The sequence below is a fragment of the Spirillospora sp. NPDC000708 genome, from assembly GCF_040299565.1.
In the GTDB taxonomy this organism is placed as follows: domain Bacteria; phylum Actinomycetota; class Actinomycetes; order Streptosporangiales; family Streptosporangiaceae; genus Spirillospora.
Genome location: NZ_JBEPCJ010000021.1, coordinates 1 through 55,254 on the forward strand (window position 1 = coordinate 1; position 55,254 = coordinate 55,254).

At 70.8% G+C, this 55,254-nt stretch carries 56 protein-coding genes (1 of these 56 only partly in view); 24 read left to right on the top strand and 32 right to left on the bottom strand.

The window, feature by feature from the left end; all coding sequences use genetic code 11:
* Positions 1-385: 385 nt before the first annotated feature.
* Entirely contained in the window at positions 386-997 is a 612-nt protein-coding gene (locus ABT299_RS17175) for an RBBP9/YdeN family alpha/beta hydrolase (protein WP_500251358.1), read from the bottom strand.
* A gap of 110 nt (positions 998-1,107) precedes the next feature.
* Between ABT299_RS17175 and ABT299_RS17180 the strand changes: the two genes are divergently transcribed.
* From ABT299_RS17180 to ABT299_RS17190, 3 genes are read left to right on the top strand one after another with little or no spacing between them, the layout of a single operon-like run.
* Complete coding sequence (locus ABT299_RS17180) at positions 1,108-1,944, top strand: patatin-like phospholipase family protein (protein ID WP_500251359.1); 837 nt, start codon at positions 1,108-1,110, stop codon at positions 1,942-1,944.
* Between the two features lies 1 nt (position 1,945).
* Complete coding sequence (locus tag ABT299_RS17185; protein ID WP_500251360.1) at positions 1,946-2,896, top strand: 1-acyl-sn-glycerol-3-phosphate acyltransferase; 951 nt, start codon at positions 1,946-1,948, stop codon at positions 2,894-2,896.
* Positions 2,897-2,935: 39 nt separating this feature from the next.
* Positions 2,936-3,337 (top strand): RNA-binding S4 domain-containing protein, encoded by a 402-nt coding sequence (locus ABT299_RS17190; protein WP_190865006.1) that lies wholly within the window; start codon positions 2,936-2,938, stop codon positions 3,335-3,337.
* Positions 3,338-3,370: 33 nt separating this feature from the next.
* On the opposite strand, the gene ABT299_RS17195 is transcribed toward ABT299_RS17190, so the two are convergent.
* The gene (locus tag ABT299_RS17195; protein WP_500251361.1) at positions 3,371-4,843 is read right to left on the bottom strand and encodes an arylsulfotransferase family protein; all 1,473 of its coding nucleotides are present in this window, start codon (positions 4,841-4,843) and stop codon (positions 3,371-3,373) included.
* 216 nt (positions 4,844-5,059) lie between these two features.
* Between ABT299_RS17195 and ABT299_RS17200 the strand changes: the two genes are divergently transcribed.
* Both ABT299_RS17200 and ABT299_RS17205 read left to right on the top strand, forming a co-directional pair.
* Positions 5,060-6,121: a DUF6745 domain-containing protein gene (locus ABT299_RS17200; RefSeq protein ID WP_206700251.1), complete on the top strand. Its 1,062-nt coding sequence runs from the start codon at positions 5,060-5,062 to the stop codon at positions 6,119-6,121.
* A gap of 11 nt (positions 6,122-6,132) precedes the next feature.
* Positions 6,133-6,600, top strand: coding sequence for a DUF8820 family protein (locus ABT299_RS17205; protein WP_500251362.1), 468 nt, complete (start codon positions 6,133-6,135; stop codon positions 6,598-6,600).
* A gap of 69 nt (positions 6,601-6,669) precedes the next feature.
* On the opposite strand, the gene ABT299_RS17210 is transcribed toward ABT299_RS17205, so the two are convergent.
* The gene (locus ABT299_RS17210) at positions 6,670-8,451 is read right to left on the bottom strand and encodes a flavin-containing monooxygenase (RefSeq protein WP_500251363.1); all 1,782 of its coding nucleotides are present in this window, start codon (positions 8,449-8,451) and stop codon (positions 6,670-6,672) included.
* A 197-nt stretch (positions 8,452-8,648) separates the two neighbouring features.
* Between ABT299_RS17210 and ABT299_RS17215 the strand changes: the two genes are divergently transcribed.
* Positions 8,649-9,845, top strand: a complete 1,197-nt coding sequence (locus tag ABT299_RS17215; protein ID WP_387032856.1) for a phosphorylase family protein — start codon at positions 8,649-8,651, stop codon at positions 9,843-9,845.
* 22 nt (positions 9,846-9,867) lie between these two features.
* Here ABT299_RS17215 and ABT299_RS17220 read toward each other — a convergent pair whose 3' ends face one another.
* The gene (locus ABT299_RS17220; RefSeq protein WP_500251364.1) at positions 9,868-10,917 is read right to left on the bottom strand and encodes a glucose 1-dehydrogenase; all 1,050 of its coding nucleotides are present in this window, start codon (positions 10,915-10,917) and stop codon (positions 9,868-9,870) included.
* A gap of 250 nt (positions 10,918-11,167) precedes the next feature.
* Between ABT299_RS17220 and ABT299_RS17225 the strand changes: the two genes are divergently transcribed.
* A complete protein-coding gene (locus tag ABT299_RS17225) occupies positions 11,168-11,560 on the top strand; it encodes a DUF2267 domain-containing protein (protein ID WP_387032860.1) in 393 nt (130 codons plus the stop codon).
* A gap of 27 nt (positions 11,561-11,587) precedes the next feature.
* Here ABT299_RS17225 and ABT299_RS17230 read toward each other — a convergent pair whose 3' ends face one another.
* The gene (locus ABT299_RS17230) at positions 11,588-12,397 is read right to left on the bottom strand and encodes a class I SAM-dependent methyltransferase (RefSeq protein WP_347257006.1); all 810 of its coding nucleotides are present in this window, start codon (positions 12,395-12,397) and stop codon (positions 11,588-11,590) included.
* Between the two features lie 149 nt (positions 12,398-12,546).
* Between ABT299_RS17230 and ABT299_RS17235 the strand changes: the two genes are divergently transcribed.
* Positions 12,547-13,608, top strand: coding sequence for a S1C family serine protease (locus ABT299_RS17235; RefSeq protein WP_387032863.1), 1,062 nt, complete (start codon positions 12,547-12,549; stop codon positions 13,606-13,608).
* Between the two features lie 14 nt (positions 13,609-13,622).
* On the opposite strand, the gene ABT299_RS17240 is transcribed toward ABT299_RS17235, so the two are convergent.
* On the bottom strand, positions 13,623-14,156 hold the full coding sequence (locus ABT299_RS17240; protein ID WP_387032865.1) for a potassium channel family protein: 534 nt from the start codon (positions 14,154-14,156) through the stop codon (positions 13,623-13,625).
* Positions 14,157-14,228: 72 nt separating this feature from the next.
* On the opposite strand from ABT299_RS17240, the gene ABT299_RS17245 reads away from it, so the two are divergent.
* Complete coding sequence (locus ABT299_RS17245) at positions 14,229-15,353, top strand: glycosyltransferase (protein WP_347257005.1); 1,125 nt, start codon at positions 14,229-14,231, stop codon at positions 15,351-15,353.
* On the opposite strand, the gene ABT299_RS17250 is transcribed toward ABT299_RS17245, so the two are convergent.
* The 4 genes from ABT299_RS17250 to ABT299_RS17265 form a co-directional block, all read right to left on the bottom strand.
* Positions 15,346-16,149, bottom strand: coding sequence for an SAM-dependent methyltransferase (locus ABT299_RS17250; protein WP_190864982.1), 804 nt, complete (start codon positions 16,147-16,149; stop codon positions 15,346-15,348). The genes ABT299_RS17245 and ABT299_RS17250 overlap by 8 nt on opposite strands.
* 159 nt (positions 16,150-16,308) lie before the next feature.
* On the bottom strand, positions 16,309-16,719 hold the full coding sequence (locus ABT299_RS17255) for a VOC family protein (protein WP_190864980.1): 411 nt from the start codon (positions 16,717-16,719) through the stop codon (positions 16,309-16,311).
* 9 nt (positions 16,720-16,728) lie between these two features.
* Positions 16,729-17,175, bottom strand: coding sequence for a helix-turn-helix transcriptional regulator (locus tag ABT299_RS17260; RefSeq protein WP_347257004.1), 447 nt, complete (start codon positions 17,173-17,175; stop codon positions 16,729-16,731).
* A 108-nt stretch (positions 17,176-17,283) separates the two neighbouring features.
* A complete protein-coding gene (locus ABT299_RS17265; RefSeq protein WP_500251365.1) occupies positions 17,284-19,686 on the bottom strand; it encodes an ATP-binding cassette domain-containing protein in 2,403 nt (800 codons plus the stop codon).
* Positions 19,687-19,872: 186 nt separating this feature from the next.
* Here ABT299_RS17265 and ABT299_RS17270 point away from each other — a divergent pair, with 186 nt between their 5' ends.
* Positions 19,873-21,075, top strand: coding sequence for an RNA-guided endonuclease InsQ/TnpB family protein (locus ABT299_RS17270; protein WP_190864974.1), 1,203 nt, complete (start codon positions 19,873-19,875; stop codon positions 21,073-21,075).
* Positions 21,076-21,118: 43 nt separating this feature from the next.
* Here ABT299_RS17270 and ABT299_RS17275 read toward each other — a convergent pair whose 3' ends face one another.
* Positions 21,119-21,478, bottom strand: coding sequence for a VOC family protein (locus ABT299_RS17275; RefSeq protein ID WP_190864972.1), 360 nt, complete (start codon positions 21,476-21,478; stop codon positions 21,119-21,121).
* Between the two features lie 194 nt (positions 21,479-21,672).
* Positions 21,673-22,128, bottom strand: coding sequence for a carboxymuconolactone decarboxylase family protein (locus tag ABT299_RS17280; RefSeq protein ID WP_190864970.1), 456 nt, complete (start codon positions 22,126-22,128; stop codon positions 21,673-21,675).
* Positions 22,129-22,285: 157 nt separating this feature from the next.
* On the opposite strand from ABT299_RS17280, the gene ABT299_RS17285 reads away from it, so the two are divergent.
* Positions 22,286-24,817: a tetratricopeptide repeat protein gene (locus ABT299_RS17285; protein WP_500251366.1), complete on the top strand. Its 2,532-nt coding sequence runs from the start codon at positions 22,286-22,288 to the stop codon at positions 24,815-24,817.
* Here ABT299_RS17285 and ABT299_RS17290 read toward each other — a convergent pair.
* Entirely contained in the window at positions 24,786-25,196 is a 411-nt protein-coding gene (locus ABT299_RS17290; protein ID WP_387032878.1) for a DUF7144 family membrane protein, read from the bottom strand. The genes ABT299_RS17285 and ABT299_RS17290 overlap by 32 nt on opposite strands.
* 190 nt (positions 25,197-25,386) lie before the next feature.
* On the opposite strand from ABT299_RS17290, the gene ABT299_RS17295 reads away from it, so the two are divergent.
* On the top strand, positions 25,387-27,198 hold the full coding sequence (locus tag ABT299_RS17295) for an alkyl/aryl-sulfatase (RefSeq protein WP_500251367.1): 1,812 nt from the start codon (positions 25,387-25,389) through the stop codon (positions 27,196-27,198).
* A 27-nt stretch (positions 27,199-27,225) separates the two neighbouring features.
* On the opposite strand, the gene ABT299_RS17300 is transcribed toward ABT299_RS17295, so the two are convergent.
* On the bottom strand, positions 27,226-27,969 hold the full coding sequence (locus ABT299_RS17300) for a class I SAM-dependent DNA methyltransferase (protein ID WP_500251368.1): 744 nt from the start codon (positions 27,967-27,969) through the stop codon (positions 27,226-27,228).
* Positions 27,970-27,978: 9 nt separating this feature from the next.
* Positions 27,979-28,398 (bottom strand): LbetaH domain-containing protein, encoded by a 420-nt coding sequence (locus ABT299_RS17305; protein ID WP_500251369.1) that lies wholly within the window; start codon positions 28,396-28,398, stop codon positions 27,979-27,981.
* 120 nt (positions 28,399-28,518) lie between these two features.
* Between ABT299_RS17305 and ABT299_RS17310 the strand changes: the two genes are divergently transcribed.
* On the top strand, positions 28,519-29,142 hold the full coding sequence (locus tag ABT299_RS17310; RefSeq protein ID WP_500251370.1) for a TetR/AcrR family transcriptional regulator: 624 nt from the start codon (positions 28,519-28,521) through the stop codon (positions 29,140-29,142).
* Positions 29,143-29,169: 27 nt separating this feature from the next.
* Here ABT299_RS17310 and ABT299_RS17315 read toward each other — a convergent pair whose 3' ends face one another.
* A complete protein-coding gene (locus tag ABT299_RS17315) occupies positions 29,170-30,012 on the bottom strand; it encodes an SDR family oxidoreductase (protein ID WP_500251371.1) in 843 nt (280 codons plus the stop codon).
* A gap of 77 nt (positions 30,013-30,089) precedes the next feature.
* On the opposite strand from ABT299_RS17315, the gene ABT299_RS17320 reads away from it, so the two are divergent.
* The 4 genes from ABT299_RS17320 to ABT299_RS17335 all read left to right on the top strand — a co-directional run bounded on the left by ABT299_RS17320 (position 30,090) and on the right by ABT299_RS17335 (position 33,646).
* On the top strand, positions 30,090-30,830 hold the full coding sequence (locus tag ABT299_RS17320) for a helix-turn-helix domain-containing protein (protein WP_500251433.1): 741 nt from the start codon (positions 30,090-30,092) through the stop codon (positions 30,828-30,830).
* A gap of 116 nt (positions 30,831-30,946) precedes the next feature.
* Complete coding sequence (locus ABT299_RS17325) at positions 30,947-32,356, top strand: glycoside hydrolase (protein WP_500251372.1); 1,410 nt, start codon at positions 30,947-30,949, stop codon at positions 32,354-32,356.
* Between the two features lie 191 nt (positions 32,357-32,547).
* Positions 32,548-33,192 (top strand): hypothetical protein, encoded by a 645-nt coding sequence (locus ABT299_RS17330; RefSeq protein ID WP_500251373.1) that lies wholly within the window; start codon positions 32,548-32,550, stop codon positions 33,190-33,192.
* Positions 33,193-33,247: 55 nt separating this feature from the next.
* Complete coding sequence (locus tag ABT299_RS17335) at positions 33,248-33,646, top strand: VOC family protein (protein WP_190864951.1); 399 nt, start codon at positions 33,248-33,250, stop codon at positions 33,644-33,646.
* 13 nt (positions 33,647-33,659) lie between these two features.
* On the opposite strand, the gene ABT299_RS17340 is transcribed toward ABT299_RS17335, so the two are convergent.
* Positions 33,660-34,400 (bottom strand): SDR family oxidoreductase, encoded by a 741-nt coding sequence (locus ABT299_RS17340; protein ID WP_500251374.1) that lies wholly within the window; start codon positions 34,398-34,400, stop codon positions 33,660-33,662.
* Between the two features lie 27 nt (positions 34,401-34,427).
* On the opposite strand from ABT299_RS17340, the gene ABT299_RS17345 reads away from it, so the two are divergent.
* On the top strand, positions 34,428-35,027 hold the full coding sequence (locus ABT299_RS17345; RefSeq protein WP_500251375.1) for a TetR/AcrR family transcriptional regulator: 600 nt from the start codon (positions 34,428-34,430) through the stop codon (positions 35,025-35,027).
* Positions 35,028-35,053: 26 nt separating this feature from the next.
* On the opposite strand, the gene ABT299_RS17350 is transcribed toward ABT299_RS17345, so the two are convergent.
* The 3 genes from ABT299_RS17350 to ABT299_RS17360 all read right to left on the bottom strand — a co-directional run bounded on the left by ABT299_RS17350 (position 35,054) and on the right by ABT299_RS17360 (position 37,406).
* A complete protein-coding gene (locus tag ABT299_RS17350) occupies positions 35,054-35,980 on the bottom strand; it encodes an NADP-dependent oxidoreductase (RefSeq protein ID WP_500251376.1) in 927 nt (308 codons plus the stop codon).
* A gap of 109 nt (positions 35,981-36,089) precedes the next feature.
* Positions 36,090-36,728: an HD domain-containing protein gene (locus tag ABT299_RS17355; protein ID WP_500251377.1), complete on the bottom strand. Its 639-nt coding sequence runs from the start codon at positions 36,726-36,728 to the stop codon at positions 36,090-36,092.
* Positions 36,729-36,824: 96 nt separating this feature from the next.
* Positions 36,825-37,406, bottom strand: a complete 582-nt coding sequence (locus ABT299_RS17360) for a TetR/AcrR family transcriptional regulator (RefSeq protein ID WP_500251378.1) — start codon at positions 37,404-37,406, stop codon at positions 36,825-36,827.
* Positions 37,407-37,481: 75 nt separating this feature from the next.
* On the opposite strand from ABT299_RS17360, the gene ABT299_RS17365 reads away from it, so the two are divergent.
* On the top strand, positions 37,482-38,438 hold the full coding sequence (locus tag ABT299_RS17365; RefSeq protein WP_500251379.1) for an NADP-dependent oxidoreductase: 957 nt from the start codon (positions 37,482-37,484) through the stop codon (positions 38,436-38,438).
* Here ABT299_RS17365 and ABT299_RS17370 read toward each other — a convergent pair.
* From ABT299_RS17370 to ABT299_RS17405, 8 genes are all read right to left on the bottom strand, one after another.
* Positions 38,425-38,628, bottom strand: a complete 204-nt coding sequence (locus tag ABT299_RS17370; protein ID WP_500251380.1) for a response regulator transcription factor — start codon at positions 38,626-38,628, stop codon at positions 38,425-38,427. The two genes, ABT299_RS17365 and ABT299_RS17370, sit on opposite strands and share 14 nt — an antisense overlap.
* 276 nt (positions 38,629-38,904) lie before the next feature.
* Positions 38,905-39,207 (bottom strand): hypothetical protein, encoded by a 303-nt coding sequence (locus ABT299_RS17375; protein ID WP_500251381.1) that lies wholly within the window; start codon positions 39,205-39,207, stop codon positions 38,905-38,907.
* Positions 39,208-39,296: 89 nt separating this feature from the next.
* The gene (locus ABT299_RS17380) at positions 39,297-39,632 is read right to left on the bottom strand and encodes a hypothetical protein (protein ID WP_500251382.1); all 336 of its coding nucleotides are present in this window, start codon (positions 39,630-39,632) and stop codon (positions 39,297-39,299) included.
* 421 nt (positions 39,633-40,053) lie between these two features.
* Positions 40,054-42,078: a hypothetical protein gene (locus tag ABT299_RS17385; protein ID WP_500251383.1), complete on the bottom strand. Its 2,025-nt coding sequence runs from the start codon at positions 42,076-42,078 to the stop codon at positions 40,054-40,056.
* Positions 42,075-43,232 (bottom strand): 5'-methylthioadenosine/S-adenosylhomocysteine nucleosidase, encoded by a 1,158-nt coding sequence (locus ABT299_RS17390; protein ID WP_500251384.1) that lies wholly within the window; start codon positions 43,230-43,232, stop codon positions 42,075-42,077. Before ABT299_RS17390 ends, ABT299_RS17385 begins: the two co-directional genes overlap by 4 nt.
* Positions 43,229-43,963, bottom strand: a complete 735-nt coding sequence (locus ABT299_RS17395) for an NUDIX hydrolase (RefSeq protein ID WP_500251385.1) — start codon at positions 43,961-43,963, stop codon at positions 43,229-43,231. The genes ABT299_RS17390 and ABT299_RS17395 overlap by 4 nt, the downstream gene beginning before the upstream one ends.
* Positions 43,964-44,073: 110 nt before the next feature.
* On the bottom strand, positions 44,074-47,088 hold the full coding sequence (locus tag ABT299_RS17400; protein ID WP_500251434.1) for an AAA domain-containing protein: 3,015 nt from the start codon (positions 47,086-47,088) through the stop codon (positions 44,074-44,076).
* Positions 47,089-47,702: 614 nt separating this feature from the next.
* A complete protein-coding gene (locus ABT299_RS17405; protein ID WP_500251386.1) occupies positions 47,703-48,200 on the bottom strand; it encodes an HIT family protein in 498 nt (165 codons plus the stop codon).
* A gap of 827 nt (positions 48,201-49,027) precedes the next feature.
* Here ABT299_RS17405 and ABT299_RS17410 point away from each other — a divergent pair.
* A complete protein-coding gene (locus ABT299_RS17410; RefSeq protein ID WP_500251387.1) occupies positions 49,028-49,633 on the top strand; it encodes a hypothetical protein in 606 nt (201 codons plus the stop codon).
* 75 nt (positions 49,634-49,708) lie between these two features.
* Positions 49,709-50,146 (top strand): hypothetical protein, encoded by a 438-nt coding sequence (locus tag ABT299_RS17415; RefSeq protein WP_500251388.1) that lies wholly within the window; start codon positions 49,709-49,711, stop codon positions 50,144-50,146.
* Between the two features lie 28 nt (positions 50,147-50,174).
* Here ABT299_RS17415 and ABT299_RS17420 read toward each other — a convergent pair whose 3' ends face one another.
* Positions 50,175-50,714: a hypothetical protein gene (locus ABT299_RS17420; protein WP_500251389.1), complete on the bottom strand. Its 540-nt coding sequence runs from the start codon at positions 50,712-50,714 to the stop codon at positions 50,175-50,177.
* A gap of 738 nt (positions 50,715-51,452) precedes the next feature.
* Between ABT299_RS17420 and ABT299_RS17425 the strand changes: the two genes are divergently transcribed.
* On the top strand, positions 51,453-51,764 hold the full coding sequence (locus tag ABT299_RS17425; protein WP_500251435.1) for a hypothetical protein: 312 nt from the start codon (positions 51,453-51,455) through the stop codon (positions 51,762-51,764).
* Positions 51,707-52,120 (top strand): hypothetical protein, encoded by a 414-nt coding sequence (locus ABT299_RS17430; protein ID WP_500251390.1) that lies wholly within the window; start codon positions 51,707-51,709, stop codon positions 52,118-52,120. Before ABT299_RS17425 ends, ABT299_RS17430 begins: the two co-directional genes overlap by 58 nt.
* A gap of 512 nt (positions 52,121-52,632) precedes the next feature.
* On the opposite strand, the gene ABT299_RS17435 is transcribed toward ABT299_RS17430, so the two are convergent.
* Entirely contained in the window at positions 52,633-53,538 is a 906-nt protein-coding gene (locus ABT299_RS17435) for a hypothetical protein (RefSeq protein WP_500251391.1), read from the bottom strand.
* Positions 53,539-53,698: 160 nt separating this feature from the next.
* The gene (locus ABT299_RS17440; RefSeq protein ID WP_500251392.1) at positions 53,699-53,980 is read right to left on the bottom strand and encodes a hypothetical protein; all 282 of its coding nucleotides are present in this window, start codon (positions 53,978-53,980) and stop codon (positions 53,699-53,701) included.
* Between the two features lie 803 nt (positions 53,981-54,783).
* On the opposite strand from ABT299_RS17440, the gene ABT299_RS17445 reads away from it, so the two are divergent.
* Positions 54,784-54,951 (top strand): hypothetical protein, encoded by a 168-nt coding sequence (locus ABT299_RS17445; protein WP_500251393.1) that lies wholly within the window; start codon positions 54,784-54,786, stop codon positions 54,949-54,951.
* 291 nt (positions 54,952-55,242) lie between these two features.
* Here ABT299_RS17445 and ABT299_RS17450 read toward each other — a convergent pair whose 3' ends face one another.
* Positions 55,243-55,254, bottom strand: the end of a protein-coding gene (locus ABT299_RS17450; protein WP_500251394.1) for an ATP-dependent nuclease. It continues 1,776 nt past the right edge of the window; only the last 12 of its 1,788 coding nucleotides appear in the window; its start codon lies off the right edge, out of view — the gene reads right to left on this strand; it ends in the stop codon at positions 55,243-55,245.

The following is a 55,254-nucleotide window of genomic DNA, read 5'->3' on the forward strand; positions in this document are numbered from 1 at the left end:
GGACGAAGTCCATCGCGAAGCGACGCCGAAGGCGCCCTTGACTTTGGAGGGGCGGCCCCGTACGCAAGCGCCACCCCACCACCCGAACACCCTTTTCGTCGTTTATTGCGAGACCCTCACATGGCCCGTCCGATATCCGAGCAAGGTCAATGCGATGGTCTAGCGCAGGGCCGCCGCTAACGCTTTCACGTCCATCACTCGAACGAGAAAGATGATGATTATCTAACGCACCTTGTGCTGCTTCAGCCTTAGGAGCGTTCGATGCCCGGCGCCCTAAGGAAGTCCTCGGCCGCTATCCACAGCCTGTGGATTCGACTCATTGGGCGGGCGCACCAGGAGCGGAGTCGCTGCGCCAGCGCATAGACGACCTCCCGCTCTGATCATTTCAGGCCGTGGCAGCCGCCCCACTCGTGGTGCCCCCGCTGGCCCCTATCCCCGGCAGGGCCTGCAGGGCCTGGGGTAGGTCGGTGATGCCGTCGGAGGCCAGGAAGTGGCCGGCGCCGGGGACGATCTCGGCGGTCGTTCCGAGCAGGCGTGCCAGGCGGTCGGTGTGGCCGGTCGGGACGTACGGGTCCGCGTCGGAGCGGAGGATCGTGAGCCGGTCGACGTGGGCGGCGAGGCCCTCGACGTCGCAGCCGTCCGCGATGTAGGCGTCCAGTTCGGGGAGTGCGGGCAGCGGGTCGACGAAACCGGCGACGAGCACGAGGGCGCCGAGGCGCCAGGGGGACGGGAGCGAGCGCAGGTAGCGCAGGACGGTGAGGCAGCCGAGGCTGTGCGCGACGATGACCGTGCCCTCGTCGGGGGTGCCGACGTCGGCGCGGACGGCGGCCGTCCACTCGGCGGGGTCGGGGGTCTCGGGGGTCGGGAGGGCCGGGATCGTGGTGGGGACGCCGGTCTGCCGGAGCCGCTCGGCGAGCCGGCCGAACCAGTGGTCCGCGGGGGTGGCGCCGTAACCGTGGATGATCGACGCGCGCCGCCCGGATGTCGGGGTCGTCATGCCACGGGACGGTAGAGCCTCACATCGGTGTGAGGGTCAAGCCGGTGGCAAGGCGGGCCTGATTTGGGTTGGTTTCTTCGGGGATGAACGGGGGCGGCTAAGGAGGGACGGTGGCGGAGACGGGCGGGACGGCGTTCGTGCTGGGCGGCGGGGGCGTGCTCGGCGCGCACGAGGTGGGGATGCTGCGGGCGCTGGAGGAGGCCGGGGTGCGGCCCGACCTGGTGGTGGGGACGTCGATCGGGGCGCTGAACGGGGCGTTCGTCGCGGCGGACCCGGAGACGGCGGTGGGGCGGCTGACCGGGGTGTGGTCGGACGACGCGGCGCGGGAGGTGTTCGGGGCGCGGGTGTGGGAGCGGTTGTGGACGCTGGCGCGGTCGGGGACGCATCTGCATTCGGCGGAGCCGCTGCGGCGGATGCTGGACGGGCTGCTGCCGGTGCGGGAGTTCGAGGAGATGGCGGTCCCGTTCCAGTGCGTCGCGGCGGGGATCGAGACGGCGATGGGGCACTGGTTCTCGCAGGGGCCGGTGATCCCGGCGGTGCTGGCGTCATGCGCGGCGCCGGGGCTGCTGCCGCCGGTCGAGGTGGACGGGCGGCATTACTTCGACGGCGGGCTGGTGCACAGCATCCCGGTGGGGCGGGCGGTGTCGCTGGGCGCGACGAGGATCTACGTGCTGCAGGTGGGACGGGTCGAGCGGGCGCTGGTCCCGCCGAGGAGGCCGTGGGAGGTCGGGATGGTGGCGTTCGAGATCGCGCGGCGGCACCGGTTCTTCGAGGAGATGGCGGCGCTGCCGGACGGGCTGGAGGTGCACGTCCTGCCGGCGGGCGGGAAGCGGCAGAAGGCGGGCGTCGACTATTCGCAGATGCGGTACCGGGACGCCTCAGGGATCGCGGGGCATATAGAGCGGGCCTACGCGGCGTCGATGAGGTATCTCGAAGAGCAGGTGTGAGATGGTGCCTCCCCCTGTTGTCCGGCGTCTGGTCTGCACGCCGGTGCTGTTCCTGCTGACCTTGCTGGTGGTGGTCGCTTTCCCCGTCGTGTGGTTCTTCGGGGTGCTGTTCGGGCGGAGGCGCAGGCGGGTCGTCCGGTTCCTGTGGTTCGCGCTGGCGTGGGGGACGCGGGAGTCGGCGGCGGTGCTGGAGTGCGCGTGGCTGTGGTGCACGGGGCGCGGGCGCGACGAGCGGCATTACGACGTGATCCGCCGTTACGTGGCGGGCCTGTACGCGGTGGCGGGGCGGCGGCTCGGCCTGCGGGTCGAGGACGAGGGGAGCGGGGACGGGTCGAACGCGGACCGGCCCGTGATCGTCCTCAGCCGGCACGCGGGGCCGGGCGACGCGCTGATCCTCGTCCATCACCTGCTGACCGGGTACCGGCGGCGGCCGCGGGTGGTGATGAAGGGGGAGCTGCAGCTGGATCCGTGCATCGACATCGCGGCGAACCGGTTGCCGAACGTGTTCGTGGGGCGCGGCGGCGCGACGGAGCGGATCGGGCGGCTGGCGGAGGGCCTCGGGCCGCGGGACGCGCTGCTGATCTTCCCGGAGGGCGGGAACTTCTCGCCGGAGCGGCGGCGCCGGGCGATCCGCCGGCTGGCGCGCCGGCACCGGCGGCGCGACGCGGTGCGGGCGGCGCGGTTGCGGAACCTGATGCCGCCGCGTCCCGGCGGCGTCCTCGCGGCGATCGACGCGGCGCCCGGCGCGGACGTGGTGTTCGTCGCGCACGTGGGTCTCGACCGGATGGCCTCGGTCCGGGACATCTGGCGGCGGGTGCCGCTGACGGAGCCGGTCCGCGCGCGGTGGTGGCGGATCGCCGCCGAGGACGTCCCGGAGGGGCGGGAGGCGCGGATCAACTGGCTGTACGCGCAGTGGGAGCGCGCGGACGCGTGGATCACGGCGAACCGGTGATCCCGATAAGCCGTTGACGCGGTCAATAGACTTCAGGGCATGGCGGACGAGGGGACGGTGCGGGTCGATCTGTGGATCTGGTCCGTCCGGCTGCTGAAGACGCGGTCGATGGCGACGACGGCCTGCCGCGCGGGGCACGTGCGGGTGAACGACGAGCGGGCGAAGCCGGCGACCGCGGTGAAGATCGGCGACGAGGTGCGGCTGCGGCACGACGGCCGGGAGCGGATCGTGGTCGTGCAGAAGATCGTCCGCAAGCGGGTGGGGGCGCCGGCGGCGGCCGAGTGCCTGATCGACAAGAGCCCGCCCCCGCCGCCGCGCGAGGCGCTGGTGCCGATCGGGCGCCGTGACCGGGGCGCGGGGCGCCCGACCAAGCGGGACCGCCGCGAGCTGGACCGGCTGCGGGCGCTGAACTCGACGCTGAGCCGGCCCCCGGCGGACTGACCCGGCCGCGCGGCGGCCGGTCCCCGGTGCGGCTCAGACGCTGACGGCCTGGACGGCGGACCGGCCGATGACGCCGCCGTTCGCGGCGAGGGCCTCGGCGACGACGCGCGGCGCGACCGGTATCGTGGCGGCCGTCTCGAATCCGGTGCGCCGGACCGTCGCGGCGGCCGTGAGGCGGGCCGCGTCCGCGTCGGTGAGGAACCGCCAGGCCGCGACGTCGGTGGCGCCGTTCCAGCTGGCGTGCACCCGCATCCGGCCACCGGACACCGACGCGACGGCGACGGCCGGTGCCGCCGCGGGCCGCGCGGACCAGGGCGAGCGGTACGCGCGGTAGGAGCCGGCCCCGGTCATCTCCATGACCGGGCTCCCGCCCGGCCCGAACTCGATCACGGTGGCCGTCGAGCCGTAGCCGACGAGCGCGTTGCCGCCCGGCAGCATCTGCACGTTGCCCATGTACTGCCCGTAGGTCGTGCCGTCGGTGTACTCCCGCAGCAGCGTCGCCTTCCGGGCCCGCTCGTCGATCTTCAGGACGAGCCCGCGGGACGCGCCGTCGCCGACGTTCGTGATGTGGTTGTCGAAGAGCGAGATCGTGGTGGCGTCGAGGCGGCGGGCGTCGTGCTGCCAGGCGAACGCGGCGCGGGGGCCGAGCGCGAAGTCGCTGCGCGCGCCGCCGAGCCGCCACCGCACCGCGCCGGTCCGCCGGTCGACCGAGTACAGCGCGCAGGTGTCGCGCGCGGAGATCAGCAGGGTGTCGCCGCGGGCCTGCACCGAGTTGACGTGGATCGGGTCGAACGTCCTGCCCGTCGTCCCGTCGGTGTCCTTGGTCATCGGCATCTTCGTCTCGGCGATCGCGATGTGGTCGAGCGCCTTCCAGTCGAGCAGCACCTTCCCGGTCGCGATGTCGACCTCCTGGACGCGGCAGCCGTACACGTGCCCGTCGCGGGGGCCGCCGATCGGCCGCAGGTCCGCGGTGACCTCGGGGTAGGCGGTGAGCAGCGCGGTGCCGCGGTCGGTGAGCTGGAACTCGTGCAGGTCGCCGTCCATGCCGTCCCCGGCCCGGACCTCGGCGATCTTGCTGTAGCTCCGGTCGAGGACGATCCCGTTGCCGGCGCCGTGCCCTCCGGTGAGCCGCGCGCCCTCCCAGTAGGTCAGCACCGGGTCGCCCTTGTAGGTCTGTACGCGCAGGTCCGTGACGAGGTCGTTCGAGCCGCGGAACCATACCGGTTCGCCGTCGTCGTCGACGATGAGGGCGTCGGCCTGGTCGGTGCCGCGGAACGGCGCGACGAACAGCAGCCCCGAGGCGACGGCTCCGGTGCGGCGCACGGTGACCTTCGGCGGCTGCGCTCCCGGCAGCGTGAGGTAGCCGGCCGGCGCCGTCCCCGCGTTCGTGCCGGCGGCGGAGGCGGAACCGGTGGCGGTGCGGTCGAGCGTGCCGGCGGCGCCGGCCAGCGCCGCACCGCCGGCCAGCACCGTCCCCACCAGGAAACCGCGACGTGTCAGACCCATGACGGACGGTCTACGTCCCCCGGTTCAGAGTCCGGTGAAAGAACCCTGAGAGGTTCCTGGCGGCCCGCAGCCCGCCCGGGTACGAGGTGTCGGGCGCTTGGGCGCCTTGATGTGGAACGGGGCTGGAAGCCTGTGGACAGGGTGGGCGGGGGTCTGTCACCATGCGGGCATGATCGATGAAAGGGGCGTCGCCGCCCGCATCCGATGAGCGGAGCCGTGCAGCGGGACGCTGCCGCCATCCGCGATGAATGGCTGGGCCGGGCGCTGCCCGCGCGGCCCGCCGACCGTCCGGCCGCCGAAGCGGCCATCTCCGGCCTCTACCGCCTGGCCGGACTCGATCCGCCCCGTTTCCACTGGGTTCCCTCGCCGCTCGCGGCCTTCGAGACCGTCCCGCCCGGCATGCGCCCGCGCCCGGACGGGCCGCACGTCTTCGACGGGCCCGCCGCGCGCGCACTCGCCGCCTCAGCGCTCGGGCTGCGCCTCGACCTCGATGAGGTGATCAGGGGGCATAGTTCCGGCCTGGCCGGACTGTTCCGGCAGCAGGTGCAGGTTTCGCTGGCCCGCTCGGTGCGGGACACGCTGGGGATGGCCGCGCGTGCGGCGCACGACCCGAAGCGCGCGGCGGCCACCTGGTACGACAGGCTGTGCGTCTCCTGGTTCGCCTACTACGACGTCATGCGCCGGGTCGCGGGCGTTCCGTTCACGTCCGAGCAGGTCAGAGCCCTCGATCTGTGGGGGGCCGCGCTGACGTCGGCCGGCTGGTGGTGGCCGTACGAGGACGTGTGCGCGGTGTCCGAGCGGCCCGTCGCCGTCCGCACCGAGCCGTGCGGGGACGACGGCGAGGTGCGCCTGCACGCCCCGGACGGCCCGGCGATCCGCTACGCCGACGGCTGGGACGTGCACGTCTGGCACGGCACCCCGGTGCCGTCCTGGGTGGTCGGCGACCCGTCGCCGGAGCGCATCGACCGGGAGGCGAACGTCGAGGTCCGGCGGTGCGCGATCGAGCATCTCGGGTGGCCCGCCTACATCGAGGGCGCCGGCCTGCGGCTCGTCGGCGCCGCGCCCGACCCCGGCAACCCGGGCTCCGAGCTGCGGCTCTACGACATGCGGCCGGACACCCGCGTGCTGCTGGCCGTCAACGGGTCGGTCGAGCGCGACGGGCGGCGCCGCCGGTACGGGCTGACCGTGCCGGGCGCGATCGCCGACCCGGTGGCCGCGGCGGCCTGGACGTACGGGCTGTCCGCCGAGCAGTACTCCCTTCTCGCCCGCCGAACCTGAAGGTGATGACCATGGAACAGACCCTCGCGTCCCTTTCCCGGCAGACCGGTGTCACCGTGCTCGACCATCTCGAGCGGTCGATGCGCATCCCCGTCGTCGACGGCCTCCAGGCCCAGGGCGACCTGATCGTGATCCCGCTGGACGCCGTCGCGCCGGCGGTGCGGCCCGCGCCCGAAGAGCCGGCGGGGTTCGGCCTCCCCAGCCGGTGGCGGGACGTCCCGCCGGAGGGCGTCGCCCTGCTGCGCGCCGAGGCCGGCGGCAACACGCACACGCTCGTCGCGGAGCCGGGGACCTGCCGCTGGACGGCGACCGTGTTCGACGACACCCTCCTCGCGATCGGCGCGTTCACGGCCACGGAGGTCGTCTACCTGCTGCATCCCGAGCACGGCGCGTCGGGCTGCGCTCCGGGGACGTACGTCGTCCGGCGGCAGCGCGAGCACGACCGCCGCCGCGGCGGGATGCGCTTCGTCGCCGACTGACCGCCGAGTCGCGGCGTGCCGTCGTCATGGCGGCCCATGACGGCGGCACGCCGCGAGTGGACGGACGGGTCAGCGGAAGGTGAGGCCGTCGAAGGCGCCGGACTCGCGCCAGCGCTCCAGGTAGGAGAAGTAGGCGGTGGCGCCCGCCGGGTAGCCGACGTTCAGCAGCGACCACGGCGACGGCGCCTGGCCCTCGTTGTTGTAGTAGCCGGGCGTGCAGTCCGGCAGGAACCGCATCGGCGGCGGCGCGGTGCGCAGCAGGTCGAGCCAGGCGTCCTCGGCCTCCCGCGTCACCTCGACCTCGGTGCATCCGTGGTCGAGGGCGTGCCGGATCACCGCCGCGATCGTCGCGCCCGCCTCGGTGAGGTTGTGCGGGATGTTGGAGATGAGGTTCGCGCCCTGCGCGGGCTGCACGACGAACGCGTTCGGGAAGCCGTGGACGTGGGTGCCGTGCAGGGTGCGCATCCCCTCCGACCAGTACTCCGACAGCTTCACGCCGCCGCGCCCGGTCATGTCGTAGCCGGCGCGGCGGGTGTGCTCGGTGCCGACCTCGAACCCGGACGCGTAGATGACGCAGTCGACCTCGTACTCGCGCCCGCCCGCGACGACGCCGGACGCGGTGATGCGCTCGACGCCCTTCCCGTCGGTGTCGACGAGGCGGGTGCCGGGGACGTTGAACGCCTGCAGGTACTCGTCGTGGAAGCAGGGCCGCTTGCACAGCTGCCGGTACCAGGCCTTGAGGTTCCGGGCGGTCTCCGGGTCCGTGACGATCGCGTCGACGCGGGCGCGGATCTCCTCCATCTTCTCGTGGTCGGAGTCCTCGTAGACCTCCGCCATCCGCTCGAGCGTCGCCTCGCCGGGGCCGAGCGCGGCGTACCGGGCGCGGATGCGGCGGCTGAGGTCGGTCCAGCCGTCCATGACCAGGTCGGTCTCGGCGGTGCCGCCGGTCTGGTTGGAGGTGAAGTTCTCCAGCCAGCGCCGCTGCCAGCCGGGCGTCGCGATCCCGGCGAACCATTCGGGGTCGATGGGGCGGTTGTCCCGGACGTCGACCGACGACGGCGTCCGCTGGAAGACGTACAACTCCCGGCAGGCCCGCGCGAGGTGCGGGACGCACTGGACGGCCGTCGCGCCCGTCCCGATGATCGCGACGCGCTTGTCCGCCAGCCGGTCCATGGGGGCGCCGGACGGGTCGCCGCCGGTGTAGGCGTAGTCCCAGCGGCTCGTGTGGAACGAGTGCCCTTCGAACGCGTCGATGCCGTCGATGCCGGGCAGCTTCGGGACGTGCAGCGGGCCGGTGCCCATGGCGACGAACTGGGCGGTGAACGCGTCGCCGCGGTTCGTCCGGACGGTCCACCGGGACCGGGACGCGTCCCATTCCAGGTCCTCGACCTCGGTGTGGAAGAGCGCGTTGTCGTAGAGGCCGTACTGCTTGCCGATGCGGCGGCAGTGCTCCAGGATCTCCGGGCCGTGCGCGTACTTCTCGGTGGGCATGTGCCCGGTCTCTTCGAGCAGCGGCATGTAGACCATCGAGGCGGTGTCGCACTGGGCGCCGGGGTAGCGGTTCCAGTACCAGGTGCCGCCGAAGTCGCCGCCCTTCTCGATGATCCGGACGTCGGCGACGCCGGCCTCCTTCAGCCGGGCGCCGGTGACGAGCCCGGCGAACCCGCCGCCGACGAACGCCACGGTGACGTGGTCGGTGCGCGGTTCGCGGGGCGTGACGGGGAGGTGGGGGTCGGTGGAGTAGCGGGCGAACCGGCCGGTGAGCCGCTGGTACTGGGCGTTGCCGTCGGGGCGGAGCCGCTTGTCGCGTTCGGCGCGGTACTTCCGGCGGAGGGCTTCCTTGTCGATCATGCACGCTCCGGGGGCGGGGCCTGCGGGCGGGCGCGCGCGCTCGCCCTCGTCCAGAACAGAATGACATTCAGGACCGTCGGAAGGCGACACTCGTGAACGATCCGCCGCCTCCCCGGCCGTCCGGGCGAAAATCGATCACGCCGCGGCCGCGGATCGAGGATGCTGGCCATGGTGCGGAGCCGGAGGGAGGCGCCTGGATGGTCGAGGGAAGCGTGCCGGGCACGGTGGGACGGGTCACGACGGCCCCGGCGGGGGCGCCGGCCCCGGCGGTGGAGGAGCTCCTGGACGCCCTGTGCGCCATCGACGCGGACGGCTGGTATCCGGCCATCGACGTCGAGCGCCCGTGGTCGTCGGCGAACCCGCACATCACCGGGGAGTTCGCGCGGCCGGGCGCGATCCGGAACTACCTGCGCCGGGAGCTGTCGGCGCTGATCCGGGCGGGCGCGAACGTGACCGTGCGGGCGTCGCGGCGGGCGCTGCCGTTCGACGACCCGGGGTTCTTCGCCGCGCTGGACGAGGACCACGTCGACCTGCGCGGCAAGAAGCTGTTCCTGTTCGGGCCGGAGCGCATGGCCCTGTCCCTCGACCGGCTCTGGCACTACTGCGGCACGCCCGCCGAGTCGTTCCAGCGGCACGTGCTGTTCACCAACTACGCGATGTACGTCGAGTCGTTCCGGGAGCGGTTCCCCGGGGCGGAGGGGCCGGAGCGCCCCGGCGTGCAGATGCCCGCGTGGCACCACCGCACCCCCGAGGGGGACGGCGTCAGCCTCGTCGACATCGGGGTCGGGCCGTCCAACGCCAAGACCGTCACCGACCACCTCGCGGTGCTGCGCCCGGACACGATGATCATGGTCGGTCACTGCGGCGGGCTCCGCAACCACCAGCGGCTCGGCGACTACGTGCTGGCCACCGCCTACCAGCGCGCCGACCACGTGCTGGACGAGGCGCTCCCCACCGACATCCCGGTCATCCCCAACCACCGGCTCAACACCATCCTGCTCGACAGCCTCGAAGCGGCCGGGGCCGGCTACCGGCTGGGCGTGGTGCACACCACCGGCAACCGCAACTGGGAGTTCAACCAGCGGCGGACGCTCGCGGCGATGAAGGGCGCCCGCTGCATCGCGGTCGACATGGAGTCGGCGACGATCGCCGCCAACGGGTTCCGCTACCGCATCCCGAACGCGACGCTGCTCTGCGTCTCGGACAAGCCGCTGCACGCCGCGCCGAAGCTGTCGGACGGCGCGAAGTCCTTCTACGAGACGAGCAAGCGGCGGCACCTCGACATCGCCCTGGCCGCGCTCGAACGGGTGCGCCGCGACTTTCCCGACGGCCTGCCCAACCAGGACCTGCGCGCCTCCGACGAGCCGCTGCTCGGGACGGAGACCGAGCACTGAGCGGCCCCGGCAGGAGCGGGCGCTAGTCGAGCGTGATGACGACCTTCACATCGTCCTTGTCCGGCGTGAACGCGTCCTGGAACCGCTCCAGCGGGACGCGCCGCGACACGAGCCGGCCGAGCCAGTCCGGGTCGGCCTGGGCGAGGGCGCCCGCGGCCTCCGCGTAGTGGTCCAGGTTGGCGTTCACCGACCCGACGATCGCGTCGTTCTGCAGCACGATCTCCCGGTTGAGGCCGCCCGCGTCGACCGTCAGCGTCCGCCCGGCCGGCGACACGCCCGTCAGGCAGACGACGCCGTACGCGCCGGTGGCCGCCATCGCGCCGAACACGAGCTGTGCGACGCCGGTGGCCTCGATGACGATGTCCGGCTTGGCGTACGCGACCGCGGCGTCCATCCCCTCGCTGTGGTACGTCGCGCCGAGGCTCTTCACCAGCTCCGGCTTCGGCCCGTCCGGCACCTGGTCGAGGACGTGCATGTCGAGCCCGCGCTGGACGCCGAGCAGCGCGGCCAGCAGCCCGATCGGGCCCGCGCCGGTGACCAGCGCGGACCTCGGCTCGTACCAGGCGCGCTCGCCGACCTTCTCGACCTGCTCCCACGCCTTCGCGACCACCGTCGCCGGCTCCATCAGCATGCCGACGTCCGCGAGCCGCGGGTCCAGCTTCACCGCGTAGTCGGCCTCGACCGTCCACGCCTGGCTCGCGTAGCCGTCGATCTCCTTGATGCCGCGCTCGGTGTACCGGCCGTTGCGGCACATGTCGAACTGCCCGTGCGCGCAGGCCCCGCAGGGCTCCGGGTCGGGCCGCCGCACCACGCCGACCACCAGGTCTCCCTCGCCGAACCCGCTGCCGGACGGCGCCCGCCGCACCCGGCCGAGCGACTCATGTCCGATGACCAGCCGGTCACGGCCGGGCGGCGCCCAGCCGTACTCGCCCGACGCGATCTCCCGGTCGGTGCCGCAGACCCCGACGGCCAGCCCGTCCACCAGCAGCTCGCCGTCGCCCGGCTCCGGATCGGGGACGTCCAGGACCGACAGGGAGTCCTTCTGCCCGGGGACGACGGTCAAGGCGCGCATGCGGTTCTCCTTCGGCTCTCATCGGTTCCGTGCTCTTCCCCCGCGCCCGCGGCCCGGTAGCGCCAACGCTCACCTCCGTGCCCGCTCTCCCGTCCCTAGGGCCCTACCCCCGGGTCCGGATCCATGCGGACGGCACGGGATCCCCGCGGGGGCGCGGGCGATTCATCCCATTCCGGGCCGCATGGAGGCCGTGTTCACGGGCACCCCGGCAGAGAGGACCGGACGCAGGCGTACGGAGAGGGGACAGACCATGAAGTACGGGCAGTTCATCGCGACGGTCCGCGAAAACGGGGACTACAGCGGCCGTGAGGAGGCCGAACGCGTCACCGAGGCGGTGCTGAGCGTGCTGCGCGACCGGCTCACCGAGGAGAGCGCCGACCACCTGGCGGCGCAGCTCCCCGAGCCGCTGGACGAGCTGATGCGCGACCGCGACGCCGCGCGGGCCGAGTCGTACGGGTCGGCGGAGTTCTGCCGCCGGGTCGCCGGGATGACCGGCGCCACCGAGCGCACCGCGGAGTGGGACGCCGACGCCGTGCTCAGCACCCTCGCGGGCACCGTCTCCGGCGGCGAGCTGAACCACCTGCTGAGCCAGCTCCCGTCCGGGTACGCGCCGTTCTTCGGCAAGAACGAGCTCACGGACTGATCCCGGGACCGCCCGCGCCGGCCGGCCTCACGGGCCGAGGACGGCGACCGCCTCCAGGTACGTGGAGGGGACCTCGACGGTGCCGCCGGGGGCGGCTCCGGCGGCCTCGATGTACCGGGTGAGATCGGCGGTCAGCGCGTCCCGCCCGGCGGCGTCGAGGACGCCGAACGCGAGGGTCAGCGGCCCGAAGTACGCCCGGAAGTAGCCGATCATGTCGGCGGGGGAGCGGAACCGGAACCGCCACCGCCGCTCGCCGCACTCCAGCGCGGACGCGTGCGGGCCGAGCAGCCGCTCCAGGTGCTTGGCCGTGCCCCACCGGGTGGGCGCCGCGTCCCCGGACGCCCCGGCGGTGTACCGGTCGACGAGGCGGAGCAGCTCGCCGAGGAAGCCGTCGGGCGCCCAGCTCGCCAGCGCGATCCGCCCGCCGGGCCGGACGACGCGCACCAGCTCGGCGGCCGCCCGCTCCTGGTCGGGGACGTACTGGACGCCGAACGTCGACACCGCCACGTCGAACGCGCCGTCCGGGTGGGGCAGCGCCAGCGCGTCGCCGGTCTCGAAGCGCGCCTCCAGCCCCTCGGCGGCGGCGCGGGCCCGCGCGTGGTCCAGCAGCTCGGGGACGTAGTCGACGCCCGTCACGTCGGCGAACCGGCGGGCCGCGGCGAGAGCGGTGTTCCCGGTGCCGGTGGCGACGTCGATGACGCGCTCGCCGGGCCGGATCCCGGCGGTCTCGCAGAGCAGCTCGCTCACCAGGAGCCAGCGGTTGCCGACGCGGGCGTAGTCGCCCCCGGCCCAGGTGCCGCGGGCCCCGGTGTCGACCCCGCCGATGTCGTCGCGCACGGTTCCGATCTCCCCTCGATGGCGACCTTGATCGTCCGACATTCCGGGCATGGCGGACAAGGGCCGCCGAAACGCGATCACGTCGCCGCAGGTCGGAAGTGCCTTCGCGACGGAAAAGGGAAGGAGCGGACAGGGAGGGGGGAGTTCTGGTGGACCGGAACGTGAGGTTGTTCGCGGGGGCCCTGGCGGGGACGGCGCTGCTGCTGGCGGGCTGCGGCGGGGGAGGCGACGGCGGGAAGGCGCGGACGGCCGCCGCGGCGGCGCCCTCGCCGACCGGCGGAGCGGCGCAGCTCCAGCAGCAGTACGAGCAGGTCGTCTCGTCCGTGCTGCCCTCCGTCGTGAAGATCGAGACCGACCAGGGCGAGGGGTCCGGCGTCGTCTACGACGACAAGGGCGACATCGTCACGAACGCGCACGTCGTCGCGGGCGCCAAGCAGATCCGGGTGACGGCCTCCAGCGGCGGCAGCCCGCTGAAGGCGAACCTCGTCGGCTCCTTCGTCGCCGACGACCTCGCGGTGGTGAGGGCGGCCGGCGGCACCCTGCGCCCGGCCGCGTTCGGGGACTCCGCCCAGGCCAGGGTCGGGCAGATCGTGCTGGCCATGGGTAACCCGCTCGGCCTCGCCGGGAGCGTGACGAACGGGATCGTCTCCGCGCTGAACCGGACGGTGTCCACCAAGCAGGAGGGCGCGTTCCCCGGCGCGACGATCGGCGACGCGATCCAGACCAGCGCGCCCATCAACCCCGGCAACAGCGGCGGCGCGCTCGTCACGCTGGACGGGCAGGTCATCGGCATCCCGACCGCCGCCGCGTCCGACCCGCAGATCGGCGGGGCCGCCGCGGGCATCGGGTTCGCGACGCCGAGCGACACCGTCAAGAAGATCGCCCCGCAGCTGATCCGGAACGGGAAGGTGGCGCAGTCCGGGCGGGCCGCGATCGGCGCGACCGTCCGCACGATCGTCGACCCGAGCAGCGGCGAGAAGACCGCGGTCGCCGTGGTGGACGTGACGAAGGGCGCCGGTGCCGACAAGGCCGGGATCAAGGCCGGCGACCTGATCCTCTCAGTGAACGGCACCCCGACGCCCGACCAGACGGCGCTGGCCGCCGTCCTGGCCGGGCTGAAGCCAGGCCAGACCGTGAAGGTCCGGATCCAGGAGCCGAGCGGGTCGAAGAAGGACGTCCAGGTCAAGCTGGGCGAGCTGCCCGGCGGCTGACGCCGGGCCGCCGGTCATCCGTGAACGTCCGGGCGTCCGGTGCGGTCGCGCCGCTCCGCGCCCCTGCGCGCGGCCTCCAGGAGCACCCGCCCGACGGCGCCGAGGAACACCAGGTCACCGAGCATCTGCACGGTCGTCAGGATCCGCGCCGCCGTCGACACGGGCACGATGTCGCCGAATCCGACGGAGGAGAACACCGTCACGGTGAAGTAGAGGGAGTCCACCTTCGACAGCCGCTCGGAGAAGTGGCCCGTCCCGCCGCTGTCCATCAGCAGGTACGACGAGGCGAACAGCAGCAGGAACACGACGAGCGACGTCACCAGCGCCTCCATGGCGCGCAGCCAGGGCGACGGCGAACGGACGATCGACCGCGCCTGCCAGCCGGTGAGCACCCCGAGACCCGCCAGCGACCCGACCAGCGCCAGCGCGGAGGCGGCCCCGAACCGCACGTCCAGCGGCGCCACCGCGTACAGGGCCACCATGCAGGCCGAGATCACCAGCATGCGCGCGACCGTCCGGACGAGCGGCCGGCGCCAGGGAGCGTCCACACCCTGTGGATGCCCATCTTCACGCTCCGTGATGCTGGACGATCACCACCGCCGGATGCGAGGCTGCCGGACGTGCTGATCCTGGGCGTACTGGCACTGGCCTCCCTCGCGGCCTGGCTGTACCTGGCCGTCGCCCACGGCGGCTTCTGGCGCACCCGGACCGGCGTCCCCGACACCGCCGGCCCCCGCGCCGACCCGCCCGCGTGGCCGCACGTCACCGCCGTGATCCCGGCCCGCGACGAGGCCGCCGTCCTGCCCGGCACGCTCCCGACCGTCCTCGCGCAGCGCTACCCCGGCCGCTTCGACGTCGTCGTCGTGGACGACGCCAGCGGCGACGGCACCGCCGAGACCGCCGCCCGGCTCGGCGCGTCCCGGGTCGTCCGGGCCCGCGAGCGGCCCGCCGGCTGGGCGGGCAAGGTGTGGGCGATGTCCGAGGGCGTCCGGGCCGCCGGCGAGCCCGACTTCTACCTGTTCACCGACGCCGACATCGCCTACGCGCCCGGCACGCTCGCCCGCCTCGTCCGCGCCGCGCACGACCGCGACCTCGTGTCCCGGATGGCCGCCCTCAGCACCGCCACCGCCTGGGAACGCTGGATCGTCCCGGCCTTCGTGTACTTCTTCGCGCAGCTCTACCCGTTCCGCCGCGTCGCCCGGGGCCGCCGCACCGCCGCCGCGGCCGGCGGCTGCATGCTCGTCCGCCGCGAGACGCTGGAGGCGGCGGGCGGGCTCGCCGCGATCCACGGCGCGCTCATCGACGACGTCGCGCTCGGCCGCCTGCTCAAGCGCGCCGGCGCCCGCTGCCGCCTCGACCTCGACCGGGACGTGGTCAGCCGCCGCCCCTACCCGCACCTGCGCGACCTGTGGGCCATGATCACCCGCAGCGCCTACCACCAGCTCCGCTACTCGCCCGCGCTGCTGCTCGGCACCGTCCTCGGGCTGCTGCTGGTGTACGCCGTCCCGCCCGTCGCGGCGCTCGCCGGGCTGGCGGCCCTCAGCCCCCTGCCCGCCGCCGCGGGCCTCCTCGCGTGGGCGCTGATGACCGCCACCTACGTCCCGATGCTGCGCTTCTACGGCCTTTCGCCGCTGAGAGCGCCGGCGCTGCCGCTGATCGCGCTCATGTACGCCGCGATGACCGTCGACTCCGCCCGCCTCCATTGGAAAGGCCGCGGCGGGGCGTGGAAAGGGCGCGTCAGGTGACGGCGGGTTTCCGCGCAACGCCGCAGAAAGCCGTCACCTCCGCGGGGCTGCCCCACGGAGTGGCCTCCGGACGCCATTGCGACACCGACACCACACCGGGTTCCAGCAGTTCCAGGCCGTCGAAATAGGCCGCGATCTGCTCGGGGGTGCGGAGCTTGTAAGGGTCGCCCGCTTCCGCGCGCGTCTGCTCCGCCTGAGCGGCCGCCTCCGGATCCACCTTGTCGGTGCCGTCCTCCAGAACGAGGAAACTGCCCGGCGCCAGCGCTCCGACGAGCCGGTCGCGGATCGCCCGCGCCTCCGCGTCGTCCCATACGTTCCCGAGAATGCCCAGCATCATCAGCGCGACCGGACGGCCGAGATCGAGCGTCCGCGACGCCCGTTCGAGAATGGCGTCCGGGTCCCGGACGTCCGCGCTGATGTAGTCGCACGCGCCCTCCGGAGTGCTGCTGAGCAGGGCGCGGGCATGCGTCAGGACGAGCGGGTCGTTGTCCACGTAGACGATCCGGCAGCCCGCGTTCACCCGCTGCGCGACCTCGTGGGTGTTGTCCACCGTCGGCAGGCCGGTGCCGATGTCGAGGAACTGCGCGATACCCGCCTCGCCCGCCAGATACCGCACCGCGCGCCCGAGGAACGCCCGCGAGTGGCGCGCCACGTCCACGATTCCCGGATACACCGCGCGGACCTGCTCGCCGACCTCCCGGTCGACCGGATAATTGTCCTTGCCGCCCAGCCAGTAGTTCCAGACGCGCGCCGAATGCGGAACGCTCGTGTCGATGACCGGCCCGTCCGCTGCCATGAACGACGCCCTTCCCTCGGGGATTCCGCCCAAAATTACCGCACCCCCCGAACCTGGGCGGCCCGCGATAATACGGCGTCCCCACGCCTTTCCTGGAAAAGAACGGCGCACCTGCAGCGCTCCGGCACCCGCACCGGCCGCTTCCGGCCGGGCGGGTTGTCAGCGGGTCTGCTGGATGCGGATGAGGTTGCCGGCCGGGTCGCGGACCGCGCAGTCCCGCACGCCGTACGGCTGCTCGGCCGGCTCCTGGACGATGTCGGCGTTCCCCGCCTGGAGCCGCTTGAAGGCGCCGTCGAGGTCGGGCGTGGCCAGCTGGATGATGGCGTAGGTGCCCTTGGCCATCATCTCCGCGATGGTGCGGCGCTCGTCCTCGGTGACGCCGGGGTCGGCGGCCGGCGGGTGCAGGACGATGGCCGTGCCCGTCCCGCCGGGCGGCCCGACCGTGATCCAGCGCATCCGCCCGCTGCCGACGTCCAGCCGGACCTCGAAGCCGAGGACGTCCCGGTAGAAGGCCAGGGACGCCTCCGGGTCCTCGTGCGGGAGGAACGTCGAATGGATGGCGATGTCCATGCGGCCAGGCTAACCCGGCGGCCCGCCCGGGCCCGGCGACCTGCTCCGCACCGGCCGCGTCACCTGCTTCGCCACGCACGACGGCAGCTCGCCCGGCGCGTCCGCCGCCCGCCGCCGGTACACGCTGGGCGGCATCCCGACGAGCTCGGTGAACCGGGTGCTGAACGTGCCGAGCGACGAGCAGCCGACCTCGAAGCACACCTCGGTGACGCTGAGGTCGCCGCGCCGCAGCAGCGCCATCGCCCGCTCGATGCGCCGCGTCATCAGGTAGGAGTAGGGCGACTCGCCGTAGGCGGCGCGGAACTCGCGGCTGAGGTGCCCCGCCGACATGTTCACGCCCCGGGCGAGCGCCTCGACGTCGAGCGGCCGCGCGAACTCCCGGTCGATCCGGTCCCGGACGCGCCGCAGCCGCGCCAGGTCGAGAAGGCGCTGCTCCGAGGCGGGTTTGCGGGCCACACCCGGATCGTACGTCCCGCCGGTGACATCCCCGGGACGCCGCCGGGCCCCGCGGCGCCCCGCCCCGCGCCGGAGGCGGCCGAGGACGTCCGCGAGGCCCATGGCCGGTCAGGCGCCGACGTAGGCGGCGAGGTGCTTCCCGGTGAGGGTGGAGCGGGCGGCGACGAGGTCGGAGGGTGGTCCCTCGAACACGATCCGCCCGCCGTCGTGCCCGGCGCCGGGACCGAGGTCGATGATCCAGTCGGCGTGCGCCATCACGGCCTGGTGGTGCTCGATGACGATCACGGACTTGCCGGCGTCGACGAGCCGGTCCAGCAGCCCGAGCAGCTGCTCGACGTCGGCGAGGTGCAGGCCCGCGGTCGGCTCGTCGAGGACGTACACGCCGCCGTCCTCGCCCATGTGGGTGGCGAGCTTGAGCCGCTGCCGCTCCCCGCCGGACAGCGTGGTGAGCGGCTGCCCGATGCCGAGGTACCCGAGCCCGACGTCGGCGAGCCGCCGGAGGATCCTGTGCGCGGCGGGCAGCCGCGCCTCGCCGGCGCCGAAGAACTCCTCGGCCTCCGCGACCGGCATCGCGAGGACCTCGGCGATGTCGCGGCCGCCGAGGCGGTAGTCCAGCACCGCCTCCTGGAACCGCTTGCCCTCGCACTCCTCGCAGGTCACGGCGACCCCGGCCATCATCGCGAGGTCGGTGTAGACGACGCCGGCGCCGTTGCAGGCGGGGCAGGCGCCCTCGGAGTTCGCGCTGAACAGCGCGGGCTTCACCCCATTCGCCTTCGCGAACGCCTTGCGGATGGGGTCGAGCAGCCCGGTGTAGGTCGCCGGGTTGCTGCGCCGCGAGCCGCGGATCGCGCCCTGGTCGATCGCCACCACGCCCGCGCCCGCCGGGATCGACCCGTGCACGAGCGAGCTCTTGCCGGACCCGGCGACGCCCGTGACGACGGTGAGCACCCCGAGCGGGATGTCGACGTCCACGTCCTGCAGGTTGTGCGTCGACGCGCCGCGGATCTCCAGCTTCCCGGTGGGCTCGCGCACCGTCTTCTTCAGCGCGGCCCGGTCGTCGAGGTGGCGGCCGGTGACGGTGCCGGACGCGCGCAGCCCCTCGACGGTGCCCTCGAAGCAGACCGTGCCGCCGTTCGTACCGGCGCCGGGACCGAGGTCGACGACATGGTCGGCGATCGCGATCGCCTCCGGCTTGTGCTCCACGACGAGCACGGTGTTGCCCTTGTCCCGCAGCCGCAGCAGCAGGCCGTTCATCCGCTGGATGTCGTGCGGGTGCAGACCGATCGTCGGCTCGTCGAAGACGTAGGTGACGTCGGTGAGCGACGACCCGAGGTGCCGGATCATCTTGACGCGCTGCGCCTCGCCGCCCGACAGCGTGCCCGAGGGCCGCTCCAGGGACAGGTAGCCGAGCCCGATCTCCACGAACGAGTCGAGGGTGTGCGCCAGCTTCCCGAGCAGCGGCGCGACGGACGGCTCGTCCAGCCCGCGGACCCACGCGGCCAGGTCGCTGATCTGCATCGCGCACGCGTCGGCGATGCCGATTCCATCGATCTTGGACGACCGGGCCGCCTCGGTGAGCCGCGTGCCGCCGCAGTCCGGGCAGACGGTGAACGTCGTCGCCCGCGTCACGAACGCCCGGACGTGCGGCTGCAGCGAGTCGACATCCTTGGACAGCATCGACTTCTGGATCCGCGGGATCAGGCCCTCGTAGGTCAGGTTGATCCCGTCGACCTTGATCTTGGTCGGCTCCCGGTGGAGCAGGTCGTCCAGTTCCTTCTTGGTGTACTCGCGGATCGGCTTGTCCGGGTCGAAGTAGCCGCAGCCGCGGAAGATCCGCCCGTACCAGCCGTCCATGCTGTACCCGGGGATCTTGAGCGCGCCCTCGTTCAGCGACTTGTCCTCGTCGTACAGCTCGGCGAGGTCGATGTCGGAGACCGTCCCGCGGCCCTCGCAGCGCGGGCACATCCCGCCGGTGATCGTGAAGCTGCGCTGCTCCTTCACCGTCTTGCCGCCGCGCTCGTACTTGACGGCGCCGCCGCCGCTGATCGACGCGACGTTGAAGGAGAACGCCTGCGGCGACCCGATGTGCGGCCGCCCGAGCCGGCTGAACAGGATCCGCAGCATCGCGTGCGCGTCGGTGGCGGTGCCGACCGTCGAGCGGGGGTCGGCGCCCATCCGCTGCTGGTCGACGATGATCGCCGTGGTCAGCCCCTCCAGGACGTCGACGTCGGGCCGCGCCTGCGCCGGCATGAAGCCCTGCACGAAGGTGCTGTACGTCTCGTTGATCATCCGCTGCGACTCGGCGGCGATCGTGTTGAACACCAGCGAGGTCTTGCCGGACCCGGAGACGCCGGTGAACACCGTCAGCCGGCGCTTCGGGATCTCGATGCCGACGTCCTTGAGGTTGTTCTCGCGGGCGCCGTGCACGCGGATCAGGTCGTGGCTGTCGGCGACGTGCGGCGCGTTGCGCGGCGCGGCGTCCGGCTCGTCCGCGCTGGTGGTCGTGCTCATGGTCTCTCCATCGGGTCGGCGGGCCCGGGAGGGGCGGGCCGCGTCGGTGTCGCCTGCTCGGTCCGACAGTATGTCCGGTTCGCTCCCGGAGAGGAGTTTGGACTCCGTCAGGTGTCACCCGGTGCCTGCGGCCCCTGGCATCCGAAAGCCCTTACATGCACTCGGTCATTCTGTAACGTCATGGCCATGCGGACGGCGTACAAGTGCCGGGCCTATCCCGACACCGAGCAGGCTGCCCTCTTCGGGCGCACATTCGGCTGCGTACGCCTGGTGTGGAACCTGACGCTCGCCGAACGGCATCGCGCTTGGCGGTCTGAGGGGAAGCGCACCTCCTACAAGGAGACCGACGCCGCGCTCACCGGTTGGAAGAAGACCGGAGAGTTGGCGTTCCTCGCCGAGGTCTCCTCCGTTCCATTGCAGCAGGCGCTGCGGCACCAGCATGTCGCGTTCGCCAACTTCTTCGCCGGACGCGCCCGCTATCCCCGCTTCAAGACCCGAAACTCCCGCCAGTCCGCGCACTACACGCGCTCGGCGTTCCGGATGCGCAAGGGTGAGTTGTGGATGGCAAAGACCACCGCACCGCTGGCGTTCGTGTGGTCCTTTGATGAGGTGGACCTGGCGGCACTGGAACCGACGATGGTGGTGATCTCGAGGGAGCCTGACGACCGCTGGTACGTCACCTTCGCCGTCGATGCCCAAGCCCCCGCCCCCATGGATGCCGCCGGGCATCAGATCGGCATCGACCTGGGGGTCAAGGACTTCGCGGTGACCTCCGACGGGGACCGCATCGCCAACCCCCACCATCTGGAGAAGAAGCAGCGAAACCTTGCGCGCTACCAGCGGCGCATGGCCCGTAAACAGCCCGGTTCGGTCAATCGCCGCAAGGCCAAGGCCAAGGTCGCCCGCGCTCACCGCAAGGTCCGCAACGCCCGCGCCGACTTCCTGCACCGCACCAGCACCAGCCTCGTCCAAAAGGCGGACGTGATCGTGGTCGAGGACCTCGCGGTCGCCAACATGGTTCGCAACCGCAGCCTCGCCCGCACCATCTCCGACTGCGGATGGCGCGAGTTCCGGCGGCAGTTGGAGTACAAATGCGAGCGGGCCGGGCGCACCCTGGTGGTGGTCGACCGCTGGTATCCCTCGTCCAAGACCTGCTCGCACTGCGGGCACCTGCTGGCCGAGTTGAGCCTTTCCACCCGGGCATGGACGTGTCCGGGCTGCCGCACCCGGCATGACCGGGACGTCAACGCGGCCAAGAACATCCTTGCGGCTGGTCGAGCCGTAGCCGGGGGCGCCCCCGGCGATGTCTGTGGAGCTGATGTCAGACGGCAAGGGTCCCCCCTTCCGCAGTCGGCTGCGAAGCAGAAACACCCACAGCGCGAGCCGTAGGGATCTCCTCCCTTAAGGGAAGAAGAAAGTCAATTGTCCTGGATCAGCCCTTGTCCTGGATCAGCCCGAGGACGTTGCCGTCGGGGTCGGTGAAGGTGGCCACCAGGCGGCCGCCGCCGACGTCGCGCGGGGCGTCCTGCACGGCCGCGCCCGCCGCCGTCACCTCGGCCAGCTTCGCCTCGATGTCCGCGACGTGCCAGTACGCCACCGGCGACGTCATCTTCTGCGGCCCGCCGGCCGGCACCAGCCCGATGTGCTGGCCCTCGGCGTCGTAGCCGACGTAGTACTCCGAGTCGGCCGTCGGGGCGGCGCCGAGCAGCGCGGTGTAGACCGCCTTGGCGGCCGCCAGGTCGGACACGGGGTGCAGGACCGTCTTGATCCCCTGGGTGGAAGACTCGCTCATGATCGCTCCTCGGTTCTCGTGCGGGGCGCCCCCGTCCGGGGCGCCCGTGCCGGTCACGCTAGTTCCGGCTCGGTCATCGGTGCTTCTCGATTCCTGACCGGTCTGGTCAGCCGTCCCACCTGCGACGACGCCGCCCGGCGGTGCCGCCCGGCGAGCGAGGCCGCCCGGCGGTGCCGCCCGGCGAGCGAGGCCGCTCAGCCCCAGGCGCCGGCGATCTGCCGGGTGGTGGCGTTCAGCCGGTTGAACATGTTGGTGACGCCGATCATCAGGACGATCGCGGCCAGCTGCTTCTCGTCGAAGTAGGTGGCGGCGGCGTCCCAGACCTCGTCGCTCACCGCGTCGGGACGGTCCGCGAGGCGCGTCGCGGCCTCCGCCAGCTCCAGCGCGGCCCGCTCCTCCTCGCTGAAGTACGGGGCCTCCCTCCACGCGGCGACCAGCGCCAGCCGCTCGTCGCTCACGCCCGCCTTCCGGGCCGTCTTGGCGCCGGCGTCGACGCAGGCGCTGCACCCGTTGATCTGGCTGACCCGCAGGTGCACCAGCTCCAGCGTCTGCTCGTCCACCCCGCCGGAGTGCACGGCCTTGAAGACCTCCTGGATCGGCTTCATCGCGCTGGACAGGACGACGGCGGGGTTCTGCATCCGGGACTGCATCTCGGTCTCTCCCTGTTTCGTGGCCGGTGCCCCGTTCCCCCGGGGCGTGACTCCATCACAGCGGGACGGGCTTGCCAGGACGACGCCGATGGGACACCGTGGGACAGCCGGAACGGGCTTGACCAGCGGCGGGAGCGCCCGCGCGGATCCGGCCCGCGTGGGACAGGGAGGCGGGGGAGCGGTGGTCGCGCAGCAGCGGACGGCGAAGGCCGGCCCGGAGGAGGAGCTGGCCGCCCGGCTGCGGCTGCTCCAGGAGCTGTCCGGACGCGGCGTCCGGGCCCTCGCCCGGGACACGGGCCTCAGCTCGTCGTCCCTGTCGCGCTACCTCGGCGGGCAGACCGTCCCGCCGTGGCCGGCGGTGCTCGCGCTGTGCCGGCTCGTGAAGCGCGACCCGCGCCCGCTGCGTCCGCTGTGGGAGCGGGCGTCGAGCCCGCTGCCGGCGCCCCCGAAGACCAGCCGCCAGGTGCGGCCGCCGTCGCCGCCCGCCGGCGCCCCGCGCCCGCCCCGCAACGACCTGCCGCGCGACGTCCCCGACTTCACCGGGCGGGAGGCCGCGCTCGCCGCCGTCCTCGACGCGGTGGCGGGCAGCCGGGTCGTCGCCGTCGACGGCATGGCGGGCGTCGGCAAGACCTGCCTGGCGGTGCACGCCGCGTACCGGCTCGCCGCCGAGCGGCCCGACGCCCAGCTCTACCTGGACCTGCACGGGTTCACCGAGGGCCGCGAGCCCCTCGACCCCGAGACCGCGCTGCGGTCGCTGCTCGCCGCGCTCGACGTCCCGTCCGAGAAGATCCCGCAGGAGGGCGGCGTCGAGCCGCTCGCGGCCTGCTGGCGGTCGGAGCTGGCGGGGCTGCGGGCCGTCGTGGTGCTGGACAACGCCGCCGACGCCGCGCAGGTCCGGCCGCTGCTGCCCGGCGCGGGCCCGTCCGTCGCCCTGATCACCAGCCGCAACCGGCTGCTGGGCCTGGACGAGGTGCCCCCGGTGTCGCTGGACGTGCTGTCCCCGGAGGAGAGCGCGGAGCTGCTGGCCCGCGCGAGCGGCGAGGCGGGCGGGTCCGGCGGTCCCGGCGGCCGGCTGGCCCGCGAGCCGGAGGCCGCGGCGGAGGTGCTGCGGCTGTGCGGGCACCTGCCGCTCGCGCTGCGGCTCGCCGCGGCCCGGCTGCGGCACCGGCCGGGCTGGACCGTCGGCATCCTCGTCGAGCGGATGGCGGAGGGCGCCAGCGAGTTCGACACCGCGTTCGCGATGTCCGTCCGGCAGCTCGACCGGGCGCAGCGCCGCCTGTTCCGGCTGCTGGGGGAGCTGCCCGGGGCGTCGTTCGACGAGTACGTGGCGGCGGCGCTCGCGGACGTCCCGCCGCGCACCGCCCTGGCCATGCTGGAGGATCTGCTCGACGCGCACCTCGTCCAGCAGCCGGCGGCGGGCCGCTACCGGCTGCACGACCTGGTGCACCAGCACGCGCGCCGGGCCGCCGCCGAGCACGAGTCCCCGGCGGAGCGGGAGCGGGCGCTGAGCCGCGTCCTCGACTACTACGTGCACGCCGCCGCGGCCGCCGACGCCGCGATGCCGTTCCCGGCGGGCAGCCGGGCCGCCTCGGCGGGCCGGGCTCCGGCCGGGCTGCCGCGGTTCCCCGACAAGAACGCGGCGCTCGCCTGGTTCGGCGCCGAGTACGGGAACCTGATGGCCGCCTTCCACGCCGCGGTCGCCGCCGGCGCCGACGCGCACGTGTGCGAGCTGCCGCGCTTCATGCGGGCGTACTTCGCGCGGCGCTGCGGGACGACGCAGCTCAACGTCCTCTTCGAGCGGTCGGTGGACGCCGCGCGGCGCCTCGGCGACCCGCTCTCGCTCGCCGAGGCGCACAGCGACCTCGGCTTCGCGCGGTACAACGCGGGCCGGATGGCGGAGGCCGGCGCCGCGTACGAGGCGGCGGCGCCGCTGGTGTCGCGGGCGGGGGACGTCCTGTCGCAGGCGGAGCTGATTCTGCGCCGCGGCTACCTGAAGTGGGACGAGGGGCACGTCGAGGAGCCGCTGGAGCTGTTCCGGACGGCCGGGCGGCTGTACGAGGCGGCCGGCTGCCCGACGGGCGCCGCCCACGCCACCGCGTACGAGGCGTGGGCGATGCTGCAGCTCGGGCACCGCGAGGAGGCGGCGCGGCTGGCCCGCAGGGCCCTGGAGGTCCCGCACTCCGACCCGTCATGGGCGCCCGCGCTGACGGCCCGGATCACGCTCGGCGTGGCCATCGCCGGCGAGGAGCCCGGCGAGGCCGTCCGGCACCTGCACGAGGCCCTCGACCTGGCGCGCGAGGACGGCCACAAGCACAACGAGGCGTGGTGCCTGAACTGCCTCGGCGTCGCCCTGCGCCGGATGGGCCGGTACGAGGAGGCGCTGGACGCCCACCGGCGGGCGTTCGCGCTGCTCGACGAGCTGTTCGAGGAGCACTGGGAGATCCACTTCCTGAACGGCTACGGCGAGACGTGCCGGCTGGCGGGGCTGCCCGAGGAGGCCCTGCGGCTGCACCGGCGGGCGCTGGAGCTGGCCCCGAAGGTCGGGTACCGGCACGAGGAGGCGCTGGCCCACGAGGGCATCGCCGCCGTCCTCGACGGGACGGACCCGGCGGCGGCTGAGGAGCACCGTGCCGCGGCCCGGGCCGTGGCGGGCGGGCTCAGCCCCGGGCCCGCGACGACGGCGCGGTGAGCGCGTAGATCAGCAGGATGGACATCGCGATGGTCAGCACCGACCAGAGCGGGAAGGCCCGCAGGAACGCGATGTGGCCGATCGCGGTGAGGACGGCGAACATGACGCCGACGACGCGCGCCCACATCCGCCCGGCGATGATCCCCGCGCCGACGGCGATCTGGAAGGCGCCGAGGATCAGCCAGAACCAGCCCCACGAGGTGAAGTCGAACACCAGGATCTGGTTGCCGTTGGCGAGGTAGTAGTTGTCCCTGAACAGGCCGACCAGGCCGTCGATGACGTTGAACGCGCCGATCACCATGGCGAGGGTGCCGGCGAACGTGAGCCATCCGGACGTCGGCCGCAGGTGCCGGGCCGAGCCGTGCGCCGTTCTGGTCATCGTTGGCCTCCCCATGCTCGCGGCCGGTCGTTGATGCCGGAAAGGTCCCCGTTGTTCTGGTAGCCGCAACCGTGTTCGGTGCCCTTTTGGCGCGGGCCGGGGTGAAATGTGACCGGAAGTCGACCCGGTCGCCCCGACTCTTTGCCCGGCGGGGCTTTTGTGGCGATTTGTTCCGGGACATACGGGGGTCATGGCTGGACCCGCGTTCGAAGACCGGACCGACTTCGAGAACGCCGCGCGCGGCCGGGTGGCGTCCCTGTCGCCCGACGTCGTGACGGACGCCGGCGGGCGCGTCGTCTGGGACGGCGACGCCTACGCGTTCCTCGACGGCCCGTGCCCCGAGTCGGTGAACCCGTCCCTGTGGCGGCAGTCGCGGCTGTGCGCCGTGCAGGGGCTCTTCGAGGTCACGGACGGCATCTACCAGGTGCGGGGCCTCGACCTGTCGAACATGACCCTGGTCGAGGGGGAGCACGGCGTGGTCGTCATCGACCCGCTCGTGTCCGCCGAGACGGCCGCCGCCGCGCTGGCGCTCTACCGCGAGCACCGCGGCGACCGGCCGGTCACCGCACTCGTCTACACCCACTCCCACGTCGACCACTTCGGCGGCGCCGAAGGCGTCATCCCGGACGGCGACCCCGGGGCGGTGCCGATCCTGGCGCCGGCCGGGTTCCTGGACCACGCCGTCGCCGAGAACGTCTACGCGGGCACCGCGATGGGCCGCCGCGGCGTCTACCAGACGGGCGCCCTGCTGCCGAAGGGACCGGACGGGACGGTCGGCACCGGCCTCGGGCAGGCCGCCTCGTGGGGACGGGTGACCCTCGTCCCCCCGACCAGGAACATCACCCGGACCGGGCAGACGGAGGTCATCGACGGGGTCCGGATCGTCTTCCAGCTCACCCCCGGAACCGAAGCGCCCGCCGAGATGAACCTCCACTTCCCCGAGCGGCGGGCCCTGTGCATGGCGGAGAACGCCACCCACAACCTGCACAACGTCCTGACGCCGCGGGGCGCGCTCGTCCGCGACGCCCGCGTCTGGGCCCGGTACCTGGACGAGGCCATCACGCTGTTCGCCGGCGGCACCGACGTGGCGTTCGCGTCCCACCACTGGCCGACCTGGGGCCGCGCGGAGATCGTCGCGTTCCTGTCCCAGCAGCGCGACCTCTACGCCTACCTGCACGACCAGACGCTCCGGCTGCTCAACCAGGGCCACACCGGCATCGAGATCGCCGAGATGATCGACCTGCCGCCCGCCCTCGCCGGCGCCTGGCACGCGCGCGGCTACTACGGCTCGGTGAGCCACAACGTCAAGGCCATCTACCAGCGCTACATGGGCTGGTTCGACGGCAATCCCGCGCACCTGTGGGAGCATCCGCCCGTCGAGGCGGCCCGCCGCTATGTCGAATGCATGGGCGGCGCGTCCAGGACGATGGCGATGGCCCGCGACTACGCCGCCCGGGGCGACCTGCGTTTCGCGGCCACGCTGTTCGACCACGTCGTCTTCGCCGATCCGGAGAACGCCGACGCGCGAGCCGGGCTGGCCGACGTGTTCCAGCGCCTCGGCGAGGGCGCCGAGAACGGCATCTGGCGCAATTTCTACCTGACCGGTGCCATGGAGCTGCGCGAGGGCATCAAGCCGGTCCCGACGAGCATTTCCGGCGGCGTGACGGCGGGCATGACCGTTGGCCAGGTCTTCGACTCGATGGCGATCCGCGTGAACGGCCCGAAGGCGTGGGACGAGCACCTCACCATCGACTGGCATTTCACCGACTCCGGCGACCGGCACCGCATGACCCTGTCCAACGGCGCCCTCACCCACCGCCGCGTCGGCGCCCCGTCCGGCCCCGCCGACCTGACCCTCACCCTGACCAGGCCGGGACTGTTCGCCCTCATCAAGGGCGAGAGCACGGAGGGCATCGACGTGACCGGCGACGTCGCCGCGCTCCGCCGCCTCCTGGCCGTCATGGACGACCCCGAGCCGAACTTCCCGATATCGACCCCGTGACCACCGCCGCTCCGGGCAGCGATTCCGTCATTCCTCCGGGGAATTCGCGGCCGAAGAGCCGCCGGGCTTTCGCGCGAGGACGAGGCGGGCGCGGGGAGTGCCGTTGTCTCGGCGGCCCAGAGCCGTCAGGGGAACGGTCGTCACGCTGAATCCGGCCTTCGCCAGATCCTTGGTGACCGCGCTCAGCGGGCAGGTGCGGTAGTACATGACGAACGGGGGACGCCACACCGCGTTCCGGACGCGCATGACCGCGTCGAATCCGAGCAGCGCCCAATACCAGGGCGACGTGATCGGCAGCGGGCCGCCGAGCGGAAAGGCGAAGAGCCCGCCGGGCCGCAGCGCCCGATGCACCCCGGTGAAAACGGCGGGGCGTTCGGCGGGCAGCAGGTGGCCGAGCGCCCCGAAGGTCACGGCGAGGTCGAATTCCGCGCCGAGGGAAAGGCTCCGGACGTCCGCCCGGACCAGCTCCGCGTCCGGATGCGCTTCGCGCGCCTCCGCGAGCATCCCGGCGCTGAAGTCGACGCCCGCGATCCGCTCCCGGCACACGGCCTCGAGCGTCCGCAGGCCCGCGCCGGTGCCGCAGCACACGTCCAGCCCCCGGCCGAACGGCCCGAGCGGCCGCAGCGCCTCGGCGGTCGCGTCGAGAACGGCGTCGGACGTGCGGAAAGGCGTGTGGTCGAACTTCGGGGCGAGCAGGTCGTAGCCCCGCTCGACCGACGACAGCGCCTGCACCGCCAGTTCGCGCAGCGACGGCCCCTGAGACGAGAACACCGCCCAAGGCTACTCGCGGCGTCGCCGCCGCGGAGCCGTGCGCCGCCGCCACCCGCCCCCGCGGTCAAGGGCGCGGGGGCGCGGCGGCCTCCAGGGCGTCGATGTCGCCGGACATGCGTGCTCGGCCCAGGAGCCGCCCATGATCGGGAAGGGGAACGTCGACGGCCCGTCCATGCGGTGGTTCGCGCCGTTCATGAGGAACCGCACGCCCTCGCCGAGCGCGCAGAACCTCCCGATGACGAGCCTCTCCGGCCCGTAGTGGTAGAGCACGTTGCGGGTCTCGAAGGCGGTCGGGTCGTCCGGGTCGTCGTAGTAGGAGAACTCGCCGACCTCGATCAGCGGGGACGTGACCAGGGGTTTCAGCAGCACGACGCGCGGCCGGCCCGGGATCGGGTGCAGCACGTCCGGGTCGGCGGGCACGGGCGGCATGGCGGGCCGTTCCTTTCGGCGGGGCGGGTCCGCCCGGCGGGACGGTCCACACTAATGCGACAATTGATGCATTAAGATACTGGCACGACGCCGTCCCACCGAGCAACCGGAGCACCACCGATGACGCCACCGGCAGACGACGGGCCCGCGCCGCCGCGGCGCCGCCCCGGCGGCCGCACCGCCCGCGTCCGGACGCAGGTCCACGACGCCGTCCTCGCCGAACTCGGCGAGGACGGGTTCGACGGCCTCACCGTCGAGGCCGTCGCCGCCCGCGCCGGCGTCCACCGCGCCACCGTCCACCGGCGGTGGGGCGACGTCGGCGGCCTGCTCGCCGACGTCCTGGACGCGGCGGCCGACGACGCCTGGCAGCCCCCGGACACCGGCTCCCTGGAACGCGACCTGGCCGGGCTGAACCGCGAGATCCAGGACGCCATGACCGCGCGGCCGCCGGTCATGGCGGCCCTGATCGCCGCGTCGTTCCGCTCCGAGAAGGCCGAGCGCGCCCAGCGGCGGCTCTGGGAGGACCGCTACGCCCGCTGCGAGATCGTCGTCACCAGGGCCGTCCGACGCGGCGAACTCCCCCCGGCCACCAACGCCAGGCAGCTCCTGATCGCCGCCACCGCCCCGGTCTACCACCACCTCGTGCTCCTCCGCACACCCCCCGACCCGGACCTCCCCGACCACGCCGCCCGGACCGCCGCCCTGGCCGCCGCCGCCGGCGCCTTCACCGGCACGGATCGCTGAGCCGCGCCCGCCTCCGGCGCCGACGGCTCATTCGAACGCGGCCCGGTAGTCGCGGGCCCACGTCGTGTAGGTGCGCGCCGGACGGCCGAGGACGGCGGCCACGTCGGCGGTCAGCCGGGCGTTCCCCCCTTCGGCGATGAACCGCTGGCCGCGCATCGCGCCCTCGGCGAACTCCGGGTCCCGGCCCGCCGCGATCATCTGCTCCTTCGCCGCCTCCGGCGGCACGTCGACGATCCCGATCGGGCGGCCGAGCACCTCCCGTAGGATCGCCACCTGGTCGGGCGCGCTCAGCAGTTCGGGGCCGGTCAGCGTGTAGGTCCGCCCCGCGTGGCCCGGCGCGGTCAGCGCCGCGACCGCCACCTCGGCGACGTCGCGCGGATCGATCACGCCCTGGGCGCCGTTCCCGGTCAGGTTGGCGACCGGCCGCCCCGCGCGGATCATCGAGGCCCAGTGCAGCGTGTTGGTGGCGAAGCTGCTCGGCCGCAGGATCGTCCACTCCGCCTCGCACGCACGCAGCGCCTGCTCGCCGGGCAGATGCCAGCCGCCTGCCCTGACCTCGGTGTCCTCGCCGGTGCCGATGGCCGACAGCTTCACCACCCTTCGGACGCCCCCGGACCGCGCGGCGTCGAGCATCGCCCGGTCGTGCCGCTCGATCCAGGGGCCCGGCGCGTCCAGCAGGAAGACCGCGTCGCACCCGGCCACCGCGCCGTCCAGGGAGCCGGGGTCGTCGAAGTCGCCCCGGACGACCTCCGCCGGCAGGCTCCTGCCGTCCGGGTTCCGCGTCATCGCCCGGACCCGCTCGCCGCGCTCGGCCAGGATCCGGACCACTTCTGTTCCGATGGTGCCCGTCGCACCCGTCACGAGGATCATGCCGGGCACTCTGCCGCCCCGCCCCACGGCGGATATAGGAAGAACCGGCAGGCCGTAGAGTCGTCGGCGTGGACGCGATGACCCCCATGCCCGCGCTGCGGCCCTGGATCGCCGACGCGACGCTGATGCGGCCCGACGGCGCCCGGCCGATCGTCCACCTCCCCGACGCCGCCACCGCGCTCGTCTACCGCAGGACCGGCGCCCGGGACGGCGACCTCCGCGTGGTCGGCCCTCGCAGCCGCGCCTCCTACAACCCGGGCAAGAACCTGCCGATGTGCGTCCGGGCCCGGTTGCGCCCGGGCGCCGCCCGGACGCTGCTCGGCGTCCCGGCCGGCGAGCTGCGCGACCGGGCCGTCCCGCTCACCGACCTGTGGGGCGACCGCGCCGCCCGCCTCGAAGCCCGGCTCAACGAGCTGACCGGCCCCGACGCGATCCTGCGGGCCGTCGAGCACACGCTGCTCGACGGGCTGCGCGACGGCGCGGACGCGCGCGACCTGCTGCTCCGCGAGGCCGTCGAGTCGCTGTCCACCACCGGGGAACGGGTCGCCGCGCTCGCCCGGCGGCTCTCGGTCAGCGAGCGCCACCTGCGCGACCTGTTCACCGACCGGGTCGGCCTGCCGCCCAAGCGCTTCGCCCGCATCCAGCGCGTCCGCACGGTGCTGGCCCGCGCGGGCTCCGCGCAGTGGGCGGGCCTCGCCTCCGATACCGGCTACTACGACCAGTCCCACATGACGGCCGACTTCCACGCGCTCATGGGCGTCTCCCCGGCCGCTTTCCGTGCGGGCCGCCTTCCCGCAAGCACGCCCTGCGCCGCATAAGGAAAGAGGCCCGAGCCTCTTTCGGGAATCGATCAGGCAAAGTTCTGGAAAGCGCTGGATAGCGCCTGCTCGTCCGAACACATCCCGGGTGGCGACGGACGAGCGAAGGCGTGGACATGTCCGATGAGCGGGTCATCGACCCCGAGGGCGCGTACATATGGGACGGGTGGGGGACCTGCCTGTCCTGGTGGGCGAACACCGGACTGGGCGCGCGGGACGACCTGGCCGCGGCCCTGTTCGGCCTGGACACGGCCAGGGTGACGACCTCCGGCCGCGAGATCGAGCTTCCCGGCCTGGGCCTGAACATCGTGCGCTACAACCTCGGGGCCTGCACCTGGACGGGCGGCTCGGCGATGGTCGAGTCGCCAGCCATCGTCCGGCGCAAGCAGATCGAGACGTACTACGACGGCGAAAGGTGGGACTGGAGCGCGGACCCGAACCAGCGGAGCATGCTGGCGAAGGCGCGCGACGCCGGCGCCGACACCTTCGAGATGTTCTCGGTTTCACCGCCCTGGTGGATGACCGTCAACGGGAATCCCTCCGGCGCCGAGCAAGGCGAACAGGACAACCTGGAATTCCAGTACCAGGACGCGTTCGCCCGCTTCATCGCGGCGGTGGCCCGGCGCGCCCGCGACGACTGGGGCATCCGCTTCTCGTCGGTCGAGCCGTTCAACGAGCCCTCGCTGACCGCATGGCACGCGCGGCAGAACCAGGAGGGGTGCCATTTCACCCTCGGCGCGCAGGAAGCGGTCATCGAGTGCCTGCGCCGCGCGCTGGACGAGCACGGCCTCGGCGACGTGCTGATCGCCGCGTCCGACGAATGCCGCTATATGGACGCGGTCGACACCTGGCAGAAGCTCACCGAAGGCGCCAGACGGCTCGTCGGCCGCGTCAACGTCCACGCCTACGAGCCCGACGAGAAAGGCCGCAGCCGCACCAAGCTCCGCGAAGCCGTCGGCGAAGAGACTCCGATATGGCAGTCCGAGTACGCCGAAGGCGAGCCCGACGGATTGGCGATGGCGCTGAGCATCAGCCGCGACATCCGGTATCTCCGTGCGGCCGGATGGGTCTGCTGGCAGCCCGTCGAGGCGCTCGACTGGGGGCTGCTGGACGGCGAGTACGACGACCGGACCCCGAATCCGACCGGTGGAGCGCCGGGCACGCTCAAAGGCGAAGTGGGCGGCGTCAACACGAAGTATCACGTCCTCGCCCAATACAGCCGCCATATCAGGCCGGGGATGCGGATCCTGAAATCCGGGCACACGAACACCGTCGCCGCCCACGACCCGTCCGCCGGGCGGCTGGTTTTGGTGACCGTCAACGGCGGCCGGAAACGAACCGTCACCTACGATCTGCGGTCGCTGACCGAAGGCGCGAACGCGGCCCGAGTATGGGTCACCGACACGATCGACGCCCCCGCCGCACGCCGCTACGCGCGCCGGCCCGACGCCGATTTCCAGGGCGGTCTGCTCACGGTGGTCCACGAGTCGAACACGGTCACGACCATGGAGGTCGACGGCGTCTGAGCACGCGCGGGGCGCTCACCGGCGCAAGAACACACCATGACCCACCTGTGGTTTTCGTCGTCTCCGAGGCGGGGGACGGTGCAATTGCATCGCTGCGTGAGGATGCAGCGCCGCGGCGGCGCGCGACGCAGCATCCGAGGAGAACCGTGAATCGGACACGCCGGGCGGCCATGTCGGGAACAGTCGCCGGAATGCTCGCCCTCTCGGCCCTGACTCCCGCCGTCGCCGCAGACCGGACCGGTATGGCGCCGTCGCCCGGAACCGCCGGCGGGAAGGCCGGGCCGCTCCCGCCCAAGCTGCCGCGGAACTTCCACGGAAGCGGCAAATACATCGTCCGGGACCTCGGCGTGACGGTGCCCTTCACCTGGACGGGACGAGACGGCGACAGCCAGATGATCGCGGGCGGCCCCCGCTACCCGATCTGGTTCACGAACCTCATCTACCGGAACTCGCTCTACACGCTGACCTACAAATGGCCCGGCCTCAACGACCACGAATGCTCCCGCATTCCCGGATTCAACCTGGACACCCTGAACCAGAAGCTCAGCACCTCGCGCTTCGTCGGACGGGAGACGCTGCAGCGGAACCCGCGGCGCCACGTGAACCACTGGAGGGTCGGCGTCGTCGTGCCGCAACTCCCGCCCGGCAAGTTCCTCCGCTTTCCGCTCGCCCTCGGTGACGTCTACGTCGACCAGCGCGACCGGGGGACCTTCTGGCAGGTGCTCCAGTTCGGCGTCCAGAACCTTTTCGATCCGGAACTGGACGAATGGCTCGTGATGAACACCTTCAAGCACACTCCCGGAAAAGTCCGCCTTCCCCGCCAATGCCCGCGGTAAGGCGGCCTTCGAGGCGCCCCAAGGTCGGAGCCGATCGTGTGTGAGAGAGTGGTTCATGCCCTTGAGCACGTATGACGTCAGGACGTCCGTCGCCGTCTCCGACATCGAGAAGGCCGTCGCGTTCTACGAAGGCAGACTGGGCCTCGAGGTCCTGCAGACCGGTCCCAGCGCCGACATCATCGGCGGCAGCCGCGTCTACGCGTCCGGCGGCGGCCCGGCGCTGAACGTGTACCAGTCCGTCACCGCCGGAAAGACCGACGCGACGCTGGCGACGTGGTACGTCGACGACATCGACCAGATCGTGGACGAACTCGCCTCGTCCGGCGTCGAGTTCGTCCGCTACGACCAGTTCGAATGCGACGCCAGGGGGATCTGCCCGCGGGCCGGGGGCGGGCGCATCGCCTGGTTCCAGGACCCGGATGGCAACACCTTCGCCATCGAAGCCGACATCTGACCCTCCGGGACCGTCAGCCCTGGCGGGACGGCCGGATGGTCAGGTCGCCGATCTCGACGTCGTCGGGCTGGTCGATCGCGAACGCGATCGCGCGGGCCACCGCCAGGGGGTCGATGCCGAGGTCGGCCATGTTCCGCCTGGCCTGCTCGCGCACGGCCGGGTCGTCCACGGCGTTGTCGATGAGCTCGGTGCGGACGTAGCCGGGGGAGATCGACGTCGTCCGCAGGACCCCGTCCGTGCTCTCCTGCCGCAGGCCCTCCATCAGGGTGCGCACCGCGTTCTTCGTCCCCGCGTACACCGCCTGAGTGGGGACGATCTTCAGGCCGGAGGTCGAGACGACCGTCACGAGGTGACCGGTGCCCTGGCGGCGGAACACCGGCAGGGCCGCGGCGATGCCGTGCAGGATCCCCTTGACGTTGACGTCGACCATCGCCGACCAGCCCTCCACGTCCAGGTCGGCGACGGGGCCGATCCGGCTGATCCCGGCGTTGCCGACCAGGACGTCCAGCCGGCCGAAGCGCTCGACGGCCCCGGCGACGAGCGCTTGGAGGTCGCCGGGATCGGTGACGTCCACCCGCAGGGCGGCCGCCTCCCCGCCGGCGGCCTCGATCTCGCCGACGAGCCGGTCCAGCCGCTCGGTCCGGCGAGCGCCGAGGACGACGGCCGCGCCCTCCGCCGCGAGGTGGCGGGCCGTGGCCTCGCCGATGCCGCTGCTGGCCCCCGTGATGGCGACGACCTTGCCCTGGATGGTCATGGAGAACCTCCACCTAGAATGGGACACATGTCCGGTTACCTCGACCAGCCTAGCGGACACGTGTCCGCTTCTGTCACAGGCGCGGCACGGCGTGCGGACGCCCAGCGCAACCGCGAGCGGATCCTCCAGGCGGCCCGCGACCTCGTGCGCGAGCCGGGCGAGCTGAAGCTCAACGCCGTCGCGAAGGCCTGCGGCATCGGGCAGGGCACGCTGTACCGGCACTTCCCGACGCGCGAGGACCTCCTCGCTGAGGTGTACCGCCGCGAAGTGGAAGAACTCGTCGCCGCCGCTCCACGCCTGCTGGAGACCCACGAACCGCTCGACGCGCTGGCGGCGTGGTTCGACCGCGTCGCCGCCTACGCCCGGGTCAAGCGCGACGTGTTCGCCGCCATCGAAGCGGCGACGTGGCGCGACCTCGCCGCCCACAGCCTCGGCCCGATCGGCGAGGCGGTGGAGCTCCTCCTGGCCGCCGGCCGCTCGGCCGGCAGCGTCCGCGCCGACGCCGAGGCCCGCGACGTCATCGTGCTCATCAGCTGGCTGTCACGCCTGGACGACGCCGAACTCGACGCGCGGGGACCGCGACTGCTGTCGATCCTCATCGACGGCCTCCGCCCACCCCGTCCCTGACCGCCTCCCGCGCGGCGAGGCCGACGTCAGCCCTGCTCGTCCGCGACCCGGATGATCGTCTTGCCGGGCGTGCGGCGGTGGCGGGCGAACGCGGAGGCCGTCTCGGAGAGCGGCCGCACGTCGCCGACGATGGGTTTGAGCCGTCCGTCCTGAAGGCGGCGCGCGAGTTCGGCCAGCAGGGCGCGGTCGGGTTCGACGACGAAGAAGACGGCTCGCCCGTCATCGGGCTGCACGGTGGGCGGCATGGCGATGGTGACGAGGGTGCCGCCCGGCCGCACCAGTCCGGTCGATCGTTCGAGGATCTCTCCGCCGATGACGTCGAACACGACGTCCACCTCCCCGGCGTCCCGCAGATCGTCCGCGCCCAGGTCGAGGAACTTCTGCGCGCCGAGGCCGAGCGCCACGTCCCGGTCGCCGGCCCGGCCGGTGCCGATCACGCGGGCGCCCGCCTCCCGCGCGAGCTGGACGGCGATCGAGCCGACACCGCCCGCGGCGCCGTGGACGAGGACGGTCTGGCCCGTCGTGAGGCGGCCGTGGTCGAACAGTCCCTGCCATGCCGTCAGCCCCGAAATGGGCAGCGCGGCGGCCACGGTGTGGTCGACGTCGGCCGCCAGGGGAGCGAGGTTGCGGGCCTCCACCGCGGTGTATTCGGCCAGGGAGCCGTTGCGGGTCCAGTCCGTCAGCCCGAACACCCGCTGGCCCACGGTGAGGCCGGTGGTTCCGTACCCGAGTTCGACCACCACTCCCGACAGCTCGTGCCCGGGGACGCTGGGCGTCCGGTCGCGACCGGCGCGATCGGTCCACGTCCCCGGCCAGTCGAGCTCTCCGGGGGTGAAGCCCGCAGCGTGCACGCGCACGATGACGTCGTTCTCCGCGGCGTGCGGGTAGGGCACGTCGGTCAGCGTGAGGCCGCCGACGCCCGCGTCACGGTCCCGTGCGGTGATCGCTCGCATGCTCGCTCCTTTCCAGAACGCCGGCGCCCCGAGGCTGGGCCGACATCGACCCGATACCCGCTCGGCAACGACCAACCCACCACGAACACGGCCTTGACCAGGCGTCCTGTCAGCTCGGCCACGGTGAGCCGAGGACGCGCTCGACCATCGTCGTGCGGTGGAAGCCGGGGACGAAGTGTTCGAGCAGATCGGAGTTCACCGTGCCGTTCGTGGTGCCGGGACGGTCCTTGAGCCCCTCGACGGAGACCCGCAGGAACTCGTTCTTGAAGTCCCCGCGCGGGTGGACGGCGAGGATCGCGTCCACCTGCTCGCGTTCCAGTCCGTCCAGCCCGAAGCCGATCCCGTCGGTCAGGACGCCGAGGTGCGTGGCCGCGATCTCCGGGCCCATCCGGACGGGGATGCCCGGCGTGGTGTGCAGCGCGACCGCCGTCCAGACGGTCTGAGCGGCCGCCGTCGAGAACCCCCGGTCCAGAAGGAACCTGCGCGCGTGGTCGGCGCCATCGACTTCGAAGCGCTGCTCAACATCGGAAAAGGGATTCAAGAGCCCGGCGTCGTGGAACATGGCCGCCAGGTAGAGAAGCTCCGGGTCCGGCTCCACACCGAGCTTTCGCGCCTGAATCAGACCGAAGAAGAAGACCCGCCGGGAGTGGTGGAAGAGGAAGGGGCCGGTCGTCTCCCGGATCAGGCCGGTCGCGTCGGCGACCGCCGCCGTCTCGGGAACCGCCAACCCCGCGATGACCTCCGCCATATCGACCTCCCCCGAACATGCCGACCGTACCCATACCCGGTGCTACCCGCTCGGATGTCGTCCGGACGCCGTCGGCCACCGCCTCGATCCGGGGGCTCAGCCCGACCGGACGGCGGGCCGGAGACCGTCCATCAGGAGGTCCAGCAGGCGACCGGCCTTGGCTTCGTGCTCGCGCCGGGGGGCCACGGTGAAGATGCCGATGAGGGAGGCGGCGATGTCGTCGGCGGGGACGTCGGAGCGGAGGTCGCCCGCCGCGCGACCGGCGTCGAGGATCGTGGTGATGGCCGCCAGGAGCTCGCTCCGGGTCTGCGCATGGGCGATCTCGCCCGACTCGATCATCGCGAGCAGCGTGTCGAGCATCCCGTTCTTCGTCGCGATCCAGTCCCCGAACAGGTCCATCCAGCGCCGCATCGCCGCGGCCGGGGGCAGCCGGCCGAGCAGCTCGCGGGCGCCGGTCGTCAGCCGCGCGACCTGGTCCCGGTAGACCGCGTCGACCAGCGACTCGCGGGTCGGGAAGTGCCGGTAGAGCGTGGCGATGCCGACTCCGGCCTCGCGGGCGATCGCACGCATCGACGGCTCCGCGTCGGCAGACACGAACACGCGGGTCGCCACCGCGAGCAACTGGTCGCGGTTGCGGGCCGCGTCCGCCCGGGGCGCGCGCTTCTCCGCCTCAGCCAAAACGGATCACGCTCCGGTTGTGTTACGGTCGTCCATGGAAACGGAGCATAGTCCGTTTCGGGGAGAGGGGCGTCCATGCAGGAACAGAGCGATCAACCGGCGGCGGGCGGGTGCAGGGCGGTCCGGCTCGATTCATTCGGCGGACCCGAAGTGCTGGACGTCCGCGAGGTCCCCGCTCCCCAGGCCGGCCCGGGGCAGATCCGCGTGCGGGTCACCGCCGCCGGTCTGAACCCGATGGACTGGATCATGACCGCCGACGCGGACACCGCCGCCCGGTTCGGCCTGAGCCTCCCGGCCGGGTTCGGGACCGACTACGCGGGGCTGGTCGACCAGGCCGGTGACGGGGTGACCGGCTTCGCGCCCGGCGACCGGGTATTCGGGGGCGCGCTGTCCCGCGCCGTCGCCGACTTCGTGGTGATCGACGCGGCCGGGGGGACCGCGGCGAACGAGGCCCATCGCACTCCCGACGGCGTCAACGACCGCACCGCCGCCACCCTCACGATCGCCGGCCGCACGGCGTCCGCCGCCCTCGCCCTGGTCGCCCCCGGCCCGGACGACACGGTGCTGATCGGCGGCGCGGCGGGCGGGGTCGGGGTGTTCGCCGTCCAGCTGGCCCGGATCGCGGGAGCTCGCGTGATCGGGACGGGATCGGCCACGTCATCCGACTTCCTGCGCGATCTCGGAGCCGACCCGGTCGCCTACGGCGACGGCCTGGCCGACCGGGTCCGAACCCTCGCCCCCGGCGGTGTCACCGCCGCCATCGACCTGCACGGGACGGAGACAGCGCACGCCGCAAGGGAACTCGGCGTCCCGGACGGCCGCATCTGCACCATCGCCGCGCAGGTCGACGGCGTGCCCGCGGCCAACGGCGCGAACGCGGCCCCCGGCGCCCTGGAAGAGATCGCCCGTCTGGTCGCGGCGGGCCGGCTCCGCGTGCCCATCGCGGCGACCTTCCCGCTCGAGCAGATCCGCCGCGCAGCCGAACTCCAAGCCGGCCGCCACGTCCACGGCAAGGTAGTCATAGACCTCTAAACCAGCACCGCCACGCCGATGAACGCGCGGCCTCATTCGGCGTCATGGACGAGGAGCGTGATCTGGGCGCGCTTGTCCAGACGAGCTTGGTCAACAGGCGCGAGACATAGGACTTGACGGTGGCGACGCTGACCATCAGCCGCTCCGCGATCTGCGCGTTGGACAGTCCCAGCGCGACGGCATCGGCCATCCGGCGCTCGGTGGCGGCGAGCCGGTCGACCCGGCGCAGGGCGCTCAGGACGAGGTCGTCCTGGTCGAAGGTCCTCAGGACGATGACTTCGGGCGGGTCGTCCCCGGCACGGTCGCTGGGCGCGGTCCACGAACAACGTGCGCGGGTCGGCTGCCAGCTCGTACAGTTCGATCTCGAACGGGTCGGCGTCGTACTCGATGCGAACCACCGCGTTACACCTGGCCCGGTACGCCCTGGTCCAGCCCGTGACGTTGTTGCCGTCAGCGGGCCGGCCTCTCAGCCAGAGTCGGAGATGCGGTGTGCCTGCTCGTAGGCACGGATGAAGTTTCCAGGGATCGGAGGTCGCCCAAGCTCGCGGACCTCGACAGAGATCACCGTCTCACCGCGAACGTCGATCTCCAGGTACGTGGGCGACGCTGGATTCGCGGGATCCCAGCGCGTCCTCACACCTGGCTGGAGGCCGACGGAGTCCATGGCTTCGAGCATGGCCTCAATGAGCAGGTCGTAATCGACCTCAGGGCCATACTCCAACCGCAAGGGCTCGATCGGCGTTGCGCGTAAGGCGTCCGCGATCAGCATGACCAGCTCCGTACGGTCACTCATCAGCACGAACCCCTCTCCGAGAGCAGGCCCCCGAGCCTACGCTCAGGCCCTGGCAACACCTGGTCTCATCGGACTCGGGCCGAGCCTCCACCGGGATGCTCGAAGGTGCCACGGCCCCCAATGCGCACCGTGACCAGGTTGACCTGGCTCCAGAGGAGGGCCAGACGGACCTGGGTGTTCCTGTCAGCCGAGAAGCCCATGCCGCCTGTTGCAGCAGCTTCCGCGCATGCGTCGGCCGCCGCGCCCGTGACCTCTCTGAAAGCGTGATCGAACGCGTCGTCTATCGCTTGGCCGCTTGCCCGCAACTGGACCAATAAGGCATCGAGGCGGTCAGCCAGATCGTGCCTGCTGATGAGCGTCATGTGCGCTCGGGCATCCGTCAGCAACACAGCGAGGCTCACCAACGAACGGTCGACCGCTACGGGGTCCTTAAGCAGGGCAGATAGACGGTATCCATTCACCTCAAAGCACTCAATTCTAGGCTGACATGTCAGGCGCGGACGAGCAAGAACCGGCCGGAAGGGCCAGCCGTTCGATCGGCACGGCCGGACGGCCGCGGCGGCGCTGCGGACCGGCGCCCAAGTCAGACGTTCATAGGGCCTCCCGGAGCGGGCGACCTTGGTGGCGTTAGGCCATAGGCATGAGGCAGAACTGGTCCTGCCATTGACATTTAGCACGGATCGCGTCCACGCGACCACGGAATACTCGATACCTATGTCGTACGGCTTCGGGCTTGCTTGGCGATGTCGTGAAACGAGCCGACGACGATCAGGCCGACGCCCTGGTAGCGTGCATCTCCGACCACAGCGGTCGCGGTCGGTTTCACCTGCGCGGTGGTCTTGCTGGTGCCTGTGGTGGAGCAGCCGTCCAAGCGGTTGCGCGGTCTTGGCGATCTGCCCTTCGTCGGCGTTCTTGTTCGAGCCAACGCTTGCCCTCTGCTGCGATCCCCTCCATAACATGGAGCGTGTGGCCCAGGCCGGCGGCATCCAGCGTCGTCTCTGACACTGTTGCAAGGGTTTCGTCTACCTGGAGTTCGTCGATCGCTGCAGCCAACATCTTGGCCTTGACCAGCTCTCCGTTGACGAGAGCGAGTTCGAAACTGTGGTCGCCGTTATCGGTTTGGTGTACCCGGACGGCTGCCACGGCCTCGTAGCGGTAATTTGTGCGGGCTCGGTCGTGGAACGTCCCCCGCTCGAAGTCGAGATCAGCGGTGACCTGGCGGACCCCGTCCTTGGTGAGGACGAAGAGGAGCAGGTGATAGCGCGTATAGCGCCAGGGACCTTTGCGGACCCGTGCTCGCTTGGTGGATGGTCCAGGCGCCTCGATGAAGGCGTGCGCGATCACGTTGCTCATCGTGAGGCCGTAATGGTGCAGGGCATCACTCAGCAGCACCTTCCGGTCGCGGTCCAGCCAGACGGCCATCTCCGGGTCGGTCGGCTTGTCGGCGAGCTTGCGCTTCCAGCTTTCGAAGGCCGCCCAGCAGCCCTCCTCGACTCGGCGCTGCTCGGCGACGTCTGCCGCGTGTCGCCGGGTTTCCGCGACGATCCGCATTCGGGCGCGGGCGGCGACCACCGTGGCCCCGAGCGCCAGGAGCGCTGACACCGCCGCGTTCGTGGGCGCCGTCCGCGCCGCGTCCGCCACCGCCCAGATCGTCCCGGAGGCGAGCGCGGCGAGGCCGAGCAGGGTCGCCGCCTTCGTGCTCAGCGGGACGGCGAGTTCCCGCCGGTACTCCCACAGCGTGCCGTTCTCCCACTGCCGGCGGACCTCGCTCACCCGGTACCGGATCAGCCAGGCGATCTGCTCGACGCTGGTGCGCTGCTCCCGGTAGACCTCGACCATCTCGTCCCGGAGGCGCCTACGGATGCCCACCGTGCCGTCCAGCCAGGTCTGACGGCTCGCATTGCGTGGCACGTACCTGGCGAAGTAGTGGTCGAAGCGCTGGTCGACCTTGCCAGCGAAGCCGGAGGGTTTCGCGCGGGACGGTAGCTCCCGCGGCCGCCTGAACTCCCTGTCCTTCGCGCGGAGTCTTTCGGTGAGGTAATGCCATTCGGTGCCCGCGTGCAGGGCCCAGAATCCACCGCCGATGCCCAGCGCGTACACGAGCAGCGTGAGCAGCTGGAGATCCCGAAGGAGCAGGTAGCCCAGGTTGAACGCCGCACCGCCAAGGACGACCGCCCCGCAGATGGCCCGGGCCTGTGTACCGGCTGGTACCAGTGGCGGTCGGACCGGAAGGAACCGAGGGCCGACGGGGTTGGGGTGGAAATATTTCCAGACGCGGTCCCTGCGACTGTCCGCCAGCTGCTCTTTCCGAGCCTCGGTCAGGGCGCGGTCCCAGATCTCGTTTTTCAGCGGCCCTTCGAGGAACAGCTCGAGGTGCCGGAGGATCATGCCGCGTTGAGGTTCGGCGAGATTGTCGAAGTCCTTCAGCAGCGGCCGGAGGTCGGTGTTGGCCCGGGCGGCGGCGTCGATGAGCCGCAGGACGGTCTTCGCGCCGTCCGCCCAGACGTCCCCGCCGCTCAGGCGGCAGAAGGACGGCGCCTGCCGCAGCGCTGCGGCGTCCGCGTCCGGCATCTCGTTCCACGCCCTCCCGCTGAGGAGGGCGAGTTGCCAGTGGAAGCACACCCTGTTGCCGGTGAGGCCGGCCTCCACGGCCTCGCGGATGACTTCCCGCGCTCTGCTCGACTGGCCGCCGTCGAGCAGCCTCACGCCGATCTCGAACCTCTCCATGGGCGAGGCGCCTGGCGGCGTCGAATAGATCGTGACGTCGCCATGGACGACTCCCGCCTGCATGCCGACCTGGGAGTTGTCCTCGGCGTAGTTGGTCGTGGTCGTCTCCGGCCCGGTCATGACAGGTTCCGGACGAGCCCGAGCACGCTCGCCACCTCGGCCGCCAGGGCGGCAACGTCTGCGACGAGCCCGCGCACCTTCTTCAGCGCGAGTGTCACCGCGCCCGTGTTCCGGGGGGTCGCGTGCAGGGCTTCGCGGGCGTCGTCGAGTTCGGCACGCGCCGCGCGGTGCGTGTCCTCGTCGATGACTCCCGCGTCCCGCGCCTGCTCAAGCCGAGCGGTCAGGTCCGCGAGCACAGCGGACGGGTCCGCCTGCGCGGCCATGTCGGTCTTCAGGTGGACGCCGCCGTGCACGTGGCCGGCCTGGACGCCCACTCTCGCGTTGTCCTTGGCGATGTTGCGGACCGTGTCACCCATCTGCTGGCTCCCCGTCGTTCCGGTCGTCTCATGTCGTGGGTGATCCGCTTCGTCCGTAGTGAGACTCTCGGCCAGGGCGGCGGTGAAGGCAGCGGCGTTGGCCACCGCTCGCGGCTGCCATTCCTCGCGGTCTGTGGCCTCCTTGGTTCCGTCGGCCCGATCGCTGACACCCCGGATCACGACCACCGGAAGCGATCTGTTCAGATGCGCGGCCTGCGCGACTCCGGCCCCTTCCATCTCGATCGCGAGCGCATCGTTGTAGTGACGTCGAATCCAGTCAGCGTGCGCTGAAACCGTGGAGTTGAGAACTACCTCGCCGGCGGCGATGGGCCCGAAGTGCACCTTGGGCTGGCGGTGCTTCGCCCGTCCGCTTCTCATCCAGGCGCGCTCGCGGTCGACGTGCCGGGCGATCTGGTCGGCGCCGTGAGACACCTCCCAGACACGGGGACGGCTCTTGAAACCGTCGTCCTCGCTGGTCCCGCCGTGGAAAGCGTAGACATGGGTCGCCACGACGACGTCGCCGAGAGCGATGTGGGAGTGCAGGGCGCCCGCCACTCCCACGAACAGCAGGGCGGTGGGGGAGAACTCGGCTATAGCGCGTTCGGCCAGGACCGCGGCGGACTGGTTGCCCTTGCCGACGAGCCCGAGCGCGATCCGGCAGCGGCCACCCTCGAGCCGGCCGACTTCGAAGCGGGTGCCCTGCTGGTGCCGATGCAACCGCGGGTCGTGCAACTTCTCTCGGACGGCGTCGTACTCAACGTCCAGTGCCGTGAGCACAACGATCGTGCTGCCACTCATCCTTCTGGCCCCTTCATGTCGAGAGGTTCGGTCGGCCGGACCATGGGCGGGTAGAGGTCCTTGCGCGGGCCGGCCTTGAACAGCCGAGCCGGCCGTCCAGCCGTGACCTTGCGATCGGTGTCCGCCGCGATGATGAAGCCGCTGGACTTCTGGACCTTCCGATAGAAATTCCGGGGGTCGAGCGGGATCCCCCAGACCGCCTCGTAGACCCGCTGAAGGTCGGTGATCGTGAAGGTCGGCCCGCAGAACGCCGTCGCCAAGGACGATCGCTCGAGCTTGGCTCGGGCGCGTTCGACGCCGTCCGCAACGATCTTCCGGTGATCGAAAGCCAGCTCCAGCTCTCCGCAGAGCACCTGATCGGTGCTCTGCCAGCGGGCGCCTGCCGCGTCCGTGCCGGCCGTCGGCTCCGGAAGCCCAGGTGCGATCGCCAGGTAAGCGACGGACACCACCCGCCCGCGCGGATCACGCCCCGGAGTGCCGTAGACATCCAGATGCTCCAGATGCAGCGCCTCAACGTCCATGGCGGCCTCCTCCGCCAGTTCGCGATGAGCAGCGGCGGTGAGGTCCTCCTCCGCGTGACCCAGGAATCCGCCAGGCAGTGCCCAGGCGCCCTTGTGCGGCTCGACGCCACGCTCCACGAGCAGGACGTGCAGGCGCGAGTCGCGCAGCGTCAAGATCACCAAGTCGACCGCGAGCATCACGGCCGGCGGCGTCCACTGGTCGTCGGTCATGTGGCGAGAGTAGCTTTTTGTCAGCTAGACAAAAAGACCCTTGGGGCTGACGCTCCGGCTACTGCTCTATGGCCGATCAGCAAGTCTCGTTGGGAGTGGGGGCGGGCGTTTCATGTGTCATCGGGAAGCCAGCGGCTCAGGCGAGCCTTCGGCACGTTCGCTGCGACGTGCCAGAGCTGATGCCTGGGATCCCACCTCGCCTGCACCAGACGCTTGGCCTCGTCCTTCTCCCCGTATGGGACCCGCAGGTAGAGGCGGCCGTCGACCACGTCGCCGGGGGAGATCCCATCTGCGGCGGGTGCCTTCGTGGATCGAGTTGCCGCCGGTTGCCAAGAGCGTGCGGGCCGGTCCATCCGGGCTCGTTCGACGATGTGCCGGACGCGTTCGCAGGACGTCGAGTCGGTGATCCGCATCATGAGGTCGGTCGAACCGCCGTGTGCCAGCAGGTTCAGGGAACCGTGCCAGAGGACGGTGTCGTCGAGGATCAGAACTTTCTCGTGCATGCGCTCGCGGGCCTCGACCTGGCAGCCGGCCGACCGCAGGGTCGCGACGAGGTCGGCGTCCTTTGTGCCGGGTTCATGCTGCCGGGTGTGGACGGTGACTCGCACTCCGGCGGCGATCCGCGGTTCGAGACGCCGAAGCCAGTACCGCACCGGGTTCGCAGCGAGGAAGGCGCAGTAGATGTCGATGCTGTGGCGGGCGTGCGCGATGTCCCATTCGACGCCGCGGGAGACCTCGTCGGCGGGGAAGAACGCGGGCCGCGCCAGTTCTTCAGGGGCCAGGCCGCTCAGGTCGGCGGCGCTGCGAACCGGGACGAGTTCCTCGACCGGGAGCCGCTGGGCGTGTCGCTCGAAGTACTCGAGCATCCGAGCGGCCTCGCTGGCGGGGCTGAGGTTGCGGTGCATGAAATCGGTGTTGGCGACCAGGACGAGGTGGTCCTGTGCGCGGCTCAGCGCGACGTTCAGCAGCCGGCAGGTCGCCGAGGACAGCCCGATGCCCTCGTAGAAATAGCCGAGCCGGTCGCCGGCTCCCGCGACGGTATCGATCACCACGAGCGGGCGCTGGCTTCCCTGGAAGCGGTGGACGGTGTCCACCACGCCGTCGTAGGTCTCACCGAAGCGGTGCGTCAAGCTCGTGTTCAGCACCTTCTTCTGGTTCTTGTAAGGGCAGATGACAGCGAGCCGATCGGCCGGCCCTTCCCCTTCAGCCAGGCCGGTGTGCTTGCGGGCGGGGAGAACCGTGTCGTACTGCAAGCCCCGGATCAGCTCGTGGATCACCGCTTCATGGACGGCGTTGGTGGTGTGGGCGTTCCTCCTTCCCCGGTCGGGGACCCGGCTGGAGGTGTCGATGAGCACCAGTGGGCTGTCGATCAGGGGCGAGGGCGGCAGTCGCGTCCCGTCCTTCCGGCCGGTCAGCAGCGGCGCGTCCGGGTAGGCGACTTCGTTCACCACCGCGCAGATCGCCTGGCGCATCCGGTACTGCTCGTTGAGAGCGATCATCCTGGAGTCGTCACCGCGGACGCGGCCCTGCGGATCGACGAGCCCGGCGGCGTGGAACGCGTCCCGGTCCATCCATGACCGCGAGTGCTCTCTGTCTTGAGCCGATGCGTTGCGGTTGTTCGAACCGCGTGTGACGGCGGGCAACTGCCGGAAGTCACCGGCCAGGACGACCCGCTTGCGGGCCATGCCCGCCGCGTACCAGGCGGACGGCAGGTTGACCATCCCGGCCTCGTCGATGACCACCACATCGACCTCGTCGAGCAGCCGGCGGGTCTGAACCGCCTTGGACACCGTTGTTCCCAGGACGCGGCAGCGGCTCCGCACCGTGTCCGCGATCTTTTCGCGTTGCTTCTGCAGGTCGTCGAGTCGCTGCTGCAGTAGCCCGGCATCCTCCCGCAGCCGCGCCACCGGCGGCAGCCCTTGCACCTGGGCCAATATGCGTGGCATGGCCGAATCGACGGCGGTCAGTTCTGCTTCACAACGCTGGTAGTCCGCCCAAGCGACTCCGCGTTGCTGCTGGTACGCCTCCCAGGCGAGGCGATGGTGATATAGCTCGCCGTCGAGCGCATCCAGCTTCGCCTGCTTGCGCTGAGCGAACATCCCGGATGGGATTCCGATGCCGGCTATCTGCTCCTGCACCCGCGCGATTTGCCCGGCGGCAGTTTTCATCCCTGCCTCGGCACCGAAGACGGACTGGCCGGCAGCCGCCAGCCGCTGCCCGAGCTCATGGCGCTCAGTGGTGGCACGCGCCGCCTCGTCATGGCGGGCAATGGCTCCGCGTACCGCAGCGAGTTCGGTCGTGACTTGCGCAATCTCGGTGTCCAACTCGCCGCCCAGCCTGTCGGCGATGCGAGCACGGTCGATCTGCTCTCCGTATTTCTCGGCGAGCGACGCGACGGCGATGTCCCCGGCGCGCTGCACCAGCCCCGACTCGAACTCGGGTTCCCGAGCCAGCAGGTCGCACATTCTCAGCAGTGCCTGGTCGACCGAGACGTGCGTGGGGGCCAGAAACAGCACACGCAGGCCCTGCCGGTAACAGCCCTCCACAATGCTCGCGACCACTTCGGTCTTCCCAGTGCCCGGCGGCCCCCAGACGAAGGTCAGCTCGCTGTCGAGCGCCCGTTCCACGGCCAGCCGTTGCCGGGTGTTCAGCTGGCGGTTCCGAAACCCGGGGATGAACCGCTCGGTGGCGGCGCATCGTCCGATCTTCGGCTTGCCCTGACCGACCAGCCATCCTGCGGCGGTGAGATTCATCGCCGCTGCCCCCGCGCCTAACTGCTCCAATCGCTCGGTCAGCGCCACAAGGCCCGCGGTGTCATCCTCGACGAGTTGGGCGTTCACCGACCTGGTGCCCAGGTTCGCCTCCGTGGTGGCCCGGATCTTCCCATCCGGCATTCGCGCCACTTCGACGTGCTCCCACGGACCACGGGACCGCGACGTTCGGATCAGCAGATCCTTGCTGGCGAAGGACTCCCTCCATCCCCTGCAGGAGAACAGGTACTCCCGCTCTGCGCCGGACTGCCGGACGAGCCGACCGTCATTCAGGGACACCTTCTCGGCATTCGTCATGTCACTGTGCAGGGTCGCTGCGATCTCCAACTGCAGCGCACGATGCAAGTGGGCCACGGGATATGGCCCGGGTTGCCTCTCCGCCATTGGTTCCTTCCCTGACACCGTGGAACGTGACGTGCGCGGCCGAGCCGCGCCTTGCTGCGGGCTTTCAGCGCTGGTTCGCCCGCCCGACTCTGGCCACTGCCCTCGCGGCCTGCGGGAGGGGTGTCGACCTGGGCGAGCCACCGCGGCCATGCTTGCGCATGGGCGTGTCCGGGCGGCCGGTAATGGTCGTACCGATACTTGATAAAAGGGATGACTCTAACATATACAGGAGGCTTTGCTCCTTGTCGAGTAGTTTGCAGTGTGCCAGAAGCTGAACCCTGTACCTGCAGCCCTTGACCGTGGTTGACATGGAGTCGAGTAGTGACGCCGACTTTCGACGGGAACGGTCGATGTGCGAGCGCCGCTCAGCCGCTCCTGTGCCCTGGTCGTCCATGAAGGGGCGTCTCGAGAGGTGAGGCGCGGGCAGGGGGAGATCAGGCCACAAGGAGAATTTCCCCGATTCGTACTCACCCCGACGTCGGGGCCACGCTCGACAGTCCGGTCTACCTCGATGACGCCGACCGCCTCGGCCGACTGATCCGGTAGGCACTCGACGCGGCGCGGCTAGGCAGTTCCGGAGCGGCTCAAGGCGGGGTGAGCGCTTGGCGTAGGCGGGTGGCTAGCGCAGCGGTCTCGTCCGGGGGCATGCGGAGCACACCGTTCTCGGTCATGAGGGCGTGAAACTGCTGTTGCCGGTAGGGGACGCCTGGGGGCAGTCCGGCGATATGCCAGTGCAGGTGGGCGTTGCCCTGTTGACTGCCGAGTGACAGCAAGTACGTACGCTCTGGCTCTATGACCGACTCGACGGCCAGGGCTACTCGCCGGACGGTCAGCATCAGCCGGGTGTAGGCGGGTTCGTCGAGGTCTCGGACGACGTGTTCGATATGGGCCTTCGGAGCGACCAGGACCTTGCCGGCGAGAGTAGGCCACCGGTCTAGGAAGGCCACGGTTTCGTCGTCCTCGTAGATCGTCTCGTGTGCGTAGTGAGGGTCCCCTTCGAGGAAGGCGCAGACGAAACAAGGTCCGCTGCGCGCCCGGGACTCGTACGCCTCGTGGTCCATGGGCTGCCGGTCTGTCGTCATCCGCGATCCTCTCCTCACGACCGGAGCGGCACTCGCAAGCGGTGCCGGTTGCGGGGAGTACGTCGGGCATAGTGTCGAGCCCTTCCGCCTTTCAGAAGCGGCAACCTTCCTGCGGCGGTGGCGCCCGCCGAGGTCATGCGGTGCCTGACGTACGTCCGCGGTGCCGGTTGGCTGCGGTCGTTGCCGTCACTGATCGACCTGCCGACGTCGTCCTTTCAACCGCTGGACGTGCCGTTCGTGCTGCGCGGTCCTGCCTAGGCCGTGACGCGCGCCGGTGGAAGGTCGCGTAAGTCATTGTGTGCCACTGTTGCTGTACTTCTCTGCTGCGCGGCAACCGCTCGGATCCCACCGCGCTGTCGGCTTGGGAGTCATTCCGATCTCGGCCGTTATGACCGCTGACCTGGTGTGGACCCATGTCGCACGTGACCGTGAATGGCGCACTCGACGACGCTCTGATGGAGTCGACGATCGGGCTGTACAAGACCGAGCTGATCAAACCGTGCGGGCCGTGGAAGAACCTGTCTGGTGCCGAGCTAGCCGCCTGCGAGTTCATGGCCTGGTACAGCACCACCCGGATCCACGGTGGGGTCGGCCACGCAGCACCCGTCGGGAAGGAAGCCTTCACTCCCGCCGGAACGCCGCAGAGTCCCAGGTCACAGCCACAACCTAGAGCCTGTGTCAAAATTGGCGCGCTTCGCCTCCGGTGTCTCGTCTTGGCTACCTGATCCGGCTAAACGCCACGCCACAGCCGACGAGCTGGCAAGATCAACAAGGTGCGGCGGAATGTAATCATTTGCACGGTAGCAGTAGTAGCGGCTTTCATCCTGTTGCTGACGCTTGCAACAGCAACGTGGTGGAAGTTCTTCTACGAGCCGCCCATCGGTGGTCCGATCGCCGAGGCGTTCACGAAGACTGCCCCGGTCCGCCCTGCCGACTCGTTGACGGACTCAGCGCTGTTCTCGCACGCTCCCGATCCGTGCAAGCTACTGCAATCGCTGGGCGATTTCACCGATCCGGTCAAACACGACGGGGCGTGCGAGCATGTCAGAGAGGTGGGGAAGGGGTATAAGACCTACGAGGTGAGGGCCACTGCGATTCCCAAGTCGACGGACGGTGGGGCGGTGGCCGAAGCCGTTCGTAGGTACGATGCGTTGGCCCGCGAGGCCCACGGCCCGGCGTTCAGCGAGAATGACGCGAAGTTCAAGCACTTCTTCAGTGCGCTGACCGGTCCTGGCGAGCAGGCGTTCGCCAGGTACACGTACATGCAGTCCAACCTGCACGGCTACCTGCACTACTCCGGGGCCGAGGTGGTCTTCAGAGTCCGCAACCTTGTGGTGGAGGTACGGGTACAGTCGCCCGACGACAAGCGGAGTCGGCAGCTCAACTTGGTCTATGCCGCCGCACGCAAGATCGCTGCAACGCTGAAGCCCTGAGACGGTCATTTCGACGACGACTCGCCGTTCTGCCTCAGGTCGCTCCTGGAACACTGAGGACCCGGCGGTCGGGGGTTGCCCCGTCATACCTGCGTCTCGCTGCTGCTCCACCTGGGCATCGCGCCCAACTTTGCCCAGGGCATCGTCCAGCACAGCGACATCGAGGTGACGATGACGATCTACGCGCACAGCCGCGGCCAACTCGTCATCGCCGGGCAGAAAATCCAGGTCGACATCCGCCACGCCGGAACGACCGTCACCATCGAGGACACTGACGGGACCTTTCGCATCACCCACGCCGGCCGGGTCCTCGCCGAGGCCACCCGGACCACCACCAAGCCCATCGCCCGGTTCAGTGCCCGCAAGCCGCAAAAGCCCAGACGGACATCACCGATCGTTGACGCGGGACAGGAGCGGGCGAAGGGTGTCGTTCAGCCGGGCCGTGGTGTCGAGGTCCCAATCGTGCGTGGCGGAGCTGTCTTGAGCACGTGGAGATTAAATCGAGGTCCCTGAGCTGGCGACGTAGTTCGTCGGCGAGGACTTAGTCCGGGTCGTCGGCGTCGATGTCGCCCTCGTTGAGGAGCTCATCCATGGCTTCGACGGCACGCCCGCTGACACAAACCGCGAAGTCGACACAGCCGTGCATGTAGGCCTCCGCCGCATACAGCACCGCAGCCGCCGCAGGCTCATCTGCATCCCCTGGGCCGTCCTGCCCGTCGTTGTGGCAGAACTCGCTCAAATAGTAGGTGCCCAGCGCGTGCTTGATCGCCTGGAAAGCGGTCTGGTCGCCAAGGGCGGCGTCCCACACCGCGTTCAGCAGCGGTCGCAGGCGAATGGTGAACGCGCGCTGGTCCTCGGCCGGCAACGCTTCGTGGGCCTGCAGCAACCGCTCGGCGACCCCGGCCGCAAAGACGGTGCGTTCGTCGACAGAGACCGCCGAAAGCTTCGCGGCTACGGCAGCGTCCAGCAGCTGCCACACGTAGGTCCTCAAATCGGTACGGCGGCGGCTTCGGAGCGACAGCGGCCGTCCGATCTGGCGGACGCTGCTGTGCACGGAGCCGGGTGAGTGGATCAGTTCCACCGTCCCAGACGGTTATGGATCAAGCAACGCTGCCCGAAGCACAGAAGCCCGCCCATCCGAGCAGCAGCCGAAGTGGTCTCAGCGCCAGAACAAAGACGGATCATCTAGCTGGAGTGTCACCTACCTCCTGAGCCGGATCTGTCGCACGGGCCATGAGACTCGACATTGGTGGGCTGCCTGTGCCAAGGCCTACGACGTTGATGCGGGTCCTGGTCCTGAGCTGGGCGAATTGCACTTGCATGTGTCGATGAAGCAGCCATCCGGGCTCGTACCGTTGCAGGCGCGCTGGGTCGTCGGCCAGCGTGCGTCGATCGTGATCGCCATGGTCCAGCAGGCGACGCAGCCGCTCTCGTGCCTTGGCAACCAGCCGTTATCGCCGAGGACGAGCCTGTCCGTCGGGAGCTCGCACAGTGTGCATGTTGTGGCCACCTATCGCGCAAGTGTTGAGATCCAACCGGCAACCTGTCGTCGGCCGTATGGGGCTTGCACCTTGAGGAGTAGGGCAAGCCTAACGGCGGTCATGGGATGAGCTTGGTGAGGTTTGGGTGGGTTTGGTCGGCGAGGCTGACGGCGGAGTCAAGCAGGACGTTGAACGGGACCGATGCTTGGCCGCGCTGGCAGGATCACGGGCTCGTCTTCCCGTCCTCCCTGGGCACGCCCATGGAGCCGGACAACCTCCGCCGTAGCTGAGGCCGCATCCGCGCCGCTGCGGGCATCGGCGCAATGCGGCTGCACGACATGCGGCACACCTGCGTCTCGCTGCTCCTGGACCTCGGCGTTCCGCCGCACATCGTGCGAGAGATCGTCGGACACAGCGACGTCGAGGTCACGATGACCGTCTACGCACACGCGGCCCTCGACGAGAAGCGCGCGGCCCTCCGCAAGCTCGGGGGATGCCCTCGGCTGACTCCTCTGCCCACGACGGCCCCGGACCTGAGTCCGGAGCCGTTTATGCGTTTGAGGGCGGGCTGGGGCCGATCTAGGGTCGGCGGATGCGGTACCTGCCGTTGTCTCTTGCGCTGGGGGCGCTGCGTCGTGGGCGAGGGATAGAGCAACTCCTCGGCGGCTTTGAGGAAGGCGGACGTCGGGGAGTGCGGTACGCCCTGATCACCCCAACCAGCAGCGGTGTCTTCTACGTAAGCTGCACGGCCGTTGAGGACACAGTGGAGTTGGATCGGCACGGTGGCCTTCTCTATCCGAGCGATGACGCCTTCTACCCGGAGGACGCCAACAGAGAGGGCGCCCGGACCATAGGTACCGCCCCGACCCCGGAAGAGGCGCTGGGGCTGGCCGAGCGGGAGTTGGGCGCTGATCCGCGCTGGTGGGTCAACCTCGGGATGCTCGGTTACGAGTACAGGGACTACGTCGCGAGAGGCCGGCCGCTCGGCCCGTGGCAGCCGTCATGAGGGGGCGGTTGTCGTCAAAAACGCCCCGGGCCGTGTGGCTCCGGGGCGTTTTCGCTGGTCACGAGGTGTGGGCAGGGGCGGGGTCGAACCGCCGACCTTCCGCTTTTCAGGTCACAGCGTCCAAGCGCTGTACTGACCTGCGAAAACCCAGGTCGCTCACGAGCGAGAAGCCGATAAGCGGATTGTGTTCCCGGCAGACTATCACGCTATGCGACGGATAGACCACACAATGCTTGCAGCGCTCAGGCCTGCTGGGTTGGGGCCCGGTGTAGAGACTGCCCGTAGCTACCACGCGGCTGCCTGCTCAACCGAGGTCGGACGGCACCCGACACGCACTCGTAGTGGTCACTGCGCGGGGCTGATCTCGTCCGGGGCTGTCGCCAACGGTGAGCCGTTGAGAACCAAGCGGGGGTGGCCGCGAACGTTCCGCTTCAGCGCGCAGGAGCCGGCAGCCATGCGACCCTTGCCGTGGCACATCTCGACCTGCTCAGTGACCATCGTTTTCAGAAGTACTAACCACCCTGCGGCGGGACCGTCTCCCGAGGCCGGACGGTGCCTGACGTGTGCCCGCGGGGGTCGTTGGTCGCCGTCGTTGCCGTCAGGGCTGTCGTCAGGGCTGTCGTCAGCTTCCCTGGTACCTGCGGGTCATAAGATCGTCCAGCCTTGTCCCTTTGCTGCGAGCCCTCCGCTCCGAGCCGTCGCTGTCCTACCGCCCTATAGGGCGTCAACGACTCCAGCCAACCCCTGACAAGGTCACTGATCAGCTGCCGAGCGTCTGAGATCGGCATAGGCGGCTTGGGTGGTTGCTCCTTGGACCGCGCGTGCCGCGCATCTGGTCCTGCGGCATCCGGATGGCAAGCGGTCCGGCTGAACCTGGTCAGCTCCTTCTTTGAGACGCCTGCTGCGTCCATGGCGGACCGTAGCTGCCCGGAGTGCTGGACGATCTCCATGATCCGGTAGAGCTCGACCCACATCAGCGGCTCCGGTTGCCCCAGGATTTCTAGGGCCTCGGCGACGTCGGAGTTCGATGTGGCGTGGAGAAGGTGTTCAGGGGCATCCGGTGGGGCAGGGGTTGGCTGTTGACCATTGACGAGTACTTGAACCACACCAATCTTCGATCGACACTCGACGGTCCCGACCTGCACAACAGTCTGTCGTCGCTCGCCCTCTTGGTAGCGCCCGCTGAGACGCACTGGTCTATAGCCGGCATCTCGCGATCGTGCGAGACCGTTAACGCGCTGCAGGATTGCGGGCGCGACCTCGTAGAACTTCACGCCGTCAGCTCGGTTGTCGATCTCGTAAGAGGCGAGATAGTAGTCGTCGCCCTCCCGCACCACGCGAGGGTCACCTGAGGGCATCAACTCGGCGAGTGCTTCAAGGTCGAACTGATGGCCTTCCAGCCACACCTTCACGGTCATGCGACTAGCGTAGGGACCAACGAGCCACCCCCACATTCCGCAGGCTAAAGACGCCCAGAAACGCAACGCTGTGGGCTTGCTGACCAACAGTCGGGGGCATCTGATCCGCAGCAAGATCAGAGGTCCCCAGGCTGTCCACGGGGAGTCGCTCTCAGCTGGCTCAGAGATCCTCAAGCATCCCCGCTCGCCACTCGTGCTTAATTTGAACGTCGTACTCGCCGTCCTCGACGGCTCGGAGGGCGGCTGCGTAGCCCACCTCTATGGCTTTGTCCAGCATTTCAAGTAGTTCTTGCGGGGCGTCCATGAATCCGGTCCCGGACATCAAGTTGGCCGCTGCCTCGCGGGCCGAGCTTTCGTGGCCGCTACCGTCCACCCGAAGACCCCAGAGGGCATCGATGGTCCTGATGCAACCTTCGAGTTCTTCACTCGATGCGTCTGTCATGGTGCCCAGTATCCAGCCGAACTTCCGTGCGAGGGGTGCGTTCGGCCGAGCGACACATTACGAGACCAACGAACAAGATCCACCCCCGTCCACAAACGTTCCCTGACCTGCTAGGCAGCCCTCCTCAGCCACCCGCCGCTTCCACCCACGTCCAGCTCCGTCCACACCCGCTGTGAGCACTCCCGCGCCCTGAGCATGCATCCGGTCCTCCCGCAGGTTCCCGGCCATGCTCTGATAGGGCACGCCGTGTGGGCTACTCGAAGAGCTCCGTCCGCCAACTATCCCGGATCTCCTCGTCGTAGCGGCCACGTTTCACAGCCTAAGCGCGACCGTGTAACCCACTTCGATCGCTCGCTCTAGCATCTACAGCAGCTTCGGTGACTCATGCAGGAGGCCAGTGCTCGATATGAGATTCGCGGCAGCCTCGCTGGCTGTGCGCTCGTGGCCGCTGCCGTCCACCTCAATACCCCAGAAGGCGTTGATCCGCTCGGAGCACTCGGTCGTGTCCTCGCTTGATACCTCAGCCATAGTCCCCGTATCCAGTCATGGAAGCCCCTGCGCGGCTCGGACTCGAGAGGTCGCGCCCGAGCGAACGGACAAGACGAGCGCCTTGATCGGGCTCGAGTCTGGCGCGCCGCCACACGCACCTGTTCGGCTATCGAGCTCACACAGGCCAACACCGCAGTCGTCCATCACTCCTCGCCCGCGTGGGCTCAATCTGGTCACGAGGGAGCGGAACTGGTCCTCCACGGAGTGAGATCTAAGTAGCGTCGGGGCCCTATACAGCATTTGAGGGGGCCCGCATGGAGATAGCCGAGCTCGTCCTGAAGTATATGAAGGCATTGGCTTGGCCGCTCGGTGCTGCGATCATGGCTTACCTCTTCCGAGATCAGGTCCGCGATGCCTTGCGCAGGGCCATGAGGATCGAGGTCAAGAGGGGCGGCGTCGTCGTTGTGCTGGCAGCGCCCTGAACGCGCTAGAGGCTCTAGCAGAGCTGCGTTACAGGTTCGTCGCACGCGGCCGGCGCGGGCCTGTTCCTTTCGGGGGGCCGTGTCAGGAACGCCATCCGGGCAAGCCGGAGATCACCTAAGCCTGCTGTCAGCACCCACGGTTAGCACGCCCGCCCGTCCCGGGGGTGCGCCCGCGCGTACGGCGAGACGGTGTTAAAGACAGATTCGCACTGGCGTACTCTCCGGCCCGCGGGGGGCCGGGGGCCGCGAGGCCCCCGCTTCGCCGCCCACGCTAAAATGTCAACCGCACGGTTACGACATTTG

Excerpts from the sequence above, each read along its gene's own strand:
- ABT299_RS17275 (WP_190864972.1), bottom strand. The coding sequence starts at position 21,478 with ATGAGCGAGTCTTCCACCCAGGGGATCAAGACGGTCCTGCACCCCGTG.
- ABT299_RS17280 (WP_190864970.1), bottom strand. The coding sequence starts at position 22,128 with ATGCAGTCCCGGATGCAGAACCCCGCCGTCGTCCTGTCCAGCGCGATG.
- ABT299_RS17435 (WP_500251391.1), bottom strand. The coding sequence starts at position 53,538 with ATGACCGTGAAGGTGTGGCTGGAAGGCCATCAGTTCGACCTTGAAGCA.
- ABT299_RS17305 (WP_500251369.1), bottom strand. The coding sequence starts at position 28,398 with ATGCCGCCCGTGCCCGCCGACCCGGACGTGCTGCACCCGATCCCGGGC.
- ABT299_RS17340 (WP_500251374.1), bottom strand. The coding sequence starts at position 34,400 with ATGACCATCCAGGGCAAGGTCGTCGCCATCACGGGGGCCAGCAGCGGC.
- ABT299_RS17375 (WP_500251381.1), bottom strand. The coding sequence starts at position 39,207 with ATGCTGATCGCGGACGCCTTACGCGCAACGCCGATCGAGCCCTTGCGG.
- ABT299_RS17350 (WP_500251376.1), bottom strand. The coding sequence starts at position 35,980 with ATGCGAGCGATCACCGCACGGGACCGTGACGCGGGCGTCGGCGGCCTC.
- ABT299_RS17210 (WP_500251363.1), bottom strand. The coding sequence starts at position 8,451 with ATGATCGACAAGGAAGCCCTCCGCCGGAAGTACCGCGCCGAACGCGAC.
- ABT299_RS17220 (WP_500251364.1), bottom strand. The coding sequence starts at position 10,917 with ATGCGCGCCTTGACCGTCGTCCCCGGGCAGAAGGACTCCCTGTCGGTC.
- ABT299_RS17310 (WP_500251370.1), top strand. The coding sequence starts at position 28,519 with ATGACGCCACCGGCAGACGACGGGCCCGCGCCGCCGCGGCGCCGCCCC.
- ABT299_RS17330 (WP_500251373.1), top strand. The coding sequence starts at position 32,548 with ATGCTCGCCCTCTCGGCCCTGACTCCCGCCGTCGCCGCAGACCGGACC.
- ABT299_RS17365 (WP_500251379.1), top strand. The coding sequence starts at position 37,482 with ATGCAGGAACAGAGCGATCAACCGGCGGCGGGCGGGTGCAGGGCGGTC.
- ABT299_RS17225 (WP_387032860.1), top strand. The coding sequence starts at position 11,168 with ATGAAGTACGGGCAGTTCATCGCGACGGTCCGCGAAAACGGGGACTAC.
- ABT299_RS17335 (WP_190864951.1), top strand. The coding sequence starts at position 33,248 with ATGCCCTTGAGCACGTATGACGTCAGGACGTCCGTCGCCGTCTCCGAC.
- ABT299_RS17175 (WP_500251358.1), bottom strand. The coding sequence starts at position 997 with ATGACGACCCCGACATCCGGGCGGCGCGCGTCGATCATCCACGGTTAC.
- ABT299_RS17315 (WP_500251371.1), bottom strand. The coding sequence starts at position 30,012 with ATGATCCTCGTGACGGGTGCGACGGGCACCATCGGAACAGAAGTGGTC.
- ABT299_RS17290 (WP_387032878.1), bottom strand. The coding sequence starts at position 25,196 with ATGACCAGAACGGCGCACGGCTCGGCCCGGCACCTGCGGCCGACGTCC.
- ABT299_RS17270 (WP_190864974.1), top strand. The coding sequence starts at position 19,873 with ATGCGGACGGCGTACAAGTGCCGGGCCTATCCCGACACCGAGCAGGCT.
- ABT299_RS17195 (WP_500251361.1), bottom strand. The coding sequence starts at position 4,843 with ATGGGTCTGACACGTCGCGGTTTCCTGGTGGGGACGGTGCTGGCCGGC.
- ABT299_RS17370 (WP_500251380.1), bottom strand. The coding sequence starts at position 38,628 with ATGGCCGATGCCGTCGCGCTGGGACTGTCCAACGCGCAGATCGCGGAG.
- ABT299_RS17345 (WP_500251375.1), top strand. The coding sequence starts at position 34,428 with ATGTCCGGTTACCTCGACCAGCCTAGCGGACACGTGTCCGCTTCTGTC.
- ABT299_RS17215 (WP_387032856.1), top strand. The coding sequence starts at position 8,649 with ATGGTCGAGGGAAGCGTGCCGGGCACGGTGGGACGGGTCACGACGGCC.
- ABT299_RS17445 (WP_500251393.1), top strand. The coding sequence starts at position 54,784 with ATGGAGATAGCCGAGCTCGTCCTGAAGTATATGAAGGCATTGGCTTGG.
- ABT299_RS17395 (WP_500251385.1), bottom strand. The coding sequence starts at position 43,963 with ATGACCGACGACCAGTGGACGCCGCCGGCCGTGATGCTCGCGGTCGAC.
- ABT299_RS17355 (WP_500251377.1), bottom strand. The coding sequence starts at position 36,728 with ATGGCGGAGGTCATCGCGGGGTTGGCGGTTCCCGAGACGGCGGCGGTC.
- ABT299_RS17250 (WP_190864982.1), bottom strand. The coding sequence starts at position 16,149 with ATGGCAGCGGACGGGCCGGTCATCGACACGAGCGTTCCGCATTCGGCG.
- ABT299_RS17295 (WP_500251367.1), top strand. The coding sequence starts at position 25,387 with ATGGCTGGACCCGCGTTCGAAGACCGGACCGACTTCGAGAACGCCGCG.
- ABT299_RS17190 (WP_190865006.1), top strand. The coding sequence starts at position 2,936 with ATGGCGGACGAGGGGACGGTGCGGGTCGATCTGTGGATCTGGTCCGTC.
- ABT299_RS17325 (WP_500251372.1), top strand. The coding sequence starts at position 30,947 with ATGTCCGATGAGCGGGTCATCGACCCCGAGGGCGCGTACATATGGGAC.
- ABT299_RS17425 (WP_500251435.1), top strand. The coding sequence starts at position 51,453 with ATGCGGCACACCTGCGTCTCGCTGCTCCTGGACCTCGGCGTTCCGCCG.
- ABT299_RS17390 (WP_500251384.1), bottom strand. The coding sequence starts at position 43,232 with ATGAGTGGCAGCACGATCGTTGTGCTCACGGCACTGGACGTTGAGTAC.
- ABT299_RS17385 (WP_500251383.1), bottom strand. The coding sequence starts at position 42,078 with ATGACCGGGCCGGAGACGACCACGACCAACTACGCCGAGGACAACTCC.
- ABT299_RS17320 (WP_500251433.1), top strand. The coding sequence starts at position 30,090 with ATGACCCCCATGCCCGCGCTGCGGCCCTGGATCGCCGACGCGACGCTG.
- ABT299_RS17405 (WP_500251386.1), bottom strand. The coding sequence starts at position 48,200 with ATGACGACAGACCGGCAGCCCATGGACCACGAGGCGTACGAGTCCCGG.
- ABT299_RS17430 (WP_500251390.1), top strand. The coding sequence starts at position 51,707 with ATGCGGTACCTGCCGTTGTCTCTTGCGCTGGGGGCGCTGCGTCGTGGG.
- ABT299_RS17205 (WP_500251362.1), top strand. The coding sequence starts at position 6,133 with ATGGAACAGACCCTCGCGTCCCTTTCCCGGCAGACCGGTGTCACCGTG.
- ABT299_RS17185 (WP_500251360.1), top strand. The coding sequence starts at position 1,946 with ATGGTGCCTCCCCCTGTTGTCCGGCGTCTGGTCTGCACGCCGGTGCTG.
- ABT299_RS17265 (WP_500251365.1), bottom strand. The coding sequence starts at position 19,686 with ATGAGCACGACCACCAGCGCGGACGAGCCGGACGCCGCGCCGCGCAAC.
- ABT299_RS17255 (WP_190864980.1), bottom strand. The coding sequence starts at position 16,719 with ATGGACATCGCCATCCATTCGACGTTCCTCCCGCACGAGGACCCGGAG.
- ABT299_RS17440 (WP_500251392.1), bottom strand. The coding sequence starts at position 53,980 with ATGACAGACGCATCGAGTGAAGAACTCGAAGGTTGCATCAGGACCATC.